Source organism: Anaerococcus sp. C0059F3, assembly GCF_056590475.1.
Window position 1 is genome coordinate 1 of sequence record NZ_JBWPWE010000012.1, and the last position, 57,671, is coordinate 57,671.

Annotated in this window: 52 protein-coding genes and 5 pseudogenes (1 of these 57 running past the window's edge); 51 read left to right on the forward strand and 6 right to left on the reverse strand. The window is 34.4% G+C overall.

The genetic code is table 11. The features are described from left to right. Positions 1-267 precede the first annotated feature (267 nt). From AC1EJ5_RS08285 to AC1EJ5_RS08320, 8 genes are all read left to right on the forward strand, one after another. The gene (locus AC1EJ5_RS08285) at positions 268-2,253 is read left to right on the forward strand and encodes a hypothetical protein (RefSeq protein WP_479815659.1); all 1,986 of its coding nucleotides are present in this window, start codon (positions 268-270) and stop codon (positions 2,251-2,253) included. Positions 2,254-2,460: 207 nt separating this feature from the next. Beyond that, positions 2,461-3,573, forward strand: a complete 1,113-nt coding sequence (locus tag AC1EJ5_RS08290) for a PP2C family protein-serine/threonine phosphatase (protein ID WP_479815660.1) — start codon at positions 2,461-2,463, stop codon at positions 3,571-3,573. After that, positions 3,570-4,205 carry a deoxyribose-phosphate aldolase gene (gene deoC / locus AC1EJ5_RS08295; protein WP_479815661.1) on the forward strand — a complete coding sequence of 212 codons (636 nt, stop codon included), beginning with the start codon at positions 3,570-3,572 and terminating at the stop codon, positions 4,203-4,205. The genes AC1EJ5_RS08290 and deoC overlap by 4 nt, the downstream gene beginning before the upstream one ends. 2 nt (positions 4,206-4,207) lie before the next feature. Next, complete coding sequence (locus AC1EJ5_RS08300; protein WP_479815662.1) at positions 4,208-5,665, forward strand: alpha-amylase; 1,458 nt, start codon at positions 4,208-4,210, stop codon at positions 5,663-5,665. Further along, positions 5,662-6,249, forward strand: a complete 588-nt coding sequence (locus tag AC1EJ5_RS08305) for a ribonuclease H1 domain-containing protein (RefSeq protein ID WP_479815663.1) — start codon at positions 5,662-5,664, stop codon at positions 6,247-6,249. Before AC1EJ5_RS08300 ends, AC1EJ5_RS08305 begins: the two co-directional genes overlap by 4 nt. Positions 6,250-6,313: 64 nt before the next feature. Beyond that, positions 6,314-7,087, forward strand: a complete 774-nt coding sequence (locus tag AC1EJ5_RS08310; RefSeq protein ID WP_479815664.1) for a gamma-glutamyl-gamma-aminobutyrate hydrolase family protein — start codon at positions 6,314-6,316, stop codon at positions 7,085-7,087. 392 nt (positions 7,088-7,479) lie between these two features. Continuing rightward, a complete protein-coding gene (locus tag AC1EJ5_RS08315; RefSeq protein WP_479815665.1) occupies positions 7,480-11,733 on the forward strand; it encodes an acyl-CoA dehydratase activase-related protein in 4,254 nt (1,417 codons plus the stop codon). A 203-nt stretch (positions 11,734-11,936) separates the two neighbouring features. Further along, positions 11,937-13,205: a Glu/Leu/Phe/Val family dehydrogenase gene (locus AC1EJ5_RS08320; protein ID WP_479815666.1), complete on the forward strand. Its 1,269-nt coding sequence runs from the start codon at positions 11,937-11,939 to the stop codon at positions 13,203-13,205. A gap of 41 nt (positions 13,206-13,246) precedes the next feature. On the opposite strand, the gene AC1EJ5_RS08325 is transcribed toward AC1EJ5_RS08320, so the two are convergent. Continuing rightward, complete coding sequence (locus AC1EJ5_RS08325) at positions 13,247-13,930, reverse strand: DUF554 domain-containing protein (RefSeq protein WP_348938758.1); 684 nt, start codon at positions 13,928-13,930, stop codon at positions 13,247-13,249. Positions 13,931-14,204: 274 nt separating this feature from the next. Here AC1EJ5_RS08325 and AC1EJ5_RS08330 point away from each other — a divergent pair, with 274 nt between their 5' ends. The 20 genes from AC1EJ5_RS08330 (at position 14,205) to AC1EJ5_RS08425 (ending at position 32,843) form a co-directional block, all read left to right on the forward strand. Continuing rightward, a complete protein-coding gene (locus tag AC1EJ5_RS08330) occupies positions 14,205-14,420 on the forward strand; it encodes a helix-turn-helix transcriptional regulator (RefSeq protein ID WP_479815667.1) in 216 nt (71 codons plus the stop codon). After that, positions 14,407-15,129 (forward strand): hypothetical protein, encoded by a 723-nt coding sequence (locus AC1EJ5_RS08335; RefSeq protein WP_479815668.1) that lies wholly within the window; start codon positions 14,407-14,409, stop codon positions 15,127-15,129. Before AC1EJ5_RS08330 ends, AC1EJ5_RS08335 begins: the two co-directional genes overlap by 14 nt. Beyond that, a complete protein-coding gene (locus AC1EJ5_RS08340) occupies positions 15,126-16,010 on the forward strand; it encodes an ABC transporter ATP-binding protein (RefSeq protein WP_479815669.1) in 885 nt (294 codons plus the stop codon). Before AC1EJ5_RS08335 ends, AC1EJ5_RS08340 begins: the two co-directional genes overlap by 4 nt. Continuing rightward, entirely contained in the window at positions 16,003-17,202 is a 1,200-nt protein-coding gene (locus AC1EJ5_RS08345; RefSeq protein ID WP_479815670.1) for an ABC transporter permease, read from the forward strand. Before AC1EJ5_RS08340 ends, AC1EJ5_RS08345 begins: the two co-directional genes overlap by 8 nt. A 225-nt stretch (positions 17,203-17,427) precedes the next feature. Continuing rightward, positions 17,428-18,051, forward strand: a complete 624-nt coding sequence (locus tag AC1EJ5_RS08350) for an NfeD family protein (protein ID WP_479815671.1) — start codon at positions 17,428-17,430, stop codon at positions 18,049-18,051. Continuing rightward, entirely contained in the window at positions 18,051-18,995 is a 945-nt protein-coding gene (gene floA / locus AC1EJ5_RS08355; RefSeq protein WP_479815672.1) for a flotillin-like protein FloA, read from the forward strand. Before AC1EJ5_RS08350 ends, floA begins: the two co-directional genes overlap by 1 nt. Further along, positions 18,985-19,533, forward strand: coding sequence for a hypothetical protein (locus tag AC1EJ5_RS08360; RefSeq protein ID WP_479815673.1), 549 nt, complete (start codon positions 18,985-18,987; stop codon positions 19,531-19,533). Before floA ends, AC1EJ5_RS08360 begins: the two co-directional genes overlap by 11 nt. 48 nt (positions 19,534-19,581) lie before the next feature. Beyond that, a complete protein-coding gene (locus AC1EJ5_RS08365) occupies positions 19,582-20,541 on the forward strand; it encodes a PhoH family protein (protein WP_479815696.1) in 960 nt (319 codons plus the stop codon). Next, on the forward strand, positions 20,519-20,977 hold the full coding sequence (ybeY, locus tag AC1EJ5_RS08370; RefSeq protein ID WP_479815674.1) for an rRNA maturation RNase YbeY: 459 nt from the start codon (positions 20,519-20,521) through the stop codon (positions 20,975-20,977). The genes AC1EJ5_RS08365 and ybeY overlap by 23 nt, the downstream gene beginning before the upstream one ends. Positions 20,978-20,980: 3 nt before the next feature. Further along, entirely contained in the window at positions 20,981-21,787 is an 807-nt protein-coding gene (locus AC1EJ5_RS08375; RefSeq protein ID WP_308749417.1) for a diacylglycerol kinase, read from the forward strand. After that, positions 21,784-22,176, forward strand: a complete 393-nt coding sequence (cdd, locus tag AC1EJ5_RS08380; RefSeq protein WP_479815675.1) for a cytidine deaminase — start codon at positions 21,784-21,786, stop codon at positions 22,174-22,176. The genes AC1EJ5_RS08375 and cdd overlap by 4 nt, the downstream gene beginning before the upstream one ends. Further along, complete coding sequence (gene era / locus AC1EJ5_RS08385; RefSeq protein WP_223417983.1) at positions 22,176-23,063, forward strand: GTPase Era; 888 nt, start codon at positions 22,176-22,178, stop codon at positions 23,061-23,063. The genes cdd and era overlap by 1 nt, the downstream gene beginning before the upstream one ends. After that, a complete protein-coding gene (gene recO, locus AC1EJ5_RS08390; protein ID WP_479815676.1) occupies positions 23,044-23,820 on the forward strand; it encodes a DNA repair protein RecO in 777 nt (258 codons plus the stop codon). Before era ends, recO begins: the two co-directional genes overlap by 20 nt. Further along, complete coding sequence (gene glyQ / locus AC1EJ5_RS08395; RefSeq protein ID WP_479815677.1) at positions 23,810-24,691, forward strand: glycine--tRNA ligase subunit alpha; 882 nt, start codon at positions 23,810-23,812, stop codon at positions 24,689-24,691. Before recO ends, glyQ begins: the two co-directional genes overlap by 11 nt. After that, a complete protein-coding gene (glyS, locus tag AC1EJ5_RS08400; RefSeq protein ID WP_479815678.1) occupies positions 24,684-26,747 on the forward strand; it encodes a glycine--tRNA ligase subunit beta in 2,064 nt (687 codons plus the stop codon). Before glyQ ends, glyS begins: the two co-directional genes overlap by 8 nt. Positions 26,748-26,756: 9 nt before the next feature. Then, positions 26,757-27,587, forward strand: coding sequence for a pyruvate, water dikinase regulatory protein (locus tag AC1EJ5_RS08405; protein ID WP_479815679.1), 831 nt, complete (start codon positions 26,757-26,759; stop codon positions 27,585-27,587). A 17-nt stretch (positions 27,588-27,604) separates the two neighbouring features. After that, positions 27,605-29,137 carry a glutamine-hydrolyzing GMP synthase gene (guaA, locus tag AC1EJ5_RS08410; RefSeq protein WP_223417978.1) on the forward strand — a complete coding sequence of 511 codons (1,533 nt, stop codon included), beginning with the start codon at positions 27,605-27,607 and terminating at the stop codon, positions 29,135-29,137. Between the two features lie 283 nt (positions 29,138-29,420). After that, positions 29,421-29,867 carry an AlbA family DNA-binding domain-containing protein gene (locus tag AC1EJ5_RS08415; protein WP_223417977.1) on the forward strand — a complete coding sequence of 149 codons (447 nt, stop codon included), beginning with the start codon at positions 29,421-29,423 and terminating at the stop codon, positions 29,865-29,867. Between the two features lie 602 nt (positions 29,868-30,469). Further along, positions 30,470-31,285: a hypothetical protein gene (locus AC1EJ5_RS08420; RefSeq protein ID WP_223417976.1), complete on the forward strand. Its 816-nt coding sequence runs from the start codon at positions 30,470-30,472 to the stop codon at positions 31,283-31,285. After that, positions 31,278-32,843, forward strand: coding sequence for an AAA family ATPase (locus AC1EJ5_RS08425; RefSeq protein WP_479815680.1), 1,566 nt, complete (start codon positions 31,278-31,280; stop codon positions 32,841-32,843). Before AC1EJ5_RS08420 ends, AC1EJ5_RS08425 begins: the two co-directional genes overlap by 8 nt. A 638-nt stretch (positions 32,844-33,481) precedes the next feature. Here the strand turns inward: AC1EJ5_RS08425 and AC1EJ5_RS08430 are convergent. After that, positions 33,482-33,913 (reverse strand): helix-turn-helix domain-containing protein, encoded by a 432-nt coding sequence (locus tag AC1EJ5_RS08430; RefSeq protein WP_002839745.1) that lies wholly within the window; start codon positions 33,911-33,913, stop codon positions 33,482-33,484. Between the two features lie 262 nt (positions 33,914-34,175). Here AC1EJ5_RS08430 and AC1EJ5_RS08435 point away from each other — a divergent pair, with 262 nt between their 5' ends. The 16 genes and pseudogenes from AC1EJ5_RS08435 to AC1EJ5_RS08510 all read left to right on the forward strand — a co-directional run bounded on the left by AC1EJ5_RS08435 (position 34,176) and on the right by AC1EJ5_RS08510 (position 46,915). Next, positions 34,176-34,370, forward strand: a complete 195-nt coding sequence (locus tag AC1EJ5_RS08435) for a hypothetical protein (protein WP_002839721.1) — start codon at positions 34,176-34,178, stop codon at positions 34,368-34,370. 1 nt (position 34,371) lies between these two features. Then, a complete protein-coding gene (locus AC1EJ5_RS08440) occupies positions 34,372-35,496 on the forward strand; it encodes a site-specific integrase (protein ID WP_479815681.1) in 1,125 nt (374 codons plus the stop codon). 85 nt (positions 35,497-35,581) lie between these two features. After that, positions 35,582-35,851, forward strand: a pseudogene (locus tag AC1EJ5_RS08445) (plasmid mobilization protein); the annotation flags it as partial. 147 nt (positions 35,852-35,998) lie between these two features. After that, complete coding sequence (locus AC1EJ5_RS08450; RefSeq protein WP_479815682.1) at positions 35,999-36,289, forward strand: hypothetical protein; 291 nt, start codon at positions 35,999-36,001, stop codon at positions 36,287-36,289. A gap of 33 nt (positions 36,290-36,322) precedes the next feature. Continuing rightward, positions 36,323-37,450 (forward strand): virulence-associated E family protein, encoded by a 1,128-nt coding sequence (locus AC1EJ5_RS08455; protein ID WP_263285014.1) that lies wholly within the window; start codon positions 36,323-36,325, stop codon positions 37,448-37,450. 336 nt (positions 37,451-37,786) lie between these two features. Beyond that, positions 37,787-38,128: a plasmid mobilization protein gene (locus AC1EJ5_RS08460; RefSeq protein WP_479815683.1), complete on the forward strand. Its 342-nt coding sequence runs from the start codon at positions 37,787-37,789 to the stop codon at positions 38,126-38,128. A 124-nt stretch (positions 38,129-38,252) separates the two neighbouring features. Then, on the forward strand, positions 38,253-38,525 hold the full coding sequence (locus AC1EJ5_RS08465) for a helix-turn-helix domain-containing protein (protein ID WP_348938828.1): 273 nt from the start codon (positions 38,253-38,255) through the stop codon (positions 38,523-38,525). Then, positions 38,522-41,473 carry an N-6 DNA methylase gene (locus AC1EJ5_RS08470; RefSeq protein ID WP_479815684.1) on the forward strand — a complete coding sequence of 984 codons (2,952 nt, stop codon included), beginning with the start codon at positions 38,522-38,524 and terminating at the stop codon, positions 41,471-41,473. The genes AC1EJ5_RS08465 and AC1EJ5_RS08470 overlap by 4 nt, the downstream gene beginning before the upstream one ends. 2 nt (positions 41,474-41,475) lie before the next feature. Next, positions 41,476-42,264 carry a hypothetical protein gene (locus tag AC1EJ5_RS08475; protein ID WP_479815685.1) on the forward strand — a complete coding sequence of 263 codons (789 nt, stop codon included), beginning with the start codon at positions 41,476-41,478 and terminating at the stop codon, positions 42,262-42,264. Positions 42,265-43,020: 756 nt separating this feature from the next. Beyond that, positions 43,021-43,194: pseudogene (gene mobC, locus AC1EJ5_RS08480) on the forward strand (plasmid mobilization relaxosome protein MobC); the annotation flags it as partial. A 28-nt stretch (positions 43,195-43,222) separates the two neighbouring features. Continuing rightward, positions 43,223-43,333, forward strand: a pseudogene (locus AC1EJ5_RS08485) (relaxase); the annotation flags it as partial. 78 nt (positions 43,334-43,411) lie between these two features. After that, entirely contained in the window at positions 43,412-43,540 is a 129-nt protein-coding gene (locus AC1EJ5_RS08490; RefSeq protein WP_008901864.1) for an LDCC motif putative metal-binding protein, read from the forward strand. A gap of 92 nt (positions 43,541-43,632) precedes the next feature. Then, positions 43,633-43,776, forward strand: a complete 144-nt coding sequence (locus AC1EJ5_RS08495; RefSeq protein ID WP_165803532.1) for a hypothetical protein — start codon at positions 43,633-43,635, stop codon at positions 43,774-43,776. Between the two features lie 338 nt (positions 43,777-44,114). Further along, a pseudogene (locus tag AC1EJ5_RS08500) lies at positions 44,115-44,210 on the forward strand (relaxase); the annotation flags it as partial. 115 nt (positions 44,211-44,325) lie between these two features. Further along, entirely contained in the window at positions 44,326-44,775 is a 450-nt protein-coding gene (locus tag AC1EJ5_RS08505) for a CopY/TcrY family copper transport repressor (protein WP_479815686.1), read from the forward strand. 19 nt (positions 44,776-44,794) lie between these two features. Continuing rightward, a complete protein-coding gene (locus AC1EJ5_RS08510; RefSeq protein ID WP_479815687.1) occupies positions 44,795-46,915 on the forward strand; it encodes a heavy metal translocating P-type ATPase in 2,121 nt (706 codons plus the stop codon). 287 nt (positions 46,916-47,202) lie between these two features. On the opposite strand, the pseudogene AC1EJ5_RS08515 reads toward AC1EJ5_RS08510, so the two are convergent. The 4 genes and pseudogenes from AC1EJ5_RS08515 to AC1EJ5_RS08530 all read right to left on the reverse strand — a co-directional run. Beyond that, positions 47,203-47,442, reverse strand: a pseudogene (locus tag AC1EJ5_RS08515) (DNA-binding protein); the annotation flags it as partial. An 800-nt stretch (positions 47,443-48,242) separates the two neighbouring features. Further along, complete coding sequence (locus AC1EJ5_RS08520) at positions 48,243-48,845, reverse strand: PH domain-containing protein (RefSeq protein WP_209773206.1); 603 nt, start codon at positions 48,843-48,845, stop codon at positions 48,243-48,245. A gap of 340 nt (positions 48,846-49,185) precedes the next feature. Beyond that, positions 49,186-49,392 (reverse strand): hypothetical protein, encoded by a 207-nt coding sequence (locus AC1EJ5_RS08525; protein ID WP_479815688.1) that lies wholly within the window; start codon positions 49,390-49,392, stop codon positions 49,186-49,188. 180 nt (positions 49,393-49,572) lie between these two features. Continuing rightward, entirely contained in the window at positions 49,573-51,498 is a 1,926-nt protein-coding gene (locus AC1EJ5_RS08530; protein WP_479815689.1) for a sensor histidine kinase, read from the reverse strand. A 285-nt stretch (positions 51,499-51,783) separates the two neighbouring features. On the opposite strand from AC1EJ5_RS08530, the gene kdpF reads away from it, so the two are divergent. From kdpF to AC1EJ5_RS08565, 7 genes are all read left to right on the forward strand, one after another. Continuing rightward, positions 51,784-51,861, forward strand: a complete 78-nt coding sequence (gene kdpF / locus AC1EJ5_RS08535) for a K(+)-transporting ATPase subunit F (protein ID WP_099321785.1) — start codon at positions 51,784-51,786, stop codon at positions 51,859-51,861. Positions 51,862-51,882: 21 nt separating this feature from the next. Continuing rightward, on the forward strand, positions 51,883-52,200 hold the full coding sequence (locus AC1EJ5_RS08540) for a hypothetical protein (RefSeq protein WP_223417951.1): 318 nt from the start codon (positions 51,883-51,885) through the stop codon (positions 52,198-52,200). Between the two features lie 25 nt (positions 52,201-52,225). After that, positions 52,226-53,968 carry a potassium-transporting ATPase subunit KdpA gene (locus tag AC1EJ5_RS08545; protein ID WP_479815690.1) on the forward strand — a complete coding sequence of 581 codons (1,743 nt, stop codon included), beginning with the start codon at positions 52,226-52,228 and terminating at the stop codon, positions 53,966-53,968. Between the two features lie 8 nt (positions 53,969-53,976). After that, positions 53,977-56,031, forward strand: coding sequence for a potassium-transporting ATPase subunit KdpB (gene kdpB / locus AC1EJ5_RS08550; RefSeq protein WP_479815691.1), 2,055 nt, complete (start codon positions 53,977-53,979; stop codon positions 56,029-56,031). Between the two features lie 18 nt (positions 56,032-56,049). Continuing rightward, entirely contained in the window at positions 56,050-56,655 is a 606-nt protein-coding gene (gene kdpC / locus AC1EJ5_RS08555; RefSeq protein ID WP_209773177.1) for a potassium-transporting ATPase subunit KdpC, read from the forward strand. Positions 56,656-56,740: 85 nt separating this feature from the next. Next, positions 56,741-57,475, forward strand: coding sequence for a response regulator transcription factor (locus tag AC1EJ5_RS08560; RefSeq protein ID WP_223417948.1), 735 nt, complete (start codon positions 56,741-56,743; stop codon positions 57,473-57,475). After that, on the forward strand, positions 57,462-57,671 hold the 5' portion of the coding sequence (locus AC1EJ5_RS08565) for an ATP-binding protein (protein ID WP_479815692.1). 1,716 nt of this gene lie beyond the right edge of the window; 210 of the gene's 1,926 nt are visible here — the first part of the coding sequence; it begins with the start codon at positions 57,462-57,464; the stop codon falls past the right edge of the window. The genes AC1EJ5_RS08560 and AC1EJ5_RS08565 overlap by 14 nt, the downstream gene beginning before the upstream one ends.

Sequence of the window (57,671 nt, forward strand, 5' to 3'; positions counted from 1 at the left end):
TCTGTGCTATATTTTGCCATTAAAAAACTGACCTCCTTTAGTTAGTTTTTAGGTCTAACTTTTGGGGGTCAGTTCACTTTGTGGGTGTTTTTTCTTTGGAAATTTTAGCTTTATTTTATTTTACTACAACCATAAGGGTTGGGCTATATTTGTTGGAAATGTCTTTATATCAATGGCTGTAGGGATAAATAAAAAATATTATCTCCTTAACATAAATTTAACAAGCAATATTTTATTATAGGAATATAAAATTTTAGGAGATAAAAAATGAAGAAAAAAATTATTATTACAAGCCTAGTTATGGCGTCGGTCCTGCCTTTTATGGGAAAAGTGGAAACTGTAAGAGCAGATGAAGGAAAAAAACTTAATGAAAAAGCAAAGTCTGAATTAGACAAAGCCAAGGAAAATCTGAATGAAGTCCAAGCTAAGAAGGCTATGCTTGAAAAAGACCTAGACCAAGCAAAAAAAGATGCAGCTCAAAAACAAGAAGAAAAAGAAGTTCTAGAAAATAAGCTTGGAAAAGTAGAAGAAAACATCAAGGGAAACGAAAAAGTTCTTGAAAATGAAAAGCAAATACAAAAGATTGATGAAGAGCTTGATAGCTTGGATAAGAAAATCAAAGATGCTGAAAAAGAAGCGGATTCTGCCAAGGATAAGTATGACCAGGCTAAAAAGGCCCTTGAAAATGCAAATAATCAAGCACCAGGTGCAGATGATTTTGTCAAAGAATCTGACCTTAATAAGCTTAAACAAGAATATGAAGCGGCTGATGATATCCTAAAACAAAATGAAACAAGAGAGCAAGACCTTCAAAAAGAATTGCAAGCTAAAGTTGATCAAAAAAATGAGCTTGAAGATAAGAAGGCTGGGATAAAAGACTTTTTTGATAGTTTTGAAAAAGACTCGAACAATTCAGAAAAAACAAAAAGTAAAGACTATCAGGAATTTAAGAAGAATCAAGAAGAAACCTACAAAAAAATGGATGAAGAAGCTAATAATATTCAAAAAGAAATTGACCTACATGAAAATGCCCTAAAAAACATTGATGAGAATATAAAAAATGAGCAGAAAACTAGGGATGAAAAAGATGAGGCCTATAGAAAGCACCAACAAGCCCTTAAAATCCAAAACGATTACAAAGAAAAAAATATAAAAAATCTTGATGATTTTGCTAAACAAAGTAAACAAGCTAGCGAAGAAGCAGAAAAAAGGCTAAAGGAAGCTAAGAAAAAAACAGAAGCTGGAATTGAAGATTACAAATATATACTTGACCAAGAGACAAAAAAGAAAAGAGAGCTTGCTAAAGCTAAGGCTTCTGCGAAATTCTTAGAAGATAAATTGGCTGAAAATAAGGATGATTTCATAAAGAATAATAAAGAATTTATCGAAAGTGAAATTAATGAATATAAGAGTTTAGTAAGCGATTCTGAAAAAATACTAAAAACAATCCAAGACGACTTACAAAAGAAAAGCGAAGAAATTAAAGATCTACGTGCTGATCAAGAGACCGAAAAGGATGATTATATCCAAAAGAAATTATCTCACCAAATCGCTAATGAAATGAAGGAATTTCTTGCAAAGAAAAATAATTCTAAGTCTAAAGAAGACCTCAAAAAGGACCTAAGGAACAAACTAAATGAAGCTAAAAATATCCTAGATAAGAAGATAGCTGAGATTGAAAAATTAAGCCAAGTAGATAAGGCGCTAAGGGAAAAGAAAGTTCAAATTGGAGAACTTAATCCAGCGGATGTTAAAAAAGCAAAAGACCAGCTTGGAAAAGACCATCAAGAGATTGATAGACTTAAAAATGCTATCGAAAATCTAGACCAATCTAAAGAATTAAAAAGGGTAAAAAGCCTAGAAAATCAAATCAAAACCCTAGACCAACAAATAAAAGACCTTCAAAAGCAAATTAAAAACCTTGAAAATCCTAGAAAGCAAGATAATCCTACCAGACCAGATCATAGGACAGAAGGAAGTCGTGGCAAAGACATTTCTGATGATTACGGCATTGACCTATCAAGTCTTAGCCTTGAAAAATTGGATAAAAAAATCCGTTTAAAAAATTCCTACCTAAGATTAAAAGCAAGTGTTAATAGGGCCAAGGAAGTCGTAACACTTGCAGAAAATTATGCAAAAACAGGCAAGATGGACGCTAATAAGAGAGCGAAGCTTATTAAATTGATAGAAAAATTAAAAGTAAATATAGGTCTTGTGGAAAAACACCTAGTGAAAATGGAAGCGTCCCTATAAAATATATAAAAAGGCTAATGGCTGTAAAATTATCAGTCTAGCCTTTTTCTTTTGGTAAATTTTATTTTACTTTTATAAATATTTTAAGGTAAAGGGCTTAAATTCAAAAGAAAAGTCCAATTTTATTGGCATATAAGGCCTAAAAACTTCGATTGAATTACTATATTAAAAAGATATAGTTACTATAAAGACAGTAAAGGGGTCGCAATGAGGAAATCTTTTGATAAAAACCGAGATTTACAAGAGAATATCAACTTTTTTATCCTTAATTCAATGGATGATTGGGTGAGGATTATTGATGATTTTGGTCAGGTGACCTTTATTAACGATGCCCTCAAAGATGCCCTAAAGAAAAGTCCAAAACTTAAAACCTATTTGGATGAAAATATAGACCTAATTATTTCTAATTCTAACACTTTGTCAAAGTCAGCGACCATGATTGAGGAAAAGCTCATCGACGGCAAGTATTATTCGATAAAATCAAGTCCAATTTATCTTGGTGATACCTTCACAGGCACTATCGAAGTCTACAGGGATATTACAAGCGAATCTATCCTTAAAATCGACCTTTATAATGCCAACAAGGCCATGCTTGACGATATACGTTTTGTAAGGCGTATCCAGTCGTCAATTCTCCCTAAAAATGGGACCTATGGCAAGCTAAGCCTGTCTGGAATTTATAATCCTGCAGACGATGTATCTGGCGATCTTTATGACCTAATAAAGATTGATGAAAATAGGATTGCTTTTTATATTGCGGACGTCATGGGCCATGGGGTAAAGGCTTCAATTATGACTATGTTTTTGAAGGTTTCTATGAGTGCGATTTTTGATAAGCACCCAGATTTTTCACCAGGCCAGGTTTTCTTAAATCTCAGGAAAAAATTTACTAAATTGCAAATTGATTCTAGCCAATATTTTACAGCTTGGCTTGGGATTTTCGATTTTAGGGACGATAGCTTGGTATTTTCCAATGCTGGCCACAATTGTCCGCCACTGATTTATTTCAAGGAGAAAAAAGAGGCAGAATACCTCCTTGCTAACGGGAGGATGATCTCAAATATAATCGAGCCTGACGAATATATAGAAAAAAGCCTAAACTTATCCCAAGGTGATAAGATATTATTTTTCACAGACGGAGCAATCGAAGCGAAAAATGAAGAGGGCAATGAATTTGGTCTTGAAAGATTGAGGGAGACTTTTTCCAAGTCACGTGATTTAACCTTTGTTGATGAAATAATCACATCCTACAACTGGCAAGCCATGGCAGATGATTTGACCCTTGCCCTATTAGAATATGAAAAGAAGGAAGAGATATGAAACTTAACCAATATATAGACCACACAAATTTAAAAGCTGATGCAAGTATAAAAGATATTAAAAACCTAGTTGATGAAGCGGTTGATCACGATTTTTATTCTGTTTGCGTAAATTCAGCCAATGTTAAACTTATAAAAGACTACAACAAGGACGTAAGGATAGCCGCTGTTGTTGGTTTTCCTCTAGGAGCTATGGCCAAGGAAGCCAAGGTTTTTGAGGCAAAAAAAGCCATAGAAGACGGAGCTTGTGAAATTGATATGGTAATCAATGTTGGCAGGCTTAAAGACGGTGAATATGCATATGTAGAAGACGAAATTAGAGAGATTAAAGAAGCTATAGGTTCAAATGTCCTAAAGGTAATTATAGAAACTTGTCTTTTGATAGATGAGGAAAAAATCAAGGCTTGCCAATTATCTGTAGCCGCAGGAGCTGATTTTGTAAAGACTTCTACAGGTTTTTCTACAGGTGGAGCGACAGTAGCAGATGTGAAATTAATGGCAGAAACTGTTGGTAATAAGGCAAAAGTCAAGGCTAGCGGTGGCATCCACACCAGAGAAGAGGCCCTAGCAATGATTAAAGCGGGTGCATCTAGGATTGGTGCATCAAAGTCAATTGATATTTGTAAGGAGTAATCATGGCCAATGAAATAATGATGCAATCTTTTGAATGGGACACAGACGGATCTGGAGATTTTTATAAAAAACTTTCAAGAGATGCTAAAGACTTAAAAAAAGCGGGCATTGACGCCCTTTGGCTTCCACCAGCTTGTAAGGGTGGCGGTGACAATGATGTTGGTTATGGAATCTACGACCTTTGGGACTTGGGAGAATTTGACCAAAAAGGCACAATCAGAACCAAGTACGGAACCAAGGATGAATTGATCAAGGCCATAGCCGACCTCCATGAAGCAGGGATAAAATCCTATGCAGACATAGTCCTAAACCACAAGGGTAATGCTGATTTTAAGGAAAGTTTTAAGGCTGTTATGGTTGACCAAAACAATAGGGAAGAAGACGTGTCTGGCGAGCTTGAAATCGAAGGATGGACAGGTTTTGATTTTAAGGGCAGAAATGGCAAATATTCCGACATGACCTGGCACTACTACCATTTCACAGGTATAGACTACGATGCCAAAAGCGAAACTTCTGCCATTTATAGGATTTTAGGAGATGGCAAATACTGGGACGAGGACGTTTCCAATGAAAAGGGCAATTTTGATTACCTTATGAATTGCGACATCGACCACAACCACCCAGAAGTCCGTGAAGAGATTTTTAAATGGGTTGACTGGTTTATCAAGGAAACCAAGGTCGACGGCTTCAGATACGATGCCCTAAAGCACATTTCGGGTGATTTTATCTACGAACTTTCCAAACATATATACGACAATATGGGCGAAAACAAGTTTTACTTATTTGGAGAATTTTGGCAATATAACACAGGTGCCATCGAAAATTACCTCCAAAACTCAGACTACAAGATAGACCTTTTTGACGTTCCACTCCACTTCCACATGGCAGAGGCCAGCAAGTCCATGGGCGAATATGACATGAGAAAAATCTTTGACGGCACAGTTGTTAAGGAATTCCCAGCCCAAGCAGTAACCTTTGTCGACAACCACGACTCCCAACCAGGCCAAGCCCTTGATTCTTGGGTAGAAGACTGGTTTAAGGAAATAGCCTACGCCTTGATTTTATTTAGGAAGGACGGTTATCCATGCCTCTTTGCGGGCGATTATTACGGCCTTATTGGGCCTGTAAAAAAAGACCCACTCAAAGATATGCTTGATAAGATGATGGCCGTTAGAAAGGCATATAACTACGGAGAAGAGGATGATTACTTCGACCACCCATCTGTAATTGGTTGGGTAAGACGAGGCGATGATGACCACAAGCCACTAGCAGTTCTAATCTCCATTCAAGATATGGCGGAAAAACAAATGTTTGTTGGCGAATCTGAAGCTGGCGCCACCTATGTTGACCTTTCAGGCAAAAATGAAGAAATTACCATAGATGAAAATGGCAACGGCGTCTTTACAGTAGGACCTGGCCAGGTAACCTACTGGGCAAACAAGGAAAGCTTAGGCCAATGAAGAAATATTACGCAGTAAGAAAAGGTAGAAATCCTGGGATATACACATCCTGGGATTCTTGTCTTAAGGAAGTAAAGGGATTTTCAGGCGCCATTTACAAGTCCTTTAAAACTAAGGACGAGGCTATCGCTTTTATAGAAGGGGCTGAAAAGAAAATTGAAGTTGACGCAGACACCATTGTCGCCTATGTCGATGGATCTTTTAACCTGCCAGAGAAAACCTACGGTGCAGGTGTAGTCCTAATCAAAGACGGAGAGGAAGAATATTTTAAAAAAGCCTACACCGACTCCTACTACACCCACAGGAATGTGGCTGGAGAAGTCAAGGCAAGCGAGCTTGCCATAGACCTCGCCATAGAAAAATCTTATAAAAAAATAATTATCCACCATGACTACCAAGGCATCCAAGCCTGGGCCGAAGGCGATTGGAAGGCCAACAACGACCTCACCCAATCCTACAAGGCCTTTATTAATGACAGAAAAAAATATATCCAAATCGCCTTTGTAAAAGTCAAAGGCCACTCAAATGACAAATATAATGACCTAGCCGACAGGCTAGCCAAGGATGCTTGTGGGATAAAATAGCTTACAAAGATTGTAGGGAAACATTTAGCCTTTCTTGTTATACTTATAATAAGGAGGGCTTTTTATGAGGAAATTTTTACGATTCATTAGAAATCTTATCTTGCTTGGAATTTTAATTTTAGGAATTTTTATTTTTATTAAATCTAATAAGAAAAAAGTGCTGGTAATTGGCACTAGCCCAACAATTGGATCTACGTACTATGAAATTGCAAATTCTTATAATTATGAAATCCATATATTAACCGGGGTCCAGACAAATAAAGACGCTTCTAGGGATATCATTAAAAGTGTGGACGGGGTAATATTTGCAGGTGGTGACGACTTTGATCCTTCCCTTTACGGATCGGATGCCTATGACCTTGTAGAAACCTATTCGACAGACCAGGACAGGTCTGACCTTGAGCTTTTAGGCCTAGCTATTGAAGAAGGAAAGCCTATTTTAGGCATTTGTAGGGGTATGCAACTTATAAATATCTATTACGGGGGCAGCCTATACGAGGACCTACCAAGCCAATTTGGGACAAGTATTTCTCATAGGGATGGTTCAGATGGTTTTACCTATCATATGGTAAACTTTAATGGGTCTTCGAGGATATATGAAAAATTGGGCGGACAAAAGTCTAGAGACGTCAATTCCATGCATCACGAGGGCATAAGGGATTTGGCAAAGGGTTTATTTGCCACAGCAACAAGTGATGATGGCCTAGTCGAAGCCATAGAAAATCCCTACTACGATTCCTATATGATGGGAGTCCAGTGGCATCCGGAATACAGCCGGGGAAAATTTGATGAATTAACGAAAATAATTTTTGATGATTTTAGTAAGGCCTTAAAATGATTTTTTAATTTATAGGCAAGAAATTTTAGTAAAAATAAGTATGAAATTTATAAACAAAGACAAGATCCAGTCAAATGACTGGGTCTTTTTTAGTTAAGCTATAAAGAATAACTATTGTATAAAAATTAAATTATAGTGTGAATAACAACTAATAAAGATTTTTAAAAAACAATAGATTCTTATTTTGTAAAGTTAATTTTACAATTGGCGACAATTTGGGAATTAGCTATATATCTATGATGTATGGGCTTTACTTTATTTAATCAATGGTATAATATAAGTACATTTACCCTAGTAAAACGGGTGGATATAAAAAAATATTAAAAATTTATTTAAAGTTATTACATAAATATAAATAATTAATATTATTTATTCGAATAGAGAGGGAGAATATGGACTTACATATGGGTTTAGACGTTGGTTCTACAACAGTTAAGCTAGTTGTGACTGACGACTCATTTAATACAATATATTCTGTATATACTCGTCACAAGTCGGATGTGAGGGAGACTGTAAAAAAGGTCTTGGCTGATGCTAGAGACAAATTCAAGGACGACAGACTGACTGTGGCTGTGACAGGCTCTGGTGGCATGTTTCTTGCCGACCTAATTGAAACTGACTTTGTCCAAGAAGTTATAGCAGAAACCAGGGCAATCAAGGAATTTATCCCAGAAACTGACGTTTTAATTGAACTTGGGGGCGAGGATTCTAAAATTACATATCTTTCTGGTTCTGTAGAACAGAGGATGAATTCGATTTGTGCAGGTGGTACAGGCGCTTTTATAGACCAGATGGCATCCCTTCTTGATACTGACGCTTTGGGCCTAAATGACCTTGCCAAATCTTATCAAAAAATTTACCCAATCGCTTCAAGGTGCGGGGTTTTTGCAAAAACTGATATCCAGGCTCTGATGAACCAGGGTGCCACAAGAGAAGATATTGCTATTTCAATTTTCCAATCAGTTGTCAACCAAACAATTTCAAATCTCGCTTGTGGTAGGCCAATTAGGGGTAATGTCACCTTTTTGGGTGGACCCTTGCACTTCCTTCCTGCCTTAAGAGACCGTTTTATAGAGACTCTTGGCCAAGAATTTAATAAGTTTTATATACCAGAAGACGCTGAAGTTTACGTTGCCAAGGGGGCTGCGATTTTATCAAGCGAAGATGGAAAATTTGTTTCAATTACAGACCTTATAGAAAAATTAAAAACTAGCGAAAAAGTTGAAATAGAAGCCACAAAAAGGCTTGAACCACTTTTTGAATCGGAAGAAGAATACAAAGAATTCAAAAAAAGACATAAGACTTCTAAAATTAAATACAGGGATCTTGCGACCTATGAAGGGCCAATCTATGTTGGGCTTGACGCTGGATCTACAACTTCAAAGATGGTTTGGCTATCAAAAGACATGGAAATTCTCCTTGATGATTATAGGATGAATCTAGGTAATCCCCTTGAAGTCTGCATTGACATGCTAAAAGATGCCTACCAGAAGAAAAATCCCAAGGCCCACATCGCTTCATCTGGGATTTGTGGCTACGGGGAAGATTTTATAAAAAATGCCCTCCACGTTGATAATGGAGAGGTCGAGACCATTGCCCACTACAGGGCGGCGAGATTTTTCAATCCCGATGTCGATTTTATCCTAGACATTGGTGGACAGGACATGAAGGCCATGCACATTAGGGACGGGGTCATTGACTCTATCCAGCTAAACGAGGCTTGTTCTTCTGGTTGCGGTTCATTTTTATCGACCTTTGCCGCATCTGTTTCTATGGATGTAAAAGAATTTCAAGAAGAAGCCATCAAATCAAAGAAGCCCGCAGACCTTGGTTCTCGTTGCACAGTTTTTATGAATTCCAAGGTCAAACAAGCCCAAAAAGAAGGTGCAGAAGTGGCAGATATAGCCGCCGGCCTTTGCTATTCAGTAATTAAAAACGCCATCCAAAAGGTAATTAAAATCAGAGATCCAAAGACCCTTGGCAAAAATATCGTCGTCCAAGGCGGCACTTTTTATGGAGATGCCATCCTTAGGGCCTTTGAAAAATTATCAGAAAGAGATGTCACTAGACCTGAAATATCAGGGCTAATGGGGGCTATGGGTATGGCTCTTATTGCCAAGGATAGGTCTACAGGCACATCTAAGCTTGCAGGTCTAGCTGACCTTGAAGATTTTTCTTACGAACAAAAATCAGCTAGGTGTGGCCGTTGTACCAATAACTGCGCCCTAATAATTAATATTTTCTCAGACGGCAGGAAATACATAACTGGCAACAGATGCGAAAGGGGTGCTGGGGTCAAGCTTGATAAGTCCAAAGACGACCTTAATATGTACAAATTTAAGTACGATCTCTTGTTTAACAGAGACACACTCGGCGACAAGGCAAGGTTTGGGACTGTTGGAATCCCAAGAGTTTTAAACATCTACGAAGACTATCCATTTTGGCATAAATTTTTTACTTCCTTAGGCTTTGATATTGTCTTATCCGACAAGTCATCTAGGGAAATTTATGAAAAGGGTCTAGGATCGATTTCGTCCGAAACTGCTTGTTATCCAGCAAAACTCGCCCATGGCCACATGGAAAACCTAATTTCAAAAAATCCTGATTTGATTTTTTATCCAGCAGTTTTTTACGAATATAAACAGTATGACAAGGCCAAAAACCACATGAATTGCCCAGTTGTGTCTGGTTATCCAGATGTTATTGAAAATAATGTTGATGGCCTAAAGGAAATTAAATATCTTTTCCCTTATATTTCTTTTGAGAGCGAAGATATTATCAAAAAGAGGATGGTGGAAGTTTTTGATGGTTATGAGTTTAATGGCAATATTTTAAATAAAAATCACATCGAAAATGCAGTAGCCAAGGCCTGGCAGGCCCAACAAGACTACCATGATGCCATAAGGCTAAAGGGCAAGGAAATAATAGATTTGGTCAATAAAAAGGGCCTAAATGCCATAGTTCTAGCCGGTAGACCTTACCATATAGATCCAGAAATCAACCACGGCATAGGAGATTTAATCGAGTCCATGGATATACCAGTTCTTTCCGAAGATGCTGTCGCCTATAATCTTGATGATTTAAACGAAAAACTCAGGGTCCTTGACCAGTGGTCCTACCACGCAAGGCTTTATAGGGCAAGCGCCTATGTGGCAAAAAATAAAAATCTCCAACTAATCCAGCTAAACTCCTTTGGTTGTGGACTTGATGCGGTGACCACCGACCAAGTTGAAGATATTCTAAAATCAGCTGGGAAAATTTATACCCTTTTAAAAATTGACGAGATTTCAAATCTTGGAGCAGTTAAAATCAGGGTAAGATCCCTTCTTGAGGCCCTAAATCAGAAAAAACTCGAAGGCATAGACTTTGAAGTCCAATCCCTAGATAAGGCCTATGATTTCAAGCCTTTCACCAAAGAAATGCGTCAAGATGGCTATACAATTCTTGCCCCACAAATGGCCAGAGAACACTTTAGGATTATGGAAGGGGCCTTCAAAGATTCTCCTTATAAGATTGAGTTTTTGAATAAAATTGACAAGGATGTTATAAATGAGGGCCTCAAATACGTAAACAACGACTCCTGCTATCCTTCAATTACAGTTGTGGGCCAGATGCTAGAGGCAGTTAATTCCGGCCGCTACGATACAGATAAGATTGCCCTTTTGATGACACAGACAGGAGGCGCTTGTAGGGCATCTAACTACGTTGGCTATATCAGAAAGGGACTAAAGGATGCTGGTTTCCCTAATATTCCAGTAATAGCCCTATCTGCCCAGGGAATTGAGAAGAGTCCAGGTTTTGACCTATTAAGCTTCAAAAATATTCCTTTGATGAAAAAAATGCTCAGGTCGATTTTGCTAGGAGACCTTTTAAATAGGGTGGCTAACGCAACCAGGCCTTATGAAATCGAAAAAGACGCCACAAATAAGCTCAAAGAAGCCTGGATACAAAGGCTTACCGAAGAGATAAGGACTATGGATAGGCCAAAATACAGAAAGGCCATCAAAGAAATTGTAAAGGATTTTGATGAAATTCCTGTTTGCCACAAGGAAATTCCAAAGGCAGGTATAGTTGGGGAAATTTTGGTGAAATTCCTCCCAGAAGCCAACAACCACCTCCAAGACGTCCTTGAAGCGGAAGGGGCAGAGGTAATTGTTCCTGACCTTACAGACTTTTTCCTTTATTGCTTTAAAAATGCGGAATTAAAGAGAGATTTTTACGGCAAAAGTCCTGTAAATGCGACTCTTGCCCGAATGGGAATTGTCCTTATAGAAAATTTCAGAAAGCCAATCAGAAAGGCCCTCAAGGAAAGTATTCACTTTGATGAGCCGAAATACATTGATGGAATTTCAGATTTGGCTAGTGAAGTCACAAGTCTCGGCAATCAAGCCGGTGAGGGTTGGCTTTTAGCTGGTGAAATGGTTGAGCTAATCGAAGCTGGTGCACCAAATATTGTTTGCATCCAGCCATTTGGATGTCTTCCAAACCACATTACCGGCAAGGGCGTTATGAAAAAAATCAGGGAAATCTACCCAGAGGCAAACATCGTAGCAATCGACTACGACCCAGGTGCCAGTGAGGTAAACCAGGTAAATAGGGTCAAACTCATGATGGCAGCAGCCAGGGATAAAATGAAAGAAAATTAAAAAGCTGGTCCTAGGACCAGTTTTTTGTGGAAATAATCGAATTTTAATCTCTATTGGAGCCTAGATAATTAGGTAATTTTGACGAAACTTCTGGCTTTGTATGAATATTTTTTAATAAAAAATGATAAAAAATTATTTTTTTTGTTAGCAAAAAAGGTGTATAATACTTTAGAAATTTAATTAGCAATTAGAAAGAAGGCAATATGACAAAAGCTTACGATCAATTTATAAATCTACAAAAGAAATTAAAGGAAGTTTCAGACCTTGCAGGTTTTTCTGAATCTTTTTACAATATTATAAAAGAACCTGAAAGGATAATCGAGGCAAATATTCCAGTCAAAATGGATGATGGCGCTACAAAGACCTTTAGGGCCTTCAGGTCTGCCCATTCATCAGCTCTTGGTCCATCAAAGGGCGGAGTGCGTTTTGATGAATCTGTGACCTATGAAGAAGTTAAAGTCCTTTCCACTTTGATGAGCCTAAAGGTAGCTCTACTTGGCCTTCCTCTTGGTGGTGGCAAGGGCGGAATCGTAGTTGACCCTAAAAAGCTTTCAGAAAGGGAACTTGAAAGTCTTTCTCGTGGCTTTGTCAGGGCAATCAATAACTACATTGGACCAAGAATTGACGTTCCAGCTCCAGATGTAAATACCAATGCCAAAATTATGGGATATTTCACTGACGAATACATTGCCCTAAATGGCGGTCGCCACGATATTGCAACTTTCACAGGCAAGTCCACCGACATGGGAGGATCCCTTGGAAGGACCGAAGCGACTGGTTTCGGTGTATATCTTACTATAAAAAAATATTACGAAAAAATTGGTAAAAGCCTAGATGGAGCAACCTTTGCCCTCCAAGGTTTTGGTAATGTTGGCTCTTTTGCAGCGAAATTTTTAGCCCAAGATGGGGCTAAGCTTATTGCTCTAAATTCTAAAGATAAGAGCCAAAAGTCAGGTTCATCTGCTATTTACGACCTAAATGGCCTAGATGTTGAAAAATTAGATAGGGCAAGAGAAGAAACTGGTTCTGCCCTAAATATAGATGCAAAGAAAATTTCAAACGAAGAATTCTTCGCCTTAGATTGTGACATTCTAATCCCAGCTGCTATGGAAAATGTAATTGATGAGACCAATGCAGGGGAAATTAAAGCTAAACTTGTTGTTGAAGCGGCAAATGGACCTGTGACTGAAGCAGGAGAGGCGATTTTAATTGAGAAAAATATCCCTCTAATTCCAGATATCCTCGCAAACTCTGGCGGAGTTTTAGTAAGTCATTATGAATGGATTCAAAATATAACAGGATCTTATTGGGACGAAGAGGAAGTAAGGAATAAACAAGAAAAAGATATGTCAAAGGCAATCAAAGAAGTATTTGAAACTGCAGAAAATTACAAGGTAAATTACAGAAAAGCAGCCTTCATCCTTAGCCTTTCAAGAATAGAAAAAGCCCTCAAATTAAGGGGCAGGATATAAATATAACCCCATTTCGGAAATAATCCGTAATGGGGTTTTTCTTAAAATAAATTTAAAATTAATCCGATTATAACAGGGATTACAATTGCAGGCAAGGAATTTACCAGCTTAAATTTCACAAGATTAAGCATGGAGAGACCCACAGCAATGATTGTGATTCCGCCAACACCAGAAATATTTGCCAAAATTTCTGGTGTGAGGATTGGAGCTAAAAATCCTGAAAGCAGGGCGATGAGGCCTTCATAGAGGAAGATTACCCCAGCAGAGCAGGCAACACCAATCCCTAGGGTTGTTGACAAAAAGATTGAGGAAAGGCTATCGATTATGGCCTTAGTGTATAAAATTGAGTTGTCCCCGTTGACTCCGGCTTCGATAGCGCCAAGGATTCCCAAAGAGCCCACGCAAAAAATTAGGGTGCCAGAAACAAAACCTGTCGCAAAATCATTGTCTTCATTTTTAATAAATTTATCTTTTAGAGTATTGGCAAAATTATTGAGTTTTCCTTCTAAATCAAAATATTCTCCAATAATAACTCCCAAAATCATTGAAATAAGAACGATTATGACATCGCCCTTGAGGGCAGATTCTATACCCAAAACCACAATGGTAAGGGGCAAAAATTTCATAATTGCATCCTTATAACAAGGTTCTATGTAATTTGCAAGTTTTAGGCCAACAAGGCCAGATAAAAAGACGGCAATAGCGTTGATAGCGGCACCTAGCATGACTTTCTCCTTAAATTATTATCTATTCTTATTATATGGGAAAAAAGAAAAAATGCATAAAAAATGTAAATATTTTCATTTTATGCATAGAATATGCAAAAAATCCAAGTCGCTTTGATCAAAGCTTTCAAAATGCTTATTTATTTGTTCTTGCTTTGAATTTTAATGAAATTTCCTAGAAACTTATAAGTTTTGAAAAACAATTTGACAAATAAAGTTGTCAGAGTTACAATAATGACAAGAATGGTTGTCAATTATTTTGAAAGGAGGGCGGATGGAACTAAGAAATAACTTGGCGGACTTTAGAAAAAAGGCGGGATATAACCAAGCAGACCTTGGAGGGCTCGTCGGAGTCAGCCGCCAAACCATAAGCCTAATAGAAAGAGGAGATTACAACCCATCTGTGACCGTGGCCCTAACAATCGCCATGGTCCTAGGTGTGGATATTAATGAGATTTTTAGTTTGGAGGATACAGATGAAAAAGAATAGGAAAATCGGCATAAATAAACTGTTTATATTAGCTTTTTTGGGATCAGTAGCTGGTTTTGGCATAGGTTTTATTTTTAACAAACTAAATATAGGAGGCTTTACAGAAATAATAAATACATTTCTAAGTGAAAACGCCCTACTTTTATTAATAGTCATCAACACTCTATGGGCAATTCTTGCCATATATTTTTATATGAGGGCAAAAAAAGAAGTAGATCTAGGATTAGAAAAAGATGATTTTATAGAGACAAAATATATAGACTACGCACACTCTATGAGGGATGCGGGACTTTTCACTCTCTTATCTTTTATAATTATCCTATATAATAGAGTTAAATTTAGTCATAATCCTTTAAAAGATGCCATAATCTTAACAAGTGTTTTGTTTATTTTCACTTTTATAAATGTATTTTTGTTTTATTTGACCTACAAACTTACAAAAAAAATCGAGCCAGAAAGAAAAACTGAAGCCTTTGATTTTTTCTTTGATAAAAAGTTTATGGCCGAATCTGACGAGAGGGACCAATTAAAATACTACAAAAAAGGCTATCTTGCCTTTAAGAGAATGATAATTTGCCAATTAGTGATTATCATAATCCTATTTTGTTCAGCACTTTATGAAGATATAAGCCCAGTAATAGCCCTTATAGTCCTCATACCAGCTTTAGTTGGGATATTAACAAATGGATTTGCAGGAGAAAAATCATGATTGAAATAAAAAACTTATCTAAAAATTTTGGAGATTTAAAGGCTCTCGATAATGTGAGCTTTGATGTTAAAAAAGGCGAGCTTTTTGGAGTTATCGGCCAAAATGGGGCGGGCAAATCTACACTTTTTCGCTCTATGATGAATTTCTACGACCATTTTGACGGACAAATCCTCTATGAGGGAGAGAAAATGAGTAAAGTGCCCCTAGAAAAAATTGGCTTTCTCCCAGAAGAACGCTCGCTTTCACCAAAGAAAACAATTAGGGAAGAGGTGAAATTTTTCGCAAGGCTCAACCAAATGAGAAACCTCGATGAAAAGACCCTACAAGCCTACTTTGACCGTTTTGAAATCAAGGGAAGTTTGGATGATAAAATAAAATCCCTTTCTAAGGGCAACCAGCAAAAAGTACAGCTTTTGGCAAGCCTTATCTATAAGCCAGAATTTCTAATCTTAGACGAGCCTTTTTCAGGGTTAGATCCTTACAATGCCAATCTATTGATGGGGATAATCAAGGAAATCAACAATCAAGGTACAACCATAATTTTCTCATCCCACAACATGGAAAATGTAGAATACCTTTGCGACAGGCTCATCATGCTAAAGAATGGAAAAATTGTCCTAAAGGGTTCACCAAATGAGATTAGAAATTCTTATGAAAAAGATCTTGTAAAAGTCAGGACAGAAGAGGATTTATCAGAGATTTTCCCTCAATATGATGTTAAGAGAGATGGTAATCTTTGGACAATAAGGCTTGAAAAGGAAGAAGATGGCAGGGGGATTTTTGATAAACTTGTAGAAAAACTTGGCTACCTTGAAATGTTTAGCCAAGAGCCACCAAGCCTAAATGAAATCTTTGCCAGAAAGGTGGAAGAAAATGAATAGAAAATTAATAGTAGCCCTAGACTCTTTCAAAAAACAAATAAAATCACCTGCCTTTTGGGCCATGGTTTTTGTGCCAATCCTTGTCATGCTAGTACCTGTGGGGATTAATTATTTCCTAGCGAAGTCAGATCAGGCCAAGCTTGGCAGTGACGGTCATAAATACCAAATAGTGGCAGATGAAAATATTAGCCCTTTCTTTAAGGGAATGGAAAATGAATATAAACTAGTTTCAAAAGATGCGGCAGAAGATGCCTTAAAGGCAGAAAAAATTGAGTCTTACGGGGAAATTTCTGAATCAAAGGGCCAGGTAAAACTTACTATCGAGACCAAAACCATGGACGGTAAGGCTCTTTCAAAATTGCCCCTTCTTGCAAATGAGATACAAAATGCTATTAACATCAAAAATGCAGGCCTAAATGAAAAACAAATTGGGATTTTTTCGACCAAGGCAGATGTCAAAATCAACCAGCTCGACAAGGGCAAGAGCCTCATGGTCTATGCTTCCTATTTTATCCTTTTGATGTTCATGTATTTTATGCTAATCATGTACTCAAACATCCTAGTCGTTGATATAGCAACAGAAAAAGGTTCAAAGATGATTGAATTTATCTTTTCGTCAGTATCTGCCAAGGACTATTTTGCAGGTAAAATTTTGGGTAATCTCTTTGCCATAATCGTCCATTCGATTTTGTATATAATTTTAGGAGCTATTTCTTATTTTGTCGCAAAATCTAAGGGCCTTTTAGATATGATAAAAATTGACCTAAGCCTTGATCAGAGAAGCCTAATTATAATCGCAGAGATATTTGTATTTATAATTCTCTCACTTTTGGCCTATATGATAATTGCCGCCATGCTAGGATCTCTTGCCAGCAAACAAGAAGATGCATCCAAGGTTGCAACACCTCTTATGGTCACAATCATAGCAGCCTTTATGGTAGCCATGATTTTTATGAACCGCCCTGTGAATTTATTTGTAAAAATCGCATCCTTTATCCCATACATTTCCGTATTTTTCATGCCTTTGAGGTTGATAAAGGCAAATGCTGGAATCATGGAAGGCGGGATTTCTATAATGATCTTGATAGTAAGTCTTTATATTTCATACATCCTAGCATCTAAGGTTTATAAAAAACACATCTTAAATTATTCGGCATCTTCGGTTTTCACTAAGAAAAAGAAAATAAAATAAAAATTAAAGGAGCCTAGGCTCCTTTTTTGTAAAAAATTTTTCTAAAGCAGGAGAAAAAACTTAGTTTTTTCAAAAAGAAGAAGTAGACCTCTTATGTTGATTTTTAACCTCATTTACTAGATAATAATTATAAGGAAGTTAATATTATAATCCTTAAATTTAGGAAATATTTTTTATAAATATTTTCAAAAAATAAGGATTTGCCTTTAAGAAATGGAGAAAAATATGCTAGGAAATGACCTAATTATTGCGACAAGTTTTATTCTCGCAGTCATATCTTTGATATGTCTCTTATTTACCCAAAAAAAGCTAATCTTTGCTGGTCTTTCTGTGATTTTATTCGCCTATTTTTATCTGGCCAATGCCAAGTATAATATAGCCGACAATGTTACAGTTATCACCTTCATTGTGGGTATATCCCTCTTAAGCCTTGAGCTTTTTATTCCTAGCTTTGGAATAATAGGTGTGGCGGGTCTTGCCCTTACGACTTATTCGGTGATGGATTCATTCACAGATCCCCAAACTGGATTTTTTGTAATTATCGCCACAGGCCTTGCAGTTGTCATTACCATGACAATTTTTGTAAAGCTTGGCTTCAGGGCACATTTGTTTGATTCCTACGTCCTAGATGTGAAGGAGAAAAACAAAAATAAAGTCTATAAGAATAAGGATTTGAGTAAACTTATAGGCAGTGTTGGAATTAGCAAGACAATCCTTAGGCCTTCTGGCAGGATTGAAATTGACGGAGAAATTTATGACGCTATGGCCAGGGCAGAATTCATTGAAAAATCTAGGGTGATTTCTGTTATAGATGTTAAAGATGGCCACATTATAGTAAAGGAGATGTAATGGAATATATAATTATGGGACTAATTTTTATATTAGTCATAGTATTTTTTACAATGGTACCAGTTGGACTTTGGATTACAGCGAGGTTTTCAGGAGTTAGAATCTCCATGGCAAGCCTTGTGGCAATGAGATTTAGGAGATTATCTCCATCAAAAATCGTAAACGCCATGATCAAATCCCACCAAGCAGGTATCCACATAGAAACAAATGACCTTGAAAGCCACTACCTTGCAGGTGGTAATATCAACCAAGTTGTTGACGCACTAATAGCAGCAGAAAGGGCAAAAATAGACCTTTCTTTTGAAGAAGCCGCAGCCATTGACCTTGCAGGTCGTAACGTATTTGAGGCTGTCCAAGTTTCTGTAACACCAAAGGTGATTAACACCCCAGTTATAGCTGCAGTTGCCAAAAATGGTATAGAAGTAAAGGTAATTGCCAAAGTTACTGTTAGGGCCAATATTGAAAGGTTAGTCGGTGGTGCAGGCGAAGAGACCATCATAGCCAGAGTTGGTGAAGGTATTGTAACTACAGTTGGTTCTTCAGAAACCCACGCAGAAGTACTAGAAAATCCAGATAATATTTCTCAAACTGTATTAAACAAGGGACTTGACTCAGGTACAGCCTTTGAGATTTTATCAATCGATATAGCAGATGTGGATGTTGGAAGAAACGTAGGAGCTGAGCTTCAAAGAGACCAGGCAGAGGCTGATAAGAATATCGCCCAAGCTAAGGCCGAAGAAAGACGTGCCCAAGCGATTGCTCTTGAACAAGAAAACAGGGCCAAGGTTGTGGAAGCAGAAAGCGAAATCCCACTTGCCATCGCCCAAGCCTTCAAAGAAGGAAATCTTGGAGTTATGGATTATTATAACCTTCAAAATATCAAAGCCGACACAAAAATGCGCCAGTCAATCTCAAACGATGAGGCTGACTTAGATGTCAAATAAGAATAAATCTTTTTTATCATTTCTAGACGACTTGGTTGAAGAAATCAAGACTGAAAGTGAAATGGGAGATTTTTATAAAAAAATCGACACAAGTCCTCTTAAGGCAAAAAAATCTGCAAGAAAGAACCCATCCATAATCGGTTACCTAAATGATTTGGTAGAAAATATGGACAGGAATTTTGGTGAAATTGCTGAACCTGCAAAGCCAGACCTTGAAGCCCAAAGAAGGCTCAAGGCGGAATTAAGAAATAAACACGCAGATAAATTTAAAAAGTCCTCTCAAATACAAAAAGAGATTGACAGCTTAGCCAGGGAAAGCTTGGAGGCAATCAAATCTAATGATGGCCAGACTGGCTATATCAAGGCTAAGAGTGAGGAAGGGGACAATGCTGCCTTAATGAGGCTTAGAGACGCTGAGCAAAAAGAGAAAACAGACAAAATTAGGGAAAAAATGGTCAAAGATAAAAATAGACAAAGGCTAAGGGATGCCATTATCATGGCAGAAATCCTTGGTCCGCCAGTTTCCAAAAGACGCTAGGAGATAAATATTAAAGAATTTTTAGAAATAGAAGTGCCAGAGAGAATTATTTCTCTCTTTGGCAATTTTGATTCAAATAGAAAATATATAGAAGACAGATTTGACGTCAAACTCAAGCTTAAGGACAAAAGGCTAGAGATAAATGGTGATGAAGGTCATGTTGACCTTGCCAAGAAACTTATAATTCAATTGTTATCCGAGCTTAAGAGAGATGAGGAACTTGATTTTCAAAGACTAAAGTACGATGCAGACATGCTTGAAAGGGAAAACAAGGATGTGGTAAAGGCCCTCCTTGACCATGTGATTGTCACAACAGCCTCAGGTAAGCCAATCAAGCCAAAGACCTTGGGACAAAAATCCTATATAGAAAAGATTTTGGCCAATGACGTAGTTTTTGGCATAGGACCTGCAGGTACAGGTAAGACCTACTTGGCAGTAGCCATGGCTGTCCGTGCCTTTAAAAACAACGAAGTAAACAGGATTGTCCTCACCCGTCCAGCTGTAGAAGCAGGCGAGAGCCTAGGTTTCTTGCCGGGAGATTTGCAAGATAAGGTAGATCCATACCTAAGACCCCTATATGACGGTCTTTTTGAAATCTTAGGTTTTGAAACCTACCAGGCCCTAGTTGAAAAGGGCATCATAGAAGTTGCTCCCCTTGCCTATATGAGGGGTAGGACTCTTGATAATTCCTTTGTAATTCTTGATGAGGCCCAAAACACAACTTATGAACAGATGAAGATGTTCTTAACCCGTTTGGGCTACGGCTCAAAGGCTATAATTACAGGAGATAAGACCCAGGTCGACTTGCCACGTGGCAGAAAATCTGGCCTTGTTTCGGCTGCTCAGATTTTAAAAAATGTCCCAGGCATTGAATTTATAAACTTTAGCTCAATTGACGTTGTTCGTCATCCACTTGTCCAGAGGATAATCGATGCTTATGAAAAGAACGATTTGAGATTAGAAGAAGAAAAAAAGAGGAAAGAAGATGAATCTTCTGATAGCCAATGACACAAATGAAGATTTGGACCTTGACATTATAAGGAAAAAAGCAGAAAAAACCATAACTGAAGTCCTTAGGGTGGAAAATATAAGCGAAAATGTTGAAGTTTCTCTTTCTATTGTTGATAAGGAAACTATTCATAAGCTTAACAAGGACTACAGAAATGTGGACAGAGAGACCGACGTTTTATCTTTCCCTTTAGATGAAGAAGGTTTTGATAATGAGGGAAATCCTCTAATCCTTCTAGGAGATATAGTAATTTGTCTAGATGTGGCAGAGGACCAGGCGGCAGATTTTGGCCATTCTCTAGAAAGGGAAATCATGTATCTCATTTGTCACTCAACCCTTCACCTACTTGGCTATGACCACATAGAAGAAGACGACAAAAAAGTCATGAGATCAAAAGAAAAAGAGGTTATGAAAAACCTAGGAGTTTTCAAATAATTAATGGATAAAAACTATGACGACCTTAAAGAAAATTTAAAAAAGGAAATCCTCGAGGAACTCCAAAAGAAAGATGGGGAGGACTTTGAACCCTTAAAATTAACCCACGGCCAAAAATTTCTAAAGGGCTTTGACTATGCCTATGAGGGTCTGGTTTATGCCATAAACCACGAAAAAAATATGAAATTTCATATTTTGGCATCAATCCTAGTCCTCATTGCATCTTTATTTTTCAACCTATCCAGGGTTGAAATGATGTTTTTGGTATTTTCAATTGCCTTTGTAGTGGCCCTTGAGCTTTTAAATACAGCCATAGAAGAGATTGTAGACTTGGCAAGTGGGGGCAAGTTCTCAAAACTCGCCAAGGCTGGCAAGGACGTATCTGCAGCTGCAACCTTTATTGCAGCCCTAAATGCAATTTTTGTTGGCTATCTGATATTTTTTGACAAATTTTTAAATTTTTACGATTCAGTTATACTTAAAATTGCCAGACGACCTTCACACTTGGCCTTAATTACCATTTCCTTGGTAATAATCTTAACAATTTTTCTTAAGGGAGTTTTCTATGAAGGGCGTGGCACAGCCTTTAAGGGCGGTTTTGTTTCAGGCCACACTTCAGTTGCCTTTTGCCTATCAACCATAGGCATTTTGCTAGTAAATGAACCCTTGGTGAGGCTATTATTAGTGGCCCTTGCCTTCATAGTTGCAGAATCCAGGTACGAAGCCGACATCCATTCGGCCAGAGAAATTATTAGAGGAGCCATCCTTGGGACCTCCATGGCCATGGCTATATTTGGGATATTTTCATGACAGATGTAAAAGATTTGATAAAAAAAGCCATAGAGATCAAAAAAAGGGCCTATGCCCCTTATACGAACTTCCATGTTGCTTGTGTCGTAATGACTAAGTCAGGAAGGATCTTTGAGGGTGTAAATATAGAAAATGCGGCCTATTCTCCGACCCTTTGTGCAGAAAGAAATGCTCTATCTACAGCCATTACAGAGGGGGAAAGAGAATTTGCCTACATAGTAATAACAGGCGATTCCAAATATACTTATCCTTGCGGAGTTTGCAGGCAATTTATAAGAGAGTTTGCAGATTCTGATACAATGATAATTGTGGCCAAGGACACTGAAAATTACAAGACTTATACCATTGACGATTTATTGCCAGAAAGTTTTAGCAAAAAGGATTTATAATGAAATCAGGATTTATATCGGTAGTTGGCAGGGCCAATGTTGGAAAATCAACCCTTATGGAGAAGATTTTAAAAGAGAAAATTTCCATCATTTCAAACAAGCCCCAAACCACCAGAGATAAGATAAATATAATATATAACGACGAGGACAGCCAGCTTATTTTTATAGATACGCCTGGCATCCAAAAGCCAAGAAATGTCCTCCAAGAAAGGCTCTTAAGCTTTTCTAAGGATTCCCTAAACGAGTCAGACCTAGTAACCTACGTGGTTGACGAGTCTAAGGAAATTGGCAAACTTGACCAGATGATAATTGACGAACTAAGAAATGTTAGAGTTCCGATAATCCTACTTATAAATAAGATTGACCTTCTAAATGAAGAGGAAATCGAAGAAATCGAAGAACTCTACGATCAAGTTGGACTTTTTGATAAAATTATTCCAATTTCTGCCCTTGATGATACAAATGTCAATGCCTACATAGAAGGGGTAAAATCCTACCTAGAAGAAGGACCAGCCTACTATGACAGGGATATGATCACAGACAAGACTGAGAGGTTTGTAGTCTCAGAAATAATCAGGGAAAAGGCACTAAGACTCTTGTCAGAAGAAGTTCCCCACGGTCTTGCAGTGAGAATTGACGATTTCAAAGAAAGGGACGATAAGGACCTTATTGACATCAGGGCGACAATTATTGTTGAGAAAAATTCCCACAAGCAAATCGTAATTGGCAAAAATGGCCAAATGATAAAGCAAATCGGCATCGACGCCAGACGTGAGATAGAAGATTTCTTAGCTTCTAGAGTCAACCTCCAGCTATGGGTCAAGGTCGAAAAAGATTGGCGCAAGAAGGAAAAGTTGGTGGATAGGTTTGGCTACGGCAGACCTTAAGGACATAAGGGGTATAGTCCTCAGGGAATTTAAATACAAGGAATCTTCCAAAATTATCGAAGTTTTCACAAAAGATATGGGAAAAATTTCCATAAACTGCCAGGGAGTTTTAAAGAAAAATTCTAAAAACCTAGCCCTAACAAACAGGTTTATCCTGGCATCTTTTGACCTATATAGGTCCGGTAAGGACTTTTATGGTTTAAGAGAAGGACTTGTGATAAATCCCTACTACAAATCAAATAAAAACTTTGATATAATACTATATAAGTCAGCGATTTGCGACCTTTTATTAAGGACTATCGACCATATCCAGGTAGAGACTGTTTTTACCCTCCTTACAAATAGCTTTGATGCCTTTGAGAAGGCCCGTAAAAACTATGTCAATATATTTTTGGGATTTTTTCTCAAATATATTTCCTTTTCAGGTTTCAAACCAAACTTTAAAACTTGTGGGATTTGCGGTAAAAATATAAGGGGCAAATATTTGTACTTTTCCCCATCAGAATCATCAGTTATTTGTGATGAGTGTAAAGATCAAGTCTTTGACAAGGTCTTTATGACCTATGAAGAATTTGTATATTTTAACAAACTTTTATATACCAGATCAGAAGACCTTGAAGATATAAATTTGGTAGAAAACTATCCGAAAATCGGCAAAATAATAATAGACTATTGCCTTAGTAACCTAGATCTAGGGACTTATCCTTCCTTAGAATGGGTCAAAAAGGCACTCGAAAGGAATGTAAATGTACTTTGAAGATTTAATATTAAAACTAGAGGAGTATTGGAAAGAACAGGGCTGTTCAGTCATGATTCCATACGACATCGAAAAGGGTGCAGGAACAATGAACCCTCACACATTTTTAAGGGCCCTAGGTCCTGAACCATGGAAGGTTTGCTATGTTGAGCCATCCAGAAGACCTGCAGATGGTAGGTATGGAGAAAACCCGAACAGACTTTACCAACACCACCAGATGCAAATTTTATTAAAACCAACCCCATCTAATATCCAAGATTTATATTTAAAATGCCTAGAAACCATAGGCATTGACCCCAAAAAACACGATATTAGGTTTGTTGAAGACAACTGGGAAAGCCCAACCCTAGGTGCTTGGGGACTTGGTTGGGAAGTATGGCTTGACGGGATGGAAATAACTCAATTTACATATTTCCAACAAGTAGGCGGTATCAACTGCGCATTGGAAAGTGGAGAAATAACCATAGGTCTTGAAAGGATTTGTATGTATCTTCAAGATGTAGACAATGTCTATGACATCAAGTGGTCAGATAACTTAACTTACGGTGATGTTTTCAAACTCCCAGAATATGAAAATTCCAAATATTCTTTCGAGGATGCAGACAACGAAACCCTAGAAACCCTATTTAATATTTACGAAAAAGAAGCGGCAAGACTTATCGAACTTGGCTTGATTTATCCAGCCTACGATAATGTTTTAAAAACCAGCCATACCTTTAACACCCTTGATGCCAAAGGTGCTATTTCTGTTTCAGAAAGAAATCACTATATCAAGAGAGTTAGGGATATATCAAGTCTTGTAGCCGAAAAATACATCGAAAAAAGAGAAGAACTTGGCTTTCCTCTCTTAAGAAAGGAAGAGCATGCATAATTATCTATTAGAAATTGGTGTGGAAGAAATACCTTCTGATTATGTCAAATCCACCAAGACCCAACTAAGGGAAAAGTTTGAAAAACTTTTATCTGAAAATAAATTATCTTATGAAGAAATCGAAATCGAATCTACACCAAGAAGATTTATGGTTCTTCTAAAAAATGTAGCAGAAGCCTCCCAAGCTGAAGTCGTTTCTGTGAGAGGACCAAGTGTAAAAATCGCCTATGATGCCGATAAAAACCCATCTAAAGCCCTACTAGGTTTCTTAAAAGGCCAAAAGGCAAGCATCGAAGATGTCATTATCAAAGAACAAAAAGGCGAAGACTATATCTTTGTAGAAAAAAAGGAAGAATCTAAATCTCTAGAAGACCTCCTAAAAGAAAATGTCTATGAACTTGTAAAGTCAATTTCCTTTCCAAGATCAATGAGATGGGGCGGAAAATCAATCAGATGGGCCAGACCAATTAGGTGGTTTGTATCCCTACTTGACGATAAAATCTTATCTTTTGATGCTGAAGGCATCGAAGTCGGCAATATCACAAAGGGCCACAGGACACTTGGCTCTGATAAGATTCTTATCGACAAAATTTCTGATTACGAAGGAAAATTAAAGGAAAACTACGTCATCCTAAGGGGTAAGGACAGGAGAGATATAATACTTAAAGGCCTAAACTCCCTATCAAGCCAGGTTGGAGGAGAATACATGAAAGACGAAGACCTCCTAGATGAGGTAGTAAATATAGTTGAATACCCAACAGTTCTAGTTGGCGAAATTGATCACTCCTACCTAGAACTCCCTAGGGAAGTAATCACAACCCCAATGAAGGACCACCAAAGGTATTTCCCAATCCTCGACGATAAGAAAAAGCTCCTTCCATATTTCTGCCTAGTTAGAAATGGGGATGACTATGAAAGTCAAAATGTAATTGAAGGCAACAAAAAAGTCCTAGTTGCAAGGCTAGAAGATGCCAAATTCTTCTACAACCTAGATGTTGAAACTAAGCTTGAATCCTATGTAAAAGACCTTGATAGCCTTGTATTTTTCGAAGGCCTTGGCAATATGGGCCAAAAAACCAAGAGGCTTGAGGACCTTGTAAGTCGCTACCAAAAAGAACTAAACCTAGGTGACGATATAGCAGAAGATGCAAAAAGAGCAGCCTATCTAGCAAAGGCAGACCTTGTTACAAGGATGGTAGTAGAATTTACCGAGCTTCAGGGAACTATGGGTGCAATCTATGCCCTAAAATCTGGAGAAAACCAAAGAGTTGCCACAGCCATCAAGGAACAATACCTACCAAAGAACCAAAACTCAGAGACTCCAAAATCTGTAGCAGGAATCCTCCTTGCCATAGCAGATAAGATGGACTCTATAGTTGGTCTTTATGCAATAGAAAACTATGTAACAGGAAGTCGTGACCCATTCGGTCTAAGAAGGGCGGCCCTAGGTATAATCAACATTATCCTAGAAAATGGCATTGACGTAGACATCAAAAAGCTAATAGCTGAGGCCCTTTTGGTTTATACAGAAACCAACGCCCTAGCCTTTGACTATGACAAAACCATGGACGAAAGTCTAACCTTCATCAAAGATAGGCTAAAAAATAAGCTTTTAGATGATGGATATAGGTATGATATAGTAAATTCAGTAATAAATACAGACTTTACAAATATTTTAAAAATGACCGAAAAAGTTAAGGCTGTAAGTGAATTTATAGAAGAAAGTGACGATTCACTTTCTTACCTAATTAGGATAAATAATCTCGCCAAAGATAGCCAAGTGACAGAAATAAGACAAGACCTTCTTGAAACAGACCTTGAAAGAAAGTTCTTTGAGGAAATTTCTAATCTTGAAGATTTAGGCCTTGCAAGCAGCGACGACTATAAAAAAGAGCTAGAAAATATCCAAAAAACCAGCCTTGTAGGCAATAACTACCTAGACAATACAATGATAAATGTAGACAATGAGGAAGTTAAAAACAACAGACTAGCCATGCTAAATTCTCTAAAAAGGAGAATGGACCTAATATTTGATATTTCTGAGATAGTAAGATAGGAGGAATTAATGGACGAATGTTTGACGATTGTAATTATAAGTGATTCGACAGGAGAGACTGCAATCAATTATATGAAATCTGTTACTAGCCAATTTCCAGACCTAGAAACAAGGGTAATAAGAAAACCGGATATAAAAACCAAAGAAGAAATCGACGAAATCATGGACGACCTCGATGATGATTCTGTGATAGTTATGACAGTTGCAAACAAGGATTTGGCCCTTCATTTAAGGGATAGGGCAAAGAAAGCAGACATAACTGTACTCGATATTCTTTCCTATGGAATCAACAAGTTTGAGCAATTAACTGGCAAAAAAGCCATCAGAGAGGCTGGCCTTACAAGGACCCTCTCTAGGGGCTATTTCAAGATGATTGACGCCATAGAATTTGCTATAAAATACGATGACGGCAAGGATCCGAGGGGATTTTTGGAATCAGATATTGTCCTTGTTGGCGTATCTAGAACATCAAAGACACCTACAACCATGATACTTGCCACCAAAAATTTCAAGGTAGCAAACCTACCCCTAGTCCCAGAATCCAAACTACCTCAGGAACTCTTTGAGGTTGACCCTGACAGGGTAATTGGTCTTGTAATTGATCCTGATAAATTATCCAACATCAGGGCTGAGAGGACCAAAACCATGGGCATTGTTGGAGAAAGCAAGTATTTTGACAAGGAAAGAATCAGAGAAGAACTTGCCTATGCCAAGGAAGTCTTCAAAGACCTTGATTGCAAGGTAATTGATGTAACAGAAAATACAATCGAGCAAACAGCGACAGAAATTGTCCAATATTACTTCGAAAAATTCCCAGAAGAAAGGGAAGAAAAGAGCTAAGACAAGGAAGGGAAAATATGGCAAAAGAAAAAATCCTAGTATTAAATTTTGGCGGCCAAACCGACCAATTAATAGTAAGACGTGTCAGGGAAATGGGCGTTTTTGCAGAAATCCACGACTGCGACACTGATTTAAATGACCTTGACCTAAATAATCTTGCAGGCATCATCCTAACAGGTGGTCCTCAATCTGTAAACAACGCCAACAGCCTAAGGGCAGATGAAAAAATCTTTGACCTAGGCGTGCCAGTTTTAGGAATCTGCTACGGTCACCAATTTATAAACCAATTATATGGTGGATCTGTTGAAACTCCAAAGCTTGCAGAATATGGCAAGACAGAATTAATTGTAGATAATAAATCAGAATTATTTAAAAATATCCCAGAAAAATCCATAATCTGGATGAATCACAAAGATAGGGTAGCAAACATAGCTGAAGGCTTTAAGGCAATTGCAAAAACAGCTAACACAGAAGTGGCAGCCATGGAAAATACTGAAAAGAATATTTATTCAGTTCAATTCCACCCAGAAGTAGTCCACTCTGAATACGGCAGGGAAATTCTAGAAAATTTCGTTTTAAACATTTGCCAGGCAGAAAAAACCTGGAAAATGGCAGACTTTGCTACAGAAATCATAGCAGAAATCAAAGAAAAATACGCTGGCGAAAAGATGATTTGCGGCCTATCAGGCGGTGTAGATAGCTCAGTTGCAGCAACAATTGTCTCAAAGGCCATAGGAGATAACCTCCAATGTATCTTTGTAGACCACGGTCTTCTAAGAAAAGATGAAGCCAAATCTGTAATGGAAACCTACAAAAATCTTGGCCTAAATGTCAAAATGGTAGACAAGTCTAAGGAATTCTTAGACCTCCTAAAAGGAGTGTCAGATCCAGAAACAAAGAGAAAAATCATCGGCAACCACTTTGTCGAAGTCTTCGAAGAAGAAGCCCACAAAATCGGCGGAGCTTCCTACCTAGTTCAAGGCACAATTTATCCAGACGTCATAGAATCAGGCAAAGACAAGGCAAGCGTCATCAAAAGCCACCACAACGTAGGCGGCCTACCAGAAGACATGGACTTCAAAGGCCTAGTAGAACCACTAAGAATGCTTTTCAAAGACGAAGTAAGGGCAGTAGGCGAAGCCATCGGCATCCCACACGACATGGTATGGCGTCAACCATTCCCAGGACCAGGCCTCGGCATCAGAGTCATGGGCGATATCACCGAAGATAAACTAAGGATAGTCAGAGAAACCGACGCCATCCTAAGAGAAGAAGTCAAAAACTTTGGCCTAAATGAAGACATTTGGCAATACTTCACAGTCTGGACCCCAATCAAAACCGTAGGAGTAAAAGGCGACGCCAGAAGCTACGACAACGTAGTAGCAATCAGAGCCGTCACATCCACCGACGCCATGACAGTAGAAGCCGCCAACCTCCCATACGACCTCCTACAAACTTTATCAAACAGAATGATAAACGAAGTAGCAGGAGTAGGCAGGATAGTATATGATATAACCAGCAAACCACCAGGAACAATCGAGTGGGAATAGTAGCAAAAAAACAAAAAATCTTGTAAAATCAATAGTTGCATAAGATTAAAAACTGTAACTGGGATTAAAATGGGAACATTTGTTAAAAAGAATAAATTGAATAATAGTTTCAAGTGGTTTACATTTGAACAAAAAATTAGACCGTAGTTTCAAACTGCGGTCTTTTTGCGTACATATTTTATATAACTTAGCAAACAAATAAATAATGCGACAATAAAATGTCGGTTTGAATTCTTGTACTGTCGTAAATATGATATAATAATTATAATTGAGGAGGACTACAATGAGCCGATATATCGAATCAGAAACAATTGAATTAAAAGAAAAATACACAGATACGATTACAAAGGAAATAGTATCTTTCCTTAATAGTGCAGGAGGATCAATTATTATAGGAGTAAAAGATGATGGTGTTGTAGTTGGTGTGGATAAAGTTGATGAAATTCTTAGAAAAATATCTGATGTTATAACAACTAAAATAGAACCGAACCCACAAGATGAAATCAGTTCAGAATTAAAATTTGATGAAGGAAAAACTCTAATAGTAATTCATATAAATAAAGGTCATCATCATATTTATTGTCAAAAGAATTATGGATTCTCCTCTACTGGATGTACAATGCGAATCGGAACAACCTGTAAAGATATGACATCAGAGCAGATAAAAATTCGATATGAGAAAAAATTTATAGAAAAATATAACAGACTTCACACCTCAATATTTCAATAATTTAAGCATGTGATTTGAAACATATCCAGAAAATAAAATTGCATTTATGTTCTGTCAAGAAAAGAAAGATAGATTACAGATAAATTGAAATTTAATGATTGATATGTGAGTATATAGAATTTAAGATTGGAGAGATTTTTTAGAATATGAGAGGGATTTCGAAGTTTAAATGTCTGAAAAATGTTGTACATATTATATGTTTGTCGAGTATATATTTATTTATATATTTATGTATGTACGAAGTACTAGTTTTTTACAATAAAAGTAAAATCTTTTTCTTTATTCCTATTTTAGTTTTTATTCTGGTTACTATTATCAATAATATACTTAGATTTAGTATATCGAATAAAATGAATATTATTACGACTATAATCACATTTTTAATTTTATGTGTGCTTGTAAATATAAGGTTTTTTAATCAATTATACATGAAAAATAATTCAATGATATTAACTTTTCTTACGTTAATCTCATTTATTAATTTACTAATCTCTAAATATTACGTAGATAAAAATTATAATCTACAATTACTTACTAAATCTCCTATGCAAGATTTATTTAATCTGTTTTATGTAAATACTTCTAAGGTACATGAAATTGCTATGCTCATTGATAATAAAATAATGAAAATGGTTGAGAAGGAGCAGTTTTCGGAAGAATTACTTAAAACTACTTCATCTTTAGCGTCGAGGACAGCTATGTTATCTGGTGAAACTTCAATACAAAAAGAAAATAACTATAAGAAACGTGTTTATGAGAATTTTGATGTAAAGACGACAAAATCAATATTGCTGAGAAAGTTGTATGAAGTTGCAAAACAAAGTAGTAATAGAGAAACAAGTATAGTATCAGGGCAACTGATACTTTTTAGAGATGTAGAATTAAGAAGAATAAACATTGATGATACAGTTATGATTTTGAATGTATTGAAGGATAGTAAACTGAGAAATCAAGGTGATGAAAATATCGAGATAGATATGAATAAAATGATGCAGAAAATATTGGACGATTTTACAATAGATTATCAATTCGAACAGAAAATTTCCGATGATTGTAAAAACATGAAATGCCTTATTCAAATACCTTATAGCGCAAATGATAATTTTGAAAACGGATATCAACATAATGATTTACAGCTAGGAAAACTAAGTATAGTGGGAATCTATAGGGGAGAGATAGATTTTTCAAAAAAAGAAAGTGTTTCATCAAAGTTCTTAGAGATAATGTCTGATTCTTATAAAAAAGATCTTAGTAGTAGATGGAATGATGATATTATGAAAGATAGTTATATTAATGAGGAGGCAGAAATATCTCCTTTCAATTTTGAACCCAATAAACTTAATGAAAAGATGCATTTAATTGATGTGATCGCAATTATTCAGGAGTTAAGAATAAATGGAGAGACCAAAAATGAATAAAAGGTTATATGTATATAATCATGAAAAAATTAATGATTTAAAAATTAAGTTTTCTTCTCGAAATTTTGTTAGTATTGCTCTGATTTTTAATTTAGCACAAAATTTAGATGAAATTGACGATTTAGACGATGATTTTATTAATAAGTGCATGATTGATATTACATCATTAGCTCTTGATAATGGATATTATAGAATATTTATTGAAAGATATTTGTATAGATTAATTGAGCGTTTTAAAAGTGTAGAATTTTTGATAAATAGTTCAAATAAGGATTCAATATTAGATAAGTTCCCTTATGTGTTTGATGAAATAAATGAGGAATATTCTGTAGTAAGCGAGGATTGTAAAGAAGAAGATATTACTATAAATGAGATAATTGTCAGTCCTATTTCTTTGCTACTATATAAAAAATCAATAGTTGAAGATATGAATCAAAAATATCAAATTATATCGATTGGAAGTTTATTTTCAGGAGCAGAAAATATTAACTATAAATTTAACATTGATGAAATTGAGGATGTTCTTATTAACAAAGATATTCGTTACATAGACATTACTGAACTAGTACACACTTTGGCATTAAGAAAAGATTTGATTTTGAATTTTGAGATAATTTTAAGGCAAATTCAGAATAGAAATAGGGAGATTCAATTTTTAATTATTGAAGACATGGAAGATGAAATAAAAAAATATTTCCCCTTTTCTTTCGAATATAAGAAAAACTTATTTTCACAATCTATTGAAAATGATACAAACATTTGTGAAACGAGAGTATTTCCATATGGTAGCTTACAAGAAATAATTGAAAATATTGATGTTCAGTTAAAAGGTCATGAAGATTTTAAAAAAGATTTTAGTTTTAACCTTAAAAAATTTGCCTTATTAAACAAACTCAAACAACGTAAAATTTTTTCTGTTTTCTTAACAGGAGAATCAGGCATAGGAAAAACGGAATTTGCCAAAATTCTTTCAGAGATTATGTATCCCAATCAGTCACTTATAAAAATAAATTTTGGAAATTACTCAAATGAAGGTGTACTAAATAGTTTAATAGGCTCCCCATTAGGGTATATTGGTAGTGAAGAAGGTGGCGAACTGATTAATAAAATGAAATTGTCAAACTCTAAAATAATTTTAATTGACGAATTTGAAAAGGCAACTCCTAGTGTATTTCACTTTTTTTATGAATTGCTTGAGGATGGTAAATTTACTGATCGACATGGAATAGAACATAATTTAGATGGATATATCATTGTGTTTACATCAAATATGTCAAAAACAAGATATATTGAATTAATACCAAATCCGTTAAAATCTAGATTTGACATGGTATATAGGTTTATAGAACTTTCTGTTGATGAAAAAAGAAAGTTTATTAATGATGTCGCTGAAGAATTGATTAATAACATATATAAAAACACTTCTGTCAAAATAGAAGTAAATAACATTGAGAATGCATTAAATTCGTTAACGGGGCACAATAATCTTCGTAATATTAAACGAAAAGCGGAAGATGTTGTTATAGAAGAATATTGTAAGGTCATACTAGATGATTGATAATATGAAAACTTTAAGATAGGTGATTAAAAGGAAATTGTTGCTTGCGATAGGATTAAATTAGTCATTGATGAAATAGAATTTGTGCTTGTAATATTATTACAAAATATTAGATAAATAGCAATTAGATCGATAATAAGGCTAAAATCGATAATAAAAACATTGTTTTACGGCATTTATATAAAACGGTATCAATGGACATATGGAATGGGAGCAATTTGTAATAAAGGTAGTAAAAATGTCGAAATAAACTTATTAAAAAAAACTCAATTCGGAGGTTCGAGCTTCGTACGTTTAATTTATTTTTTCCTAATAAATTATTCTGAGATTTTAGGGTGACCGATGCTAAGAGGTGCTTCCGTGATCCTGGACTCGGTCATTTTTGAGACTACTCAGTAGTTGGTCTTCCAAAATCCATACGAGCTAGCATAAAACTAAGCGAAGAAACTGAATGTTTCTGAGGGGACAATAATAAAAAAGTAGTAAATTCAACGATTACAGAAGATTAAAAACTGTAACTGGGATTAAAATGGGAACATTTGTTAAAAAGAATAAATTGAATAATAGTTCCAAGTGGTTTACATTTGGACAAAAAATTAGACCGTAGTTAAAAGCTGCGGTCTTTTTGCGTACATATTTTATTTTAAAAATCTTGATTTTTTAGGATAAGATAACTTCCAATCTTCAAATTCCTCGTCTGTTATCTCATCGTTGTAATGCTTTTTTCTCATCTCATTCCATTCTATAAGAAAATTATTGAAGTCTACATCATTTGATAAAAGTCCAGTGATCTCTCCATCGCCTGCCAACGGTCTAAACTTCATGTCTTTTTCATAATCAAATATTATATGCATTATTTCAAAAATAGAATTAGGTTCATGATTAATTAATGCTGATATGTCACAATCAAGTGCTTCAGATATTTTTTGTAATTGTTCTTTACTTGGAGATCTATTTCCAAGTTCATAATTTCTTATGGCAGCATCTGTCAAACCAGACTTAATGGCAAGTTCTTTTTGAGTTAAGTTTCGCATAAGTCTTAACTTTTTTAATTTTTCTCCAGAAATCAAACTAATTCCTCCTTATTTCATAATAACTATAAATATTTTATCACAAAACGAACAAAAGCTCAACAAAACTGTTCTGTTGTAAATAGTTGCAAGTATCTGAATATTTTAGAAAAAAATAAATAGAAAAAACTTGACAGAACAAATATGAACTGTTATTATATATACATACCGTTCGATATTGAACGAAAATTGTAAGACATATAAATTAATGCTCGCCTTTTTTGAGGATGTAGAACCTTACAAACTATAAAAGGAGGACATTATGAAAGGTATTTTTATGAATGCAAAAGATGTACAAGAATTTCTTGATGTAAGCAGAACAACAGCATATCAGATAATAAACGATATGAATCAAGATCTACTTAAATTAGGTTATCGTGTGCAAAGAGGAAAGGTAAATAGAGAATACTTTATGGAAAAGTATTGCTATAAACCAACAAATGCAAAGGAGGTTTAAAGTGCCAGCATTTAGAGATGAAAGCGGGAACAAGACTTGGTTTTGTAAATTTAATTACACCAACTGGAAAGGAGAAAAATTAACTAAGAAAAAACGTGGATTTTTAACAAAAAAAGAAGCATTAAAATGGGAACAAGAATTTTTAAATCAACATTCTGAATCGATTGAGATGAGCTTTAGGGAGTTTTTTGAACTTTATAAGAGAGATAGAAAACCAAGAATAAGAGAAAATACTTGGAGGACAAAAGAAGCAATTGTAAATCAAAAAATACTTCCCTATATTGGTGATTTAATGCTTAATGAGATTAATAATGTAACCATCATTCAATGGCAAAATGAGCTTATGAAGATTAAGGATAAGAATGGGAAAAAGTACTCTCCTACTTATTTGAGAACTATTCATGCTCAGTTATCTAGTATCCTAAATCATGCTTGTGGGTACTACAATTTAAAAACTAATGTTGCTCGTGATGTTGGTTCTATGGGAGAGAAAGAAGCTGATGAAATGCTCTTTTGGACTCAAGATGAATATGAAAGATTTATAGAAGCTATTAAAGATAAACCTGAATCATTCTATGCTTTTGAACTTTTGTATTGGTGTGGTCTTAGAATGGGAGAATTATTAGCCTTAACAAAAGAGAAATTTGATTTTGAAAGGCATACATTAAAAATTGATGAATCTTTACAAAGGATTGATGGGAAAAATGTAATAACTGCTCCTAAGACTAAAAAAAGTATCAGGACAATAGTTATGCCTGAATTTTTAACTGATGAAATCAAAGAATATATAGATAGTTTTTATAAGTTAAAACCAAAAGACTTAATATTTAATTTCTCTAAGAGCTACCTGCACCATGAAATGGATAGGGGATCTAAGAAATCTCAAGTAAAAAGAATTAGAATACATGATTTAAGACATTCTCACGTTTCTCTCTTGATTGAACTTGGATTTTCTGCAACTGCAATAGCTGATAGGGTTGGACATGAATCGATTGACATCACCTATAGGTATGCTCATCTTTTCCCTAGCAAGCAAAAAGAAATGGCTCTGTCTTTAACGCAAGTAAGAAATAATAAGGCAAATGACTGGAAAGATTTATTAGAAGAGGATGATAAAGATGTTTAGAAGACATTCATTAGGTGATATTTCTAAAAAAACTAGAAATAAAGAGAAAAATAGAAAAAGAAATCGCATTTAAAATTTCAGAGTATCTGAAGAAGAATATGATCTAATAAACAAAAAAATTGCAATAAGCGGACTTAAAAAACAAGATTATTTTCTACAAATGCTATTAAATCACCAGGTTAAGTTAGTAAGTGATTACAGACTTTCTGACAATATAGCCAAGGAAATATTTCAACTAGCAAAAGTTATTAAAAAGTACGGCAAACTCAATGACGATGAAGCTGATATTTTAATCTATATTTTACAAATATATGAAGAAATCAAAAAAGAAAAAAGCCCCTACTACAAAGAGTAAAGGCATACACTCCTGTGAGAAGTGTTCTCTAGATAAGTTCATTTTACCACAGGAGTCTTATTTATACCAGACAGGAGGATAAAATGGAGAATAAATATAAAACAATAAAGAGATTAGATGCTTGTAAAAAGAAGAGGAGTAAGGCTTATGACAGATATTAAATTAAAATTCCCAGAAATAGATCAGACTTACGCCTTTTTAGACTTACAAACTACGGATAAGGGGACGGTTAGACAAATTACTGGAAATATTGTAACAGCTATTTTAAATCCCAAATATTGTCAAAATCAAAAAATCATTGATGGACAAATATTCTTTGATAAATTTACCAATGAAATAAAATTCCAGGGAAAAATCATCGGAGAAAGAAATATAAAGGAAAATCAAATACGACTTTGGGATGATTCTTTAAACAATAGACTGGGCTTAGAGATATAAAAACACTTTGGAATTAATTATAATTCCAATAAAATGTGGGAAGCTATTCGTTTTGTAGCTCACCAATATGAAGTGAGTCCGCCAAAGCAATATCTTCAAAATTTAAAATGGAATGGAGATAAAAATGCCATTAGAAAACTTTTACCAAAGTATTTGGGAGCAGATGATACAGAGCTTAACAATTGGATAATGGAACATATGATATTGGGCATGATAAAAAGAATTTTTAATCCCGGTTCTAAGTTTGATGAAATGATTGTTTTAGTTGGTGGGCAAGGTATAGGTAAATCGACTTTTGCAAGATACTTGTCCATAACAGATGATTGGTTTTGTACAATAGAAAACATTCAAGGTAAGGATGCCGTCATGAACCTTATGGGTAAAACTGTCGTTGAAATCGAAGAATTTGTTGCTTTAAGAAATGCAAAATCGGCTAATGAAGCTAAATCTTTTTTATCAAAATTAAGCGATAGGATAAGAATACCCTACGAAAAATATGCCACAGATGTGCCTAGAACTTGTATCTTCATAGGTACATTAAATGAAAGAACTTTTCTTAATGACCATACTGGAGAAAGAAGATATTTACCCGTTGAATGTAACCCGAATCAAAGAATAAGGACTATATATCCAGATAAAGATAACAATGAAAAACTCTCGGATAAAGAATATATGTCTCGTATAAGAGAAGATTTTAATCAGGCTCTAGCCTTGGGATATGAAATCTTTAAAAACAAGACTCATGCATGGACTATACCAAAACATCTTTTAAAAGACTTGTATAAAGAACAAGAAAAGTTTAAATATCTAAACCCAGATGTGGAAGACATTAGGTATTTCTTAGAAGAATATAAGCCGAAAAGTGCAGATCCTAATATAACTTGTTTTAAAGAATTAACCATGCAAGGCTACCAAATAAAATCAAAATCTTTTTCAGAGATTATGGATAATTATTTTCAAGAATGGATTCCAGTTAGATCATCAAAGACCCAGAGAATATCACCAAGTGGAGTCTCAATTCCAGTAAAACTATATTATGAAAAGAAAACAGAAAACGAAACTGACTTTATAGAAATTGACAAGAATTTATTGCCAGAAGAATGGCAAAAAGAAAATCAATCAGAAATAGATACAGCAAATCAAGTAAAGATACAAATGTAACTTTGTAACCTGTAACTAATCGTTATAAATCTTCTTAAATTAGGATTACATAAATTAATGGCTTGATAATAAGGTGTTGATATAGACTCTTAAAACAAGCTCGCCTAATTTTGGAAGTTTTTATTTTATAAGTTACAGTTACACTTATTAATTCCTATTTGAAAAATTATGGGAAATCAAATTAATGACTTGTTAGTAGTAGCAAGCACAGTAAGTGAGTACCCACTTACGAAAAAATCAAAAAATCAATAGCTTATAAGGCTATATAATTTTACGATTTTTACCTTGTTAGGGAGAACCCTAAGACCCCAAAAGATATGAGCAAAGGAGAAAAATATGGATAATAGAACAAGAAAGAACCAACTTAAAATATATTTAACAGACGAAGAAAAAGAAATATTTGAAAAGAAAATGAAACTTGCAAATTGCAAAACAATGTCCAATTTTCTTAGGAAATGCGTATTAGAAAAAGAAATTTATATTGTAGACCTAGAACCATTTAGAGATCTCCAATGGCTACTTTCAAATGCAACAAATAATATAAATCAGATTGCAAAAGCAACTAATACAACTGGTGTTATTTATAAGAATGAAATTGAATCAATGAACAAAGAAATAGAAAATTTAGCAAAAGAAATATGGGATATACATTCGTTATTGCTGGAGAACATCAAGTAATTAAAGATTTAAATTTATATTAAATAAATTTCAGTAGGAATAAAACTTCTAAATCAAAACTGATATATCGAAAATATTAGACTTATTTGGTATAATAGTTATACCAATAAGAGTGGAGGCAGCTATGATATCAAATTTTTTTGTTAATGATAAATTTAAAGTCCTTGAATGTATGGAACAGAGACAAATTCAAGTTAATGATGAATCAATAGTTAAATTATCTCAGCAAGAGATAGCAGATATATTAGGTTTTACGAAAACAAAAGTAAATAATATAGTGAGAGAACTAAAGGAAAATGGGTATTTGAATCAGCTTAGCTCAAGAGGGAAGTATATATTAACTGATATTGCAAATGAAGAGATTAATAAAATGAAGAATGAGGAGGCGATAAAATGAACACAAATACAATGCCATTAGAGGCAGAAACAAGAGTGCTTATTGATAGAAACCTCGAAAATCTTGGTTGGAAATTTGAAGGAAAAGATAAGAATGTATTTTTTGAACAACCTAGAACAGAATCAGAGAGAAAAAAGCTAGATGGAAAGCATCCGGATTATGTTTTATATTCTAAGGATAGTGATAAGCCGATAATCGTTATTGAGGCTAAGAAAAAAGGAACACGTATTGATACTGCATTAGAACAAGGTATTGGTTATGCGAGAGCGTTAGACGCACCATTAGTATTTGCAACAGATGGAGTATTTTGTAAAGCATTCCATACTGTTGCAAATCGTGCACCAATATTAAATGGTGAAGAAGTTGATGAATTTATTCGTGAAGCTCTTGCGATACGTTATTTATCTACATACGAGGTTAATACTGTAAGTCCTAAGGTTCAGTATGACAGAAAGGAACTTATTAGAATTTTTGATGAAGCAAATAATATGCTTAGAGGTGAAGGCTTACGTGCTGGTATTGAACGCTTTGGGGAGTTTGCAAATATACTTTTCTTAAAACTTATCAGTGAAAGTGAGCAAATTAAAAGAGAAGGTGGTATAAAAACAAATTTTGATAATGCATGTAGTTGGGATAGTATAAAAAACATTCCGATTTCAACACGTATAGAATATATAAATAAGACGGTATATGAAAAATTAAATAACCTTTATGAAACAGATATATTTACGCCTCTTCAAATACGAGATACGAGCATTCTAAAAGAAATTATGGATAAATTGGATCCATTAACGCTTACCGATGTTGATAGTGATGTTAAAGGGGATGCATTTGAATATTTTCTTAAAGCTTCAACATCTACCAAAAATGATTTGGGTGAATATTTTACTCCAAGGCATATTGTAAAAACAATGGTACGTTTGGTTAATCCTCAAATAGGTGAAACTATTTATGATCCGTTTTGTGGTACAGGAGGATTTTTGATTGAGAGTTTTAGGCATATCTATAATAATATGGCAAGAACAGATGCCAATTTGAAGATGTTGAGAGAGAAGACAGTATACGGGAATGAAATTACTAATACTGCTCGAATAACTAAAATGAATATGATTCTTGCAGGAGATGGTCATAGTAATATTAAAATGAAGGATAGTCTAGCAAATCCAATTGATGGTAAATCGACATATATAGACGAAAAAGGAGAAGAGCATCATAAAGGATATGATATTGTATTGGCAAATATGCCATACTCTCAAAAAACTAAATATGGTAATCTTTATGATTTGCCAAGTAATAATGGAGATAGCATTTGTGTTCAACACTGTATTAAGGCTGTTGATAGTGCTTCTGAAAATGGAAGAATTGCACTTGTTGTTCCAGAAGGATTTTTATTTCGCAAAGATTTAACTAAAACAAGAGAATATTTGTTAGAAAATTGTCAGCTGCAAAGTGTTATATCACTTCCGCAAGGAGTGTTTTTGCCATATACTGGAGTTAAGACAGATATTATTTATGCAACAAAGGTGAATAGAAAGATTTCATCTTCTGAAAAACGAAAAGATTTTTGGTACTTTGACGTAAAAAGTGATGGATATTCATTAGATAATCATAGGAGAAAACTTGATACCCCAAGTGATTTAAGTAAGTATGAGGAATATCGAAAATTAGATGATGATCAAGTAGAAGATATGCTAAAGGTGGGATTTGAAGTTATTCCACTTGATAAGGTATATAAAAACTCAAATATTCTTGTTGGCAGTAGATATAGAACTCATACAGTTAAAAAAAGCAAATCTCATGAAATGGTAAAATTAGGAAATATTGCCACTTTTATTAGGGGTATTTCATTCCCTAAAAAAGCTCAGAAAGATCAAGCTGATGATTTGTTAAATGTAATTACAACTAGAGCAGCACAGGCAGATGGAATAGATTTTAAAAAAGTAGTTTATATTGAAAAATCCTATGCAAAACCAGATAAAATGGTTTTCAAAGGAGATATTTTAATTTCTTTAGCAAATAGCTTAGAGTTAGTCGGAAGGGTAACATATGTCGATGAGAATTATAAAGATGCTACATTTGGTGCATTTATGGGAGTGATAAGGGTAAACTATCAAAAAGTCCATCCAATGTATTTATTCCATATTTTAAATTCTATCGAGGCAAAAAAATATTTTAGAGCTGTGGCTAAAACGACTACAAATATTTCTAATATTACTTTTGAAGATTTGGGAAACTTAGTGTTACCCCTACCTAGACTGGATTATCAGCTAAAAATCATCGATGAGCTTAATCGATATCAGGAAATGATTGTTGGAGCTAAGAAGATTGTGAACAATTATTTGCCGAAGTTACCATCATATGAAACTGTTGTTTCAACTTCGTTGAATGATTCAGAGCTATTTGAAATTATGTCAGGAGGGACACCTAGCACAAAAAATCCAGACTATTGGGGTGGAGATATCTCTTGGATAACACTAGCTGATTTGCCACAAGAAGAGTATGTGACTACCATTGATAAATCTGTACGAACAATTACAAAAAAAGGTTTGGATAATTCAAGTGCTAAAATGCTCCCAGTTGGAGCGATTGTTGTATCTACAAGAGCGACAATAGGTCGAGTTGGTATAGTTAAGCATCCTTTGGCAACCAATCAAGGATTTAAAAATGTTATAATAAAGAAACCGGATGTTGTTATACCAGAGTTTTTAGCATTATTATTAAAAGAAAAAACAGAAGAAATTGAATTTCTAGCAAGTGGAGCTACATTTAAAGAGATTTCAAAATTTAATTTTGGAAAAATCAAAGTAGAGTTGCCATCATTGAATGAACAGAAAAGAATTTTATTGAAAATTAATGAAGAAGAATCTTTTGTTAAACCGGCAAAAAAAGTAATAGAAATTTTTGAACACAAAATAGATACTGTAATTAATAAAGTATGGGGAGAATAAATATGATAGAAGAACTGAATTACGTAGACGTTTCGTACTTACAGGATATAATAGCTTATCTCCCAATTGAACCTGATGATGAAGAGGATATCATTAATTACATTAATAATATAACAAATGTTGTTGCAGTAAATTACAAATATGAGCAATATCAGTTTGCTTATTTTGGGATGCATCTATTGTTTATGACCTATGTTTATTGTACAGCTTGGAAAATTGCTCAAATTGAAGTTGATAGGTACAAGGATGCTATTGTTTTTGCACGTCCTTATAATGGAAGAGAAAATGATTTTAAAATTGAGGATGCAGATTCTATTTTTGTATATAGCCTAATGCCGGAGAAAGATATTTCTAAGTTGTTTAAAATCATTGAGCTTGACAATTCACAAATTTCTATAATTTCTGATCTTGTAGATACAAGAAATGACATGGCACATGCTTCAGGTAAGTTTTACATTCTTAATGAGGAAAGCTTTGAAATCAAGGTAAATAGTATATTTACCTCAATTAAAAATATTCACAAACATATGTATCGTCCTATTAGAAATTGGTATGGAAAAGTGCTATTGAGTTTTTGTAAAGGGGAATTTGAAGGATATGATGACCCTAAAGATATAATAGTTGAGCAAATGATTCAGTCATTTAACTTATCAATAAATGAGCTGCTTATTTGTAATGAAATGAGTGTAAGCAACTTAATATCAGCACATACAGGATTTAAAGATAAATTAAAGAGTTTCAAAAAAGAAGTTGAAAAATATTGTAATGAATCAGGATATATACAAGATTGATATTTTTCCGGTACTGGGACTGGGATGGGACTAAAAATTTGAAAACGTCCTATAATTATATGGATTTGGTAATACTCTAAAAAATAGAATCTAGTATTTTGAATTGTTTGGTATATATCGGACGTTTGGAAAAGAAGAATGGGAATAAATTTGTGGTAAAAATGGCGAACTAGACTCGTTTCAAAAAGCTCTCGTTGCGGCGTACTAAGGTACGCCTCACTGCGGGCTTTTTTGTACTTCGTCTATTTCATCCATTTTTCCTCACAAATTATCTTGAATTTAGGGTGACCGATGCATATGCATCGGTCATTTTCGAGACGAAGCAAAGCTGAGTCCGGAAAACTAAGCGAGAGACCAAAGGTCTCGAGAGGATATAACAGTCAAAGATAAAGATAAAAGTAAGGCGTCAAACAGCATCGGTTATTTTCGAGACCACTCAGCCACTGCACCAGGCCTACCAGCTATTTCTAACGAAATAGGGTTAGGGCTTCGCGTGGTGGGTCTTCCCATAGCCAGACGGGCTAGCACAAAACTAAGCGAAGAAACTGAAAGTTTCTGAGAGGACATTAGCAAAATCTTGTAAAATCAATAGTTACAGAAGATGAAAAACTGTAACTGGGATTAAAATGGGAACATTTGTTAAGAAGAATAAATTGAATAATAGTTCCAAGTGGTATACATTTGGATAAAAAATTAGACCGTAGTTTCAAGCTACGGTCTTTTTGCGTACATATTATTAGGATTAATTTATTTTGACATCTCAAATGGTTACTTTCAAATGCAACAAATAATATAAATCAGATTGCAAAGGCTACTAATACAACTGGTGTTATATACAAAAATGAAATTGATTCAATGAATAAAGAAATAGAAAAATTATCAAAAGAAATATGGCAGATCCATTCCCTACTTCTTAATAAATCAAAATAAAGTTCTGGTGATTAGTATGGTAATTACAAAAAAGAATACCCTTATGCAAGAGTATTCTCTGAATAAAGAACAATTTTCTGACCTTGTTCAGTATAGGAAAAACTATAAAAATTATTATGGGAAGGAAGTGGAGAGATAAAAAATTGAAAAAATAATTTTTTTCTGGTATAAACATTATTGTAGAAAATTTACAAATAATTACCCGAGGAGGTAAAATATGAAAATCTTTGAATCAATAAAAAATAGATGGAAAAAATTCTTGAAAAATCTAGCAGAAGAAAATAAAAAATCTTTTGGAAATGAAAGATTAGATTGTTGTTCAATGAACAAAAGAGAATATAAATAAAGAAAAAAATAACCATGGCGGAGACTGTGTAAAATTTTGTGTATAGAAACCTCCTGATTAGGGTAAGTAAAAACTAATCAGGAGGAATTTTTATGCCCAAAAAAGACCAGAAACAAAAAGAAGCAAAAATGTTAATTGAAGAATATCAGCCTCAAAGCGCACAAGATATTCAAGAAGCTCTAAAAGATCTTCTAGGCGATACAATGGAAGAACTTTTAAAAGCAGAATTAGATTAGCATTTACACTATGAATATGGAGAAAAACCACTATCCTTAAATACAAGAAACGGTACTAGTAAAAAAACAGTTAGAACATCATATGGACATATAGAATACGAGGCTGGGATCAAATCTTATCCAAATTATCAATATTTGTCCAGTCATATAGGAATGGACAAATATTGATACATAAAAAATGTATCAACCCTTACCCTTATATCAGGATTTAGGTTGATACACAAAATTATTTACAGACCCGCAAAAACGGCTATGAGCATTAAACTCATAGCCTTTCTACTTGCCACCTAAAGACTCTCTAAATCAGTTTTCTAAAATCCCTAATTCAATGAGCCTTTATGCAAGAGTATTATTTAAATAAAGAACAAATTTCTGACCTTGTTCAATATAGGAAAAACTATGAAAATTATTATGGGATAGAAATGGAGAGATAAAAAGCTATAAGCGTTGCTTACATTTATTAAAAAGACTTGACATAATTCGTTTACAATAGTAAACTTATTTTGAGCATATTTGTTTACATCTGTAAACGACGAGGTGGAAAGGAGAATGAGCACAATAGAATTTAATACTTATATCACAGATGCAGAATGGGAAGTCATGCGTGTAGTTTGGGCAAATGATCGAGTAACCAGTAAAAAAGTCATTTCCGTATTGCAAGAAAAAATGGACTGGACACAATCCACTATCAAAACGATTTTAGGTCGATTAGTTGAAAAAGGCGTACTAAATACAGAGCAAGAAGGTAGAAAGTTTATTTACACTGCCAATATTGAGGAGAAAGAAGCGGTAAGGGATTATGCAGAAGATATTTTTAACCGTATTTGCAATAAGAAAGTCGGAAATGTAATAGGAAGCATCATTGAAGATCATGTCTTAAGCTTCGATGATATAGATCGATTAGAAAGAATATTAGAGATGAAAAAATCTTTCGCAGTAGAAGAAGTGGATTGCAATTGTCCAGAAGGACAATGCGAATGTCATTTACATCATCATTAAGCATAAGGAGGAATTTAAAATGAACAATAACAACAAACATTTATCCCACAGTCACCATAATCATGGTGACATGGATCATTCAAAACATGATCACGTAAGCACGGAAGAACATGGAGACCATAAGAATCAACATCACGACCATCATGCTGGTCATAACCACAGCGGGCATAATGGGCATGATCATAGCGGGCACGGTGGGCATGACCACCATCATCACGGTAACTTTAAGGAACTTTTCTTAAAATCATTGCCACTAGGAATCATTATTATGCTCTTATCCCCTATGGCTGGGTTTGACCTACCATTCCAGTTTACTTTTCCATATTCTGATATTGTAGTAGCTATTTTATCTACTATATTAATTATTTATGGTGGACGCCCATTCTATCAAGGTGCAGTTGACGAATTTAAACAAAAAGAACCTGGAATGATGGCTCTCGTTTCTTTAGGTTTAAGTGTTTCATATTTATATAGTATTTATACTGTAATAGCAAGCTACGTAACAGGTGAACAAATTATGGATTTTTTCTTTGAATTTGCTTCATTACTATTAATCATGTTATTAGGTCACTGGATTGAGATGAAAGCTATTGGAGAAGCAGGAGATGCACAAGAAGAACTGGCTAAGCTAGTACCAAAAGATGCTCATGTAGTATTAGATGACGATTCAGTAGAAACACGACCAGTTGCTGACTTAAAGGTAGGTGATTTAATTCGAGTTCAAGCTGGAGAAAATGTGCCAGCAGACGGAACTATCGAGCGTGGCGAATCACGTGTAAATGAAGCTCTTTTGACTGGAGAATCAAAAGCAGTTAAAAAAGGTCCTGGCGATGAAGTAATCGGAGGCTCAACAAATGGAGAAGGGGTTCTTTATATTAAAGTGAATGAGACAGGTGATCAATCCTTCATCTCTCAAGTTCAGAATTTAATCAGCCAAGCTCAAAGTCAGCCATCCAGAGCAGAAAATATTGCTCAAAAGGTTGCAGGGTGGCTCTTCTATATTGCGGTCATTGTCGCACTAATAGCTTTTGTAGTATGGACGCTTATAGCGGACATCCCAACGGCAGTAAAATTTGCTATCACAACATTAGTTATAGCTTGTCCTCACGCTTTGGGTCTAGCTATTCCATTGGTCACCGCTCGTAGCACAAGCTTAGGGGCAAGTCGTGGCTTACTAGTAAAAGACCGAGAATCTTTAGAAATAGCTCAAGATGCAGATGTGATGATTTTAGATAAGACAGGTACTTTAACAACAGGTGAGTTTAAAGTATTAGATGTAAAACTTCTTAATGAAAAATATACGAAAGAAGAAATCATTTCACTATTGGCAGGTATTGAAGGAGGGTCTAGTCACCCTATTGCTCAATCAATTATAAGCTTCGCCGACCAAGAAGGTATAAGTCCAGTATCCTTTGATTCTATTGATGTAATTTCCGGTGCTGGCGTAGAAGGTAAAGCCAATGGGCACCAATACCAATTAATCAGTCAAAAAGCATACGGACGTAATCTAGATATGGATATTCCAAAAGGAGCAACTCTCAGTGTCTTAGTAGAAAACGATGATGCCATTGGTGCTGTAGCTTTGGGGGATGAATTAAAAGAAACCAGTAAAGAGTTAATAGAAGCTCTTAAAAATAACAATATAGAGCCAATTATGGCAACAGGTGATAATGAAAAAGCGGCTCAAGGCGCGGCAGAAGATTTAGAGATTGAATATAGATCAAATCAATCTCCACAAGACAAATATGAGTTAGTAAAAACACTTAAAGATGAAGGAAAAAAAGTTATCATGGTAGGTGACGGTGTCAATGATGCCCCTTCTCTTGCCTTAGCAGACGTTGGTATAGCTATAGGTGCAGGAACTCAAGTGGCATTGGATTCAGCTGATGTTATCTTGACTCAATCTGATCCAGGAGATATTGAATCATTCATTGAATTAGCACACAAAACAACTCGTAAAATGAAACAAAATCTCTTTTGGGGAGCCGGCTATAACTTTATAGCTATCCCTCTAGCTGCAGGAATTTTGGCTCCTATTGGTATCACATTAAGCCCTGCATTAGGAGCAATCCTAATGTCTGTGTCAACAGTCATCGTCGCCATTAATGCTATTTTATTAAGATTAGATCCGAAAAAATGACAATTAACAGATCGAATAATTGAAACTCCTTAAAGTATCAAGATACAATAGTTTTATAGGAGAAAAAGAGATGTAAGTACTGGCTCTTTGTAAAATCGTGTTGGTAGAAGTAGACGATTTTTCTACCAACACGATTTTTAATTTATTATAGAACTGATTTCTTTTAAAATCCTAAAAGCACCTATTTCAACACTTTTATAACTTGTTATTATATTTTCTTGACAATAACACCACCGTCTCCACATGTGTCGTATCCTGAAATAGCTTTAAAATATTTTTCTGTATCACTACTTAAATTTGTCCTCTGCCTTAAAGCTATTTATTTGCCCTAATATGGACTTTTTATCCTTGCCTTGACTCCTTACTTGTTCTTTTGCTTTTAATATCTTAGAAGACAGAATACGAACATTTTTATGTTCTTTCCCGTTATTATCAATATTTGTTTTTACTTTTCCAAATATTTTAACAAAATCTCCTTGCTTTAGGTTCTGTAGATATTTTGTCTTATATCCATAGGCTGGATAATTACCAAGTAATATATTTAGATTTAAACCCACAAAGCAAAAAGTAAAAATGAAGTAAATTCGAAGTGAGATTAATTTGAAAACTGGATAAACAAGATTAACAGATATTATATTAAAACAATCTTTCTCCGGTACTGGGACTGGGACGGGACTAAAAATCTGAAAACGTCCTATAATTAGGTGGATTTAGTTATATTAGAAAAAATAGAACCTAGTATTTTGAATGGTTTGGGATATATCGGACGTTTGGAAAAGAAGAATGGGAATAAATTTGTGGTAAAAATGGCGAACTAGACTCGTTTCAAAAAGCCCTCGTTGCGGCGTACTAAGGTACGCCTCACTGCGGGCTTTTTTGTACTTCGTCTATTTCATCCATTTTTCCTCACAAATTAACCTGAAAAATTAAAAACTTTGTAAAATCAACAGTTACAGAAGATCAAAAACTGTAACTGGGATTAAAATGGGAACATTTGTAAAAAAGAATAAATAGAATAATAGTTCCAAGTGGTTTACATTTGGACAAAAAATTAGACCGTAGCTTCATGCTGCGGTCTTTTAATGTCAAAATACAATTTAGAATTCAAACAAAAAATAGTAAAAGAATATTTAGAAGGTAACATAGGATATGCATCACCTGTCAACTCTTTCTTATAACTTATTATTTATTCTTATTTATTAAAAATTAAGGCAAAGAAGGCTCTATTAAAATAAAATATTACAGAAATTTCCCTCATTAATCAGAAGTCACCGATAAAAATTCTGACATGAAAATTTTCTCAGTGACATTTTTGTTGCATTTTAAGTTATCTTTTATATTTTGTGTTGTAGCCTTCATTCTCTTTTGGTCTATAGGCGTTTGGATAGGCTTGGTCTGTTGCAACATCGAGAGATACTTTTTTAAGAAGTTTGTAGACATCGTAGGGATCTTTTATGGAAATAAATTTATCTGCGTCAGTCTTAAAGCTGTAAGATGAATTACCACCTTCGCCATTATAAACTAGGATAATTGTGCCAAGTCCCTTGATGTTTTCCATAAAATTTACATCTACTTTCAAATTTGTAAGCTCTCTGTGCTCATAATTATTTACATCTCTTCCAAAAATGCCTTGGCTGATGTAAACTCTCTTATCTGTAATTGCATATTCAATTGTTCCATAATTTAAAACCCTATAGATGGGCATTAAAATTGCAAACCAAACAGGAAAAAGATGAATTATAAAGAAAATTATAAAAAATCCATTCATAAAGCTAAATTCTCTAAAAAAAATAGATATAAAAAAGAAGTCAAAAATCCCCCAAATTAATGCAATTAAATAAATGCTTGGCTTGCCTACAATATAAAGAAAAGCATTGGGCTTTCCTCGCCACAATATATTTTCATTGTCGTCAATAATTTTTTCAATCATAATTTCCTCCATTGCTTTCTCTATATTAAGATAAAGTATTCTTGTCTAGTATTTTATCACAAATATACTTGTGATAAAATATTTGAATGGCTGAATCTCCACTCATATCTATAGATTTTTCTTTACATTCTTTTGAATTAAAATTTTAAAAATCTATAAAAATTTAGTAACATAATTTTTGCTAATACCAAGCAACTATACATTAATCTTTGTAATTATTAGTTTCAAGAAATTCTTCAAGTTTAGATAGAGCTTTTTCTGCATATACATAACCACCATAATCTTTATCAGGATTACAAATGTACAATTCTTCAGTATACGGCTCTTCGCCATTTTCAACTCACATCTTATTAATACTATACCTCGTATCATTAAGTTCTGATCCAATTATTTCTCTATAGAAATCCTTTTCCGAGCTTTCTTTAAGGAAAACTTTTCTTTCTTTTAAATCTGCGACGATTACACCCAGAAATTCAGTTTTCCCTTCCGGGTAATACTCATAAACAACTTCCTCATTTGAAAATGAAATCTTCTTTAAAATAACCATTGCATACCTCTTTTTATATTATAATCAAAACTACCAGCTGAGCTGGTAGTTTTGATTTGCCCATTTATATATTGATAATGAAATGATCTTAATACTTTATTATTTGTTCATTAGTTCGGACATAAAAATACCCCCATAATATAGCAAAGTATTCAATAGAAAAATTATGAAGTTATAATATTAATTTTTATTAAGGTTTATATAGCAAGACTTATTTTCCAATGAATCAATTGCCAGAGCGATCTCGTTTAGCATGGCTATAAGCAGAGATTTATCATTTACTGACAATTGACTACCGATACTTTTATCTGACATATCTATGCCGACAACGCCATAGACTGCACTATTTTTTCTAATGGCAAAATATAAGCCATTAGCATTAGTTAGAGTATTTGTGCCTGCACCAGCACTATCATTATTTAAAAATACCCATTTTGCTACAGTTTTCTCGGAGTCTTGCAAATATATTTCTTTCATATTTGCGACGTTTTTTGGGTTATAAATTATTGGCGACAAAAGTGAGCTTTTGAAAACAGGATAAAATATTATTACCTTGTTTAGGAGCTTATGTAGTTGATAGCAGGTTTCATACATTACTTCATCATAGTTTTTGCTTAGCTGCAATCTCTGGCTTGTTTGAAGCAGAACCTCTAAGCTGTGTGACTGCTGAGTTGTTAGTATATTTTCCTTTTTTAGTCTATTTTGCATTAGGCTAATGAAAAAAGAAACTATGATCATTATTATAAATATCATCAGATACTCTTTTGAGTAAATCCTCAAAGAATAATAGGGTGGTATAAATATAAAATCTATAATAAATATATTTAGCAAGAGAGCAAGCATATTGTATATAGGGTGTTTTGTTGTGTATCCAACTATGCAGGATGATAGAGTATAAAGCAAAACTATGTTAGTTGTATTAAAATCAAAAATAAATAAGGCATAAGATAGTACAGTTGTAGCTAACAGTATGAGCAAAGTTACTATCAGATCTTCTCTATCAAAATGCACAAATTCATCTAGCCTTATATTTTTTTTCTTATACTCACTGTTAGCATCAGGGATTATGAATATATCAAGATTTGGAGCATCCTTAGTAATCTCATCAATTATAGTTGTTTTATTCAAAAATGATATTTTCTGTGAGGATCTTCCCAAGACAAGCTTTGATACTCCACTAAGTTTTGCATATTGGCTAATTTGAAATGATATATCATCACCATAAGAAGAAACGATATTAGCTTTTAGATGTTTAGCCAAGTCTATATTTTTTTGTAAGTTATTTTTTTCTGTATTAGAAAAATTTTTGCTTTCAGATGTTTCTACATATAGGGCACTAAACTCTGCATGGAAAGAGTTAGCCATCCTATAAGCAGTTCTGATTACTTTTTGGTTAGTAGGTGATGGGCCAAGACACACTAGTATATGTTCTTTTAAAAATGGTTTATTTTTTTCGTCAGTATATAAATTTATTTTATCAGCATATCTTCTTAAAGCTATTTCCCTAAGCGAGATAAGATTATCTATAGTAAAAAAATTATCTAGGGCTTTTTTAGACTGGGAATAATTATATATTTTTCCTTCTTTTAATCTTTCAATTAATTGTTCTACTTCAATATCTATTATTTTTATATGGTCAGCATTATCAAAAACATAATCAGGTATACGTTCATTTACTTTTATATTAGTAATTGATTCTACTATATCATGAAGGCTCTCTAGGTGTTGGACATTTAATGTTGTGTATACATCAATGCCTGCTCTAAGCAATTCCTCTACATCTTGGTATCTTTTTTTATGTCTACTGCCTGGTGCATTGGTATGGGCAAGCTCATCTACTAATATGATGTCAGGTTTTCTATCTAGGGCCTTATCTATATCCAGTTCATTAAAAATATGATCTTTATAGTTTATTTTTTTATAGTCTATTATATCTAGACCATTCATTAATGCTAGAGTATCTTTTCTATCATGAAGTTCTACATAACCAACAACCACATCTATGCCTTCTAGGTACTTTTCGTGGGCAACTTCTAGCATATTGTATGTCTTGCCGACACCTGCACAGTATCCGAAGAAGATTGTCAATTCACCTTTTTTTTCCATAAAATTATCCTTATTTATTTATTTCTGATTTTATTTTACTATATATATTAAAAAAAAGGCAAAATCAGTGAATTTTAATACAATTTTAATGTCTATGGTGTATATTTTAAAACTATTTTAAGGTAAAAGTTGGTATATTACACATATAGTTAGAGAATAGGAGGAATGATTAATGTTAGACCTTATTATGATAGCTATAATTATCATTTCATTTTTAATATTAAAATTATTTGTCCATTGGATAGATAAAAAAATTACAAGTAATTAATTATTGTGGAGGTTTATATGTTACTATTATTAATTGTTATTTTAGGGGTTTTATGCTATTTGTTTTATGCACTGATTAACCCTGAGAAATTTTAAATATAGTTTTGGGAGATAAGTATGAAGGAAATTATGAATTTAACTAAATGTGATTTTAATAATTGTTTGAATGATTTTTGTTCCTTAATAAAATTAAAAATTGATTTGGGAAACCTTGACGAATGTTTAGAATTGGTAAAAGATAAAATGAAAGAATATCCACATAGTCCAGTTCCTCACAATTTGTTAGGTATTTTGATGGAAATAAGAGGAAACCATGAATTGGCTATGAAACACTTCAGGGCTGCTTGGGCATTAGACCCTTGCTATGAACCTGCTAGTAAAAATTTGGGAAATTTAGCAATATATGGCACAAATAAAAAATATATATTTTCGTAAGAAAATTGTGTAAGTAGGAGAGATTATGTTACAAATATTATTAACATTACTAATATTCTTAGTCATTATATTTCCATGTGGAAATTACTTATATAAAATGACTAACAATAAAAAAACATTCGCTGATCCTTTATTTGATAAAGTGGATTCAGGAATTTTTAAAATTTTAAAGATTGAAAAAAGTGATATGGACTGGAAAGAATATGCATTGTCATTGATTCTTTTAAATGCGTGTTTGGTTCTACTTTCATATCTAGTTCTTAGAATTCAATCTATAGGGATATTTAATCCAAATAAAATAGGCTCTATGGAGGAAACTTTAGCTTTTAATACAATTATTTCTTTTATGACTAATACTAACTTGCAACACTATGCTGGTGAATCAGGCTTGTCATATTTTTCTCAAATGTTTGTGGTTATTATGATGATGTTCACTTCAGCAGCTAGTGGATATGCAGCTTGCGTAGCAATGATAAGAGGAATACTTGGAGAGAAGATGGGAAACTTCTTTGTAGATTTTATAAAAATCATAACAAGATTTTTATTACCAGCATCTATTATTGTTGGATTATTATTGGTGTCTCAAGGAGTTATCCAAAACTTTAATTCTAATATCTTAATTAAAACTATTGAGGGCAAAAACCAAGAACTTGGTGCTGGTCCTGTAGCTGCTTTGGAGGCAATTAAACATTTGGGTACTAATGGTGGAGGATTTTTTGGAGCCAACTCATCAACTCCTTTTGAAAACCCTAATATTATTTCAAATATTATAGAATTAATTTCTATGATGTTATTGCCAGGATCATGTGTTTTCATTTTTGGAAAGATGGCACATGATAAGTTTATTAAAAAATCAGCAAGTGAAAATGAACAAATACCAGAGCACACAGATAAAGCTATGGCTAAGAAAGTTTGGCTGGGCAAAGAAGGCCAGTCAATATTTATTGCCATGTCCATATTATTTGTAATAGGCTTGGGTATTTGCTATCATAATGAGCTTAATGGTGTAAACGGGGCAAGTCTTTCTGGAATATCTCACAATATGGGAAATATGGAAGGAAAAGAGATGCGTTTTGGTATTGCCCAATCTTCATTATTTACAACAGTTACAACGTCATTTACTACTGGAACTGTTAACAATATGCATGATACACTTACACCTTTGGGTGGCCTAGTTCCTTTGCTTCACATGATGTTAAATGTTGTATTTGGTGGAGCAGGTGTAGGACTTATGAATATGTTAATCTATGCTATCTTAGCAGTATTTATATGCGGTCTTATGATTGGTAAGACACCGGAATATCTAGGTAAAAAAATTGAAGGTAATGAGATGAAACTTGCAGCTTTATCAATTATCATTCACCCACTTTTGATTCTAGGTTTTTCTGCACTAGCAGTTAGTATAAATCCTGGACTTGAGGGTATTACTAATCCAGGATTCCACGGACTAAGTCAAATACTATACGAATATTCTTCATCAGCAGCGAATAATGGCTCTGGTTTTGAAGGTTTGGCTGACAATACAATCTTTTGGAATATAACTTGTGGATTAGTAATGTTTTTTGGAAGATATTTAGCTATTATTATCCAGTTAGCAATAGCAGGAAATCTTTCTAAAAAAATAGATATCAATGAAACTGCTGGAACATTAAAAACTAATAACTTAACTTTTTCAATTATTTTAGTAATAATTGTTTATATATTTGCAGCACTAACATTTTTGCCAGTACTAGCTTTAGGACCAATAGCAGAATGGTTGGTACTATAGGAGGAAATATGGTTAATAAGAAAACAAAATTTGTAAGTAAAGATATAATGAAGACTTCTATTAAAGGGGCATTCTTAAAATTAAATCCTAAGTATATGATAAAAAACCCTGTAATGTTTGTAGTAGAAATTGGATTTATAATTTGTCTATTACTTGCTTTTTTCCCAAATTTGATAAATGATGGAAGCGACAATGCAAGTAAATACAATATGCTTGTTTCCATTATTTTGTTTATAACTTTACTATTTGCAAATTTCGCCGAATCCGTAGCTGAAGGTAGGGGAAAGGCACAAGCAGAGACATTGAAAAAAACAAAAAAGGATACTAAGGCTAGAAAAATTTTAGATGATGGAAAAGAAATTGAAATCTCTAGTAATGACCTAAAAAAAGGAGACATAGTTTTAGTAAAAGTAGGCGAAATAATCCCTAATGACGGTGAAATAATTGAAGGTATAGCAAGTATTGATGAATCTGCAATCACTGGTGAATCTGCACCAGTAACTAAAGAAAGTGGAGGAGATTTTTCTTCAGTGACGGGAGGTACACTTATTGTATCAGACTGGATTAAAGTTCGTATAAGCTCAGATCCTGGTGAATCATTTTTGGATAAGATGATTTCTCTTGTAGAAGGAGCCTCTAGACAAAAAACACCAAATGAGATTGCTCTAAATACCTTGTTGGTTTCCTTAACTATTATATTTTTGATAGTTATCATAACCCTATATCCAATAGCTAACTATTCTAATGTAAAAATTTCAGTTTCTACATTAATAGCTTTAATGGTTTGCCTAATCCCTACTACAATTGGTGCATTACTTAGCGCAATCGGTATAGCTGGTATGGATAGGGTTACTAGATTCAATGTCATAGCAATGTCAGGCAAGGCTGTAGAAGCTTGTGGTGATGTTGATACAATGATTCTAGACAAAACAGGAACAATAACCTTTGGAAATAGGTTAGCTAGTGATTTTATAAATGTCGATGGAATCGACAAATCAGATTTAATAGAATATGCCATGATATCATCACTAAAAGATGACACCCCTGAAGGTAAATCTACAGTCGAACTTGCAAAAAAATTGGGTTCTAAAGTTAATCCAGCAGATTACGAAGATGCGTCTTTTGTAGAATTTACTGCAGCAAGCAAGATGAGTGGGATCGATTTAAAAAACGGTGTCATGATACGCAAGGGATCTGGGGAAGCTATAATAAAGTTTATTACTGAAAGAGGTGGAGATGTACCAAGCGACCTACAAGCAAAAGTAGAAAGTATTTCAAAATTAGGGGGTACTCCACTAGTCGTTTGTGTAGATAATGTAATTTATGGAATTATCTATTTGAAAGATACGGTTAAGCCAGGACTTAGACAAAGGTTTGAAAGACTTAGAAAAATAGGGATAAAGACCATAATGTGTACTGGAGATAACCCTCTTACTGCAGCTACAATTGCAGCAGAAGCTGGTGTTGACGGCTATATAGCAGAATGTAAACCTGAGGATAAGATAGAAGCCATAAAGAAAGAACAAACCCTAGGTAAAATTGTAGCCATGACAGGAGATGGAACCAACGATGCTCCAGCCTTGGCTCAAGCTGATGTTGGTATTGCTATGAACAGTGGTACAAGTTCAGCAAAAGAAGCAGCAAACATGGTTGATTTGGATTCAGATCCAACCAAAATATTGGAAGTTATAGAGATTGGTAAACAGCTACTTATAACAAGAGGTTCTTTGACAACATTTTCTATTGCTAATGATATTGCCAAATATTTTGCTATAATACCAGCTATATTTACTCTTGCTATACCTCAAATGAGAGTATTGAACATTATGGGATTGAATAGTCCATCAAGTGCTATTATTTCAGCACTAATATTTAATGCAATTATTATTCCTTGTCTAATTCCTTTGGCAATGAAAGGTGTTAAATATGAACCGATGTCAGCTTCAAAAATGTTAGGAAAGAATATGTTGATTTACGGACTTGGTGGTGTAATTTGTCCTTTTATTGGTATAAAACTAATAGATATATTAGTATTTCCTTTACTTGGAATGTTAGGAATTTAAGGAGTTTAAGGAGTTATAATGAGAACTATTAAAAAATATAAACAAGTTTTTTTTGTTACAATATTTGCATTTATAGTCTGTGGTATTATATATCCACTTTTAATGACGGTACTTGCACAAATTATCTTTCCAAAACAAGCTAATGGAAGTTTAATAAAGATGGGAGATGAAGTAGTTGGCTCAGAATTAATAGGTCAAGATTTTACTGATCCAAAATTATTTCATTCGAGACCATCAGCTGTTAACTACAATGTCTATGAAGATGGAGACAAGTATGATGGATTAGCTTCTGGTAGTAAAAACTTAGCAGTAAGTAACCCTAACCTAAAGAAAAGAATTAACGAAGATATAGATAAGTTTATTAAAGAAAATCCTGCGGTATCAAAAGAAGATATCCCTGAAGACATCATAAGCCAATCAGGCTCAGGTCTTGATCCACACATTTCTGTCAAAGCAGCTCAATTACAAGTTGATAGAGTAGCAAAAAATACAAATCTCTCCAAAGAAAACTTAGAACAACTGATAAAACAAAATACTAGTGAAAAAGCTTTGGGAATCTTTGGTGAACAAACTGTAAATGTATTGAAACTAAACATAGACTTAGTAAGTGAAATGAAAAAATAATATTGTAATATAAGGCCTCAGGTAATCATAACTTGAGGCTTAGAATGATTTGACCAATATTTTGCTATAAAGAAGGTAAGTATATATGAATGAAAATATAAAAATATTAATTGTAGAAGATGACAGAGCTGTGAGAAACTTGATATCAACAACATTGCAGATAAATGATTATGAATATGACCTAGCGATTGATGGTAAAAATGCTCTACAGCTAATGACTTCAAATAAATATGACATAGTTTTTATTGACTTGGGATTGCCTGACATTGATGGAATAGAAATAATAAAAAAATTCAGAGATTTTTCGACTACTCCAGTTATAGTAATTAGCGCTAGGACCAATGATGAAGATAAAATAGAAGCCTTGGACGCAGGGGCAGATGATTTTTTGACCAAGCCATTTAATGTTGATGAACTTCTTGCAAGAGTTAGGTCAACCTTAAGAAGAATAAACTATGTTGAAAATAATAGTGTTGAAGACAAAATTTCATTTGAAAATGGAGATATAAGAATAGATTATCCTTCGAGAAGCGTATTTATTAAAGGTGAAGAAATACATTTAATGCCAATAGAATATAGTTTATTATGTTTATTAGCAGAAAATGTTGGCAAGGTTCTCACACATCAGTACATCCTAAAAAACATTTGGGTCAATTACCTAGCATCTGATCTCTCTTCTTTGAGAGTGTATATGACCTCTCTTAGAAAAAAGATAGAAAAATTAACTGACGATAAGTATATCCAAACTCATGTTGGAGTTGGCTACAAGATGATTAGAATCAATAAATCAGGGGAAGATGAAATAAATGGATTTAATTGATAGAGATTTGATATTAGTATGTATATCTGAATCCCAATCTAATAGTCAGGTAATAAAAGAAGCCAATGAGATAGCTCAAAATGAAAAAGCTAAACTAATTGCTCTATATGTATCTGATAGAGATAAGTTTCAGGAAAAAAAGGACAATGACTACCTACAAGACAATTTAAGTCTAGCGGAAAACATGGGGGCTATG

Coding starts and splice junctions, on each gene's coding strand:
- era (WP_223417983.1), top strand. CDS start 22,176: ATGAAATCAGGATTTATATCGGTAGTTGGCAGGGCCAATGTTGGAAAA.
- AC1EJ5_RS08520 (WP_209773206.1), bottom strand. CDS start 48,845: ATGATTGAAAAAATTATTGACGACAATGAAAATATATTGTGGCGAGGA.
- AC1EJ5_RS08350 (WP_479815671.1), top strand. CDS start 17,428: ATGCTAGGAAATGACCTAATTATTGCGACAAGTTTTATTCTCGCAGTC.
- AC1EJ5_RS08300 (WP_479815662.1), top strand. CDS start 4,208: ATGGCCAATGAAATAATGATGCAATCTTTTGAATGGGACACAGACGGA.
- AC1EJ5_RS08415 (WP_223417977.1), top strand. CDS start 29,421: ATGAGCCGATATATCGAATCAGAAACAATTGAATTAAAAGAAAAATAC.
- AC1EJ5_RS08505 (WP_479815686.1), top strand. CDS start 44,326: ATGAGCACAATAGAATTTAATACTTATATCACAGATGCAGAATGGGAA.
- AC1EJ5_RS08315 (WP_479815665.1), top strand. CDS start 7,480: ATGGACTTACATATGGGTTTAGACGTTGGTTCTACAACAGTTAAGCTA.
- AC1EJ5_RS08510 (WP_479815687.1), top strand. CDS start 44,795: ATGAACAATAACAACAAACATTTATCCCACAGTCACCATAATCATGGT.
- AC1EJ5_RS08455 (WP_263285014.1), top strand. CDS start 36,323: ATGTGGGAAGCTATTCGTTTTGTAGCTCACCAATATGAAGTGAGTCCG.
- AC1EJ5_RS08285 (WP_479815659.1), top strand. CDS start 268: ATGAAGAAAAAAATTATTATTACAAGCCTAGTTATGGCGTCGGTCCTG.
- AC1EJ5_RS08525 (WP_479815688.1), bottom strand. CDS start 49,392: ATGGTTATTTTAAAGAAGATTTCATTTTCAAATGAGGAAGTTGTTTAT.
- AC1EJ5_RS08310 (WP_479815664.1), top strand. CDS start 6,314: ATGAGGAAATTTTTACGATTCATTAGAAATCTTATCTTGCTTGGAATT.
- AC1EJ5_RS08335 (WP_479815668.1), top strand. CDS start 14,407: ATGAAAAAGAATAGGAAAATCGGCATAAATAAACTGTTTATATTAGCT.
- AC1EJ5_RS08540 (WP_223417951.1), top strand. CDS start 51,883: ATGAAGGAAATTATGAATTTAACTAAATGTGATTTTAATAATTGTTTG.
- AC1EJ5_RS08435 (WP_002839721.1), top strand. CDS start 34,176: ATGAAAGGTATTTTTATGAATGCAAAAGATGTACAAGAATTTCTTGAT.
- AC1EJ5_RS08460 (WP_479815683.1), top strand. CDS start 37,787: ATGGATAATAGAACAAGAAAGAACCAACTTAAAATATATTTAACAGAC.
- AC1EJ5_RS08425 (WP_479815680.1), top strand. CDS start 31,278: ATGAATAAAAGGTTATATGTATATAATCATGAAAAAATTAATGATTTA.
- cdd (WP_479815675.1), top strand. CDS start 21,784: ATGACAGATGTAAAAGATTTGATAAAAAAAGCCATAGAGATCAAAAAA.
- AC1EJ5_RS08495 (WP_165803532.1), top strand. CDS start 43,633: ATGCCCAAAAAAGACCAGAAACAAAAAGAAGCAAAAATGTTAATTGAA.
- floA (WP_479815672.1), top strand. CDS start 18,051: ATGGAATATATAATTATGGGACTAATTTTTATATTAGTCATAGTATTT.
- kdpF (WP_099321785.1), top strand. CDS start 51,784: ATGTTACTATTATTAATTGTTATTTTAGGGGTTTTATGCTATTTGTTT.
- AC1EJ5_RS08290 (WP_479815660.1), top strand. CDS start 2,461: ATGAGGAAATCTTTTGATAAAAACCGAGATTTACAAGAGAATATCAAC.
- AC1EJ5_RS08530 (WP_479815689.1), bottom strand. CDS start 51,498: ATGGAAAAAAAAGGTGAATTGACAATCTTCTTCGGATACTGTGCAGGT.
- AC1EJ5_RS08345 (WP_479815670.1), top strand. CDS start 16,003: ATGAATAGAAAATTAATAGTAGCCCTAGACTCTTTCAAAAAACAAATA.
- guaA (WP_223417978.1), top strand. CDS start 27,605: ATGGCAAAAGAAAAAATCCTAGTATTAAATTTTGGCGGCCAAACCGAC.
- AC1EJ5_RS08560 (WP_223417948.1), top strand. CDS start 56,741: ATGAATGAAAATATAAAAATATTAATTGTAGAAGATGACAGAGCTGTG.
- AC1EJ5_RS08325 (WP_348938758.1), bottom strand. CDS start 13,930: ATGCTAGGTGCCGCTATCAACGCTATTGCCGTCTTTTTATCTGGCCTT.
- AC1EJ5_RS08375 (WP_308749417.1), top strand. CDS start 20,981: ATGGATAAAAACTATGACGACCTTAAAGAAAATTTAAAAAAGGAAATC.
- ybeY (WP_479815674.1), top strand. CDS start 20,519: ATGAATCTTCTGATAGCCAATGACACAAATGAAGATTTGGACCTTGAC.
- AC1EJ5_RS08470 (WP_479815684.1), top strand. CDS start 38,522: ATGAACACAAATACAATGCCATTAGAGGCAGAAACAAGAGTGCTTATT.
- AC1EJ5_RS08330 (WP_479815667.1), top strand. CDS start 14,205: ATGGAACTAAGAAATAACTTGGCGGACTTTAGAAAAAAGGCGGGATAT.
- glyQ (WP_479815677.1), top strand. CDS start 23,810: ATGTACTTTGAAGATTTAATATTAAAACTAGAGGAGTATTGGAAAGAA.
- AC1EJ5_RS08475 (WP_479815685.1), top strand. CDS start 41,476: ATGATAGAAGAACTGAATTACGTAGACGTTTCGTACTTACAGGATATA.
- AC1EJ5_RS08450 (WP_479815682.1), top strand. CDS start 35,999: ATGACAGATATTAAATTAAAATTCCCAGAAATAGATCAGACTTACGCC.
- AC1EJ5_RS08545 (WP_479815690.1), top strand. CDS start 52,226: ATGTTACAAATATTATTAACATTACTAATATTCTTAGTCATTATATTT.
- AC1EJ5_RS08340 (WP_479815669.1), top strand. CDS start 15,126: ATGATTGAAATAAAAAACTTATCTAAAAATTTTGGAGATTTAAAGGCT.
- AC1EJ5_RS08320 (WP_479815666.1), top strand. CDS start 11,937: ATGACAAAAGCTTACGATCAATTTATAAATCTACAAAAGAAATTAAAG.
- deoC (WP_479815661.1), top strand. CDS start 3,570: ATGAAACTTAACCAATATATAGACCACACAAATTTAAAAGCTGATGCA.
- kdpC (WP_209773177.1), top strand. CDS start 56,050: ATGAGAACTATTAAAAAATATAAACAAGTTTTTTTTGTTACAATATTT.
- AC1EJ5_RS08305 (WP_479815663.1), top strand. CDS start 5,662: ATGAAGAAATATTACGCAGTAAGAAAAGGTAGAAATCCTGGGATATAC.
- AC1EJ5_RS08420 (WP_223417976.1), top strand. CDS start 30,470: ATGCTCATTGATAATAAAATAATGAAAATGGTTGAGAAGGAGCAGTTT.
- AC1EJ5_RS08360 (WP_479815673.1), top strand. CDS start 18,985: ATGTCAAATAAGAATAAATCTTTTTTATCATTTCTAGACGACTTGGTT.
- AC1EJ5_RS08405 (WP_479815679.1), top strand. CDS start 26,757: ATGGACGAATGTTTGACGATTGTAATTATAAGTGATTCGACAGGAGAG.
- AC1EJ5_RS08490 (WP_008901864.1), top strand. CDS start 43,412: ATGAAAATCTTTGAATCAATAAAAAATAGATGGAAAAAATTCTTGAAA.
- glyS (WP_479815678.1), top strand. CDS start 24,684: ATGCATAATTATCTATTAGAAATTGGTGTGGAAGAAATACCTTCTGAT.
- AC1EJ5_RS08465 (WP_348938828.1), top strand. CDS start 38,253: ATGATATCAAATTTTTTTGTTAATGATAAATTTAAAGTCCTTGAATGT.
- kdpB (WP_479815691.1), top strand. CDS start 53,977: ATGGTTAATAAGAAAACAAAATTTGTAAGTAAAGATATAATGAAGACT.